This is a genomic window from Pseudomonas sp. 43A (genome assembly GCF_013363935.1).
Taxonomy (GTDB): domain Bacteria; phylum Pseudomonadota; class Gammaproteobacteria; order Pseudomonadales; family Pseudomonadaceae; genus Aquipseudomonas; species Aquipseudomonas crudilactis.
Window position 1 is genome coordinate 4,697,348 of record NZ_CP054880.1, and the last position, 57,671, is coordinate 4,755,018.

At 61.2% G+C, this 57,671-nt stretch carries 49 protein-coding genes (2 of these 49 running past the window's edge); 14 read left to right on the top strand and 35 right to left on the bottom strand.

Annotation, left to right across the window (positions count from 1 at the left end; genetic code table 11):
- The 4 genes from HUW52_RS20550 to HUW52_RS20565 form a co-directional block, all read right to left on the bottom strand.
- Window positions 1-496, bottom strand: the 5' portion of a protein-coding gene (locus HUW52_RS20550) for a HAMP domain-containing sensor histidine kinase (protein WP_175554738.1). 995 nt of this gene lie to the left of the window's left edge; 496 of the gene's 1,491 nt are visible here — the first part of the coding sequence; it begins with the start codon at window positions 494-496; the stop codon falls past the left edge of the window.
- A 94-nt stretch (window positions 497-590) separates the two neighbouring features.
- A complete protein-coding gene (locus HUW52_RS20555; protein ID WP_175554739.1) occupies window positions 591-1,691 on the bottom strand; it encodes an SCO family protein in 1,101 nt (366 codons plus the stop codon).
- Complete coding sequence (locus HUW52_RS20560; RefSeq protein ID WP_175554740.1) at window positions 1,688-4,495, bottom strand: multicopper oxidase domain-containing protein; 2,808 nt, start codon at window positions 4,493-4,495, stop codon at window positions 1,688-1,690. The genes HUW52_RS20555 and HUW52_RS20560 overlap by 4 nt, the downstream gene beginning before the upstream one ends.
- 166 nt (window positions 4,496-4,661) lie before the next feature.
- A complete protein-coding gene (locus HUW52_RS20565; RefSeq protein ID WP_175554741.1) occupies window positions 4,662-6,110 on the bottom strand; it encodes an ATP-binding protein in 1,449 nt (482 codons plus the stop codon).
- A gap of 421 nt (window positions 6,111-6,531) precedes the next feature.
- Here HUW52_RS20565 and HUW52_RS20570 point away from each other — a divergent pair, with 421 nt between their 5' ends.
- From HUW52_RS20570 to HUW52_RS20595, 6 genes are all read left to right on the top strand, one after another.
- Entirely contained in the window at window positions 6,532-7,878 is a 1,347-nt protein-coding gene (locus tag HUW52_RS20570; protein ID WP_175554742.1) for a hypothetical protein, read from the top strand.
- A gap of 35 nt (window positions 7,879-7,913) precedes the next feature.
- The gene (locus HUW52_RS20575) at window positions 7,914-10,148 is read left to right on the top strand and encodes an Ig-like domain-containing protein (RefSeq protein ID WP_175554743.1); all 2,235 of its coding nucleotides are present in this window, start codon (window positions 7,914-7,916) and stop codon (window positions 10,146-10,148) included.
- 72 nt (window positions 10,149-10,220) lie between these two features.
- Entirely contained in the window at window positions 10,221-10,685 is a 465-nt protein-coding gene (locus HUW52_RS20580) for a curlin (RefSeq protein ID WP_175554744.1), read from the top strand.
- 27 nt (window positions 10,686-10,712) lie between these two features.
- Window positions 10,713-12,164, top strand: coding sequence for a curlin (locus HUW52_RS20585; RefSeq protein ID WP_175554745.1), 1,452 nt, complete (start codon window positions 10,713-10,715; stop codon window positions 12,162-12,164).
- Window positions 12,165-12,475: 311 nt separating this feature from the next.
- Complete coding sequence (locus HUW52_RS20590; RefSeq protein ID WP_016983361.1) at window positions 12,476-12,682, top strand: hypothetical protein; 207 nt, start codon at window positions 12,476-12,478, stop codon at window positions 12,680-12,682.
- Window positions 12,672-12,956 carry a type II toxin-antitoxin system RelE/ParE family toxin gene (locus HUW52_RS20595; RefSeq protein WP_016983362.1) on the top strand — a complete coding sequence of 95 codons (285 nt, stop codon included), beginning with the start codon at window positions 12,672-12,674 and terminating at the stop codon, window positions 12,954-12,956. Before HUW52_RS20590 ends, HUW52_RS20595 begins: the two co-directional genes overlap by 11 nt.
- 829 nt (window positions 12,957-13,785) lie before the next feature.
- Here HUW52_RS20595 and HUW52_RS20600 read toward each other — a convergent pair.
- The 21 genes from HUW52_RS20600 to HUW52_RS20700 all read right to left on the bottom strand — a co-directional run bounded on the left by HUW52_RS20600 (window position 13,786) and on the right by HUW52_RS20700 (window position 37,431).
- Window positions 13,786-14,259, bottom strand: a complete 474-nt coding sequence (locus tag HUW52_RS20600) for a hypothetical protein (protein WP_175554746.1) — start codon at window positions 14,257-14,259, stop codon at window positions 13,786-13,788.
- Window positions 14,260-15,110: 851 nt separating this feature from the next.
- Window positions 15,111-15,971 carry a CsgG/HfaB family protein gene (locus HUW52_RS20605; protein WP_026000822.1) on the bottom strand — a complete coding sequence of 287 codons (861 nt, stop codon included), beginning with the start codon at window positions 15,969-15,971 and terminating at the stop codon, window positions 15,111-15,113.
- A gap of 29 nt (window positions 15,972-16,000) precedes the next feature.
- Entirely contained in the window at window positions 16,001-16,432 is a 432-nt protein-coding gene (locus tag HUW52_RS20610) for a curli assembly protein CsgF (protein ID WP_016987875.1), read from the bottom strand.
- The gene (gene csgE / locus HUW52_RS20615) at window positions 16,429-16,821 is read right to left on the bottom strand and encodes a curli production assembly/transport protein CsgE (RefSeq protein ID WP_175554747.1); all 393 of its coding nucleotides are present in this window, start codon (window positions 16,819-16,821) and stop codon (window positions 16,429-16,431) included. The genes HUW52_RS20610 and csgE overlap by 4 nt, the downstream gene beginning before the upstream one ends.
- Complete coding sequence (locus HUW52_RS20620; protein WP_175554748.1) at window positions 16,818-17,357, bottom strand: type II secretion system protein; 540 nt, start codon at window positions 17,355-17,357, stop codon at window positions 16,818-16,820. Before HUW52_RS20620 ends, csgE begins: the two co-directional genes overlap by 4 nt.
- Window positions 17,332-17,706, bottom strand: a complete 375-nt coding sequence (locus tag HUW52_RS20625) for a type II secretion system protein (protein ID WP_007919395.1) — start codon at window positions 17,704-17,706, stop codon at window positions 17,332-17,334. The genes HUW52_RS20620 and HUW52_RS20625 overlap by 26 nt, the downstream gene beginning before the upstream one ends.
- Window positions 17,707-17,711: 5 nt before the next feature.
- Window positions 17,712-18,185 (bottom strand): type II secretion system protein, encoded by a 474-nt coding sequence (locus HUW52_RS20630; RefSeq protein ID WP_175554749.1) that lies wholly within the window; start codon window positions 18,183-18,185, stop codon window positions 17,712-17,714.
- Between the two features lie 2 nt (window positions 18,186-18,187).
- Window positions 18,188-20,035 carry a secretin N-terminal domain-containing protein gene (locus tag HUW52_RS20635; RefSeq protein ID WP_016987879.1) on the bottom strand — a complete coding sequence of 616 codons (1,848 nt, stop codon included), beginning with the start codon at window positions 20,033-20,035 and terminating at the stop codon, window positions 18,188-18,190.
- The gene (locus tag HUW52_RS20640) at window positions 20,032-20,544 is read right to left on the bottom strand and encodes a hypothetical protein (RefSeq protein ID WP_175554750.1); all 513 of its coding nucleotides are present in this window, start codon (window positions 20,542-20,544) and stop codon (window positions 20,032-20,034) included. Before HUW52_RS20640 ends, HUW52_RS20635 begins: the two co-directional genes overlap by 4 nt.
- Entirely contained in the window at window positions 20,544-21,092 is a 549-nt protein-coding gene (locus HUW52_RS20645) for a GspMb/PilO family protein (RefSeq protein WP_175554751.1), read from the bottom strand. The genes HUW52_RS20640 and HUW52_RS20645 overlap by 1 nt, the downstream gene beginning before the upstream one ends.
- The gene (locus HUW52_RS20650; protein WP_016987882.1) at window positions 21,079-21,624 is read right to left on the bottom strand and encodes a PilN domain-containing protein; all 546 of its coding nucleotides are present in this window, start codon (window positions 21,622-21,624) and stop codon (window positions 21,079-21,081) included. The genes HUW52_RS20645 and HUW52_RS20650 overlap by 14 nt, the downstream gene beginning before the upstream one ends.
- Window position 21,625: 1 nt before the next feature.
- Window positions 21,626-22,429: a hypothetical protein gene (locus tag HUW52_RS20655; protein WP_175554752.1), complete on the bottom strand. Its 804-nt coding sequence runs from the start codon at window positions 22,427-22,429 to the stop codon at window positions 21,626-21,628.
- Window positions 22,410-24,116 (bottom strand): GspE/PulE family protein, encoded by a 1,707-nt coding sequence (locus HUW52_RS20660; RefSeq protein WP_175554753.1) that lies wholly within the window; start codon window positions 24,114-24,116, stop codon window positions 22,410-22,412. The genes HUW52_RS20655 and HUW52_RS20660 overlap by 20 nt, the downstream gene beginning before the upstream one ends.
- A gap of 81 nt (window positions 24,117-24,197) precedes the next feature.
- Window positions 24,198-24,728 (bottom strand): response regulator, encoded by a 531-nt coding sequence (locus HUW52_RS20665; RefSeq protein WP_175554754.1) that lies wholly within the window; start codon window positions 24,726-24,728, stop codon window positions 24,198-24,200.
- Window positions 24,729-24,947: 219 nt separating this feature from the next.
- Entirely contained in the window at window positions 24,948-25,709 is a 762-nt protein-coding gene (locus HUW52_RS20670) for a SurA N-terminal domain-containing protein (protein WP_175554755.1), read from the bottom strand.
- A 15-nt stretch (window positions 25,710-25,724) separates the two neighbouring features.
- On the bottom strand, window positions 25,725-27,275 hold the full coding sequence (locus HUW52_RS20675; RefSeq protein WP_175554756.1) for an ABC transporter substrate-binding protein: 1,551 nt from the start codon (window positions 27,273-27,275) through the stop codon (window positions 25,725-25,727).
- Window positions 27,276-27,284: 9 nt separating this feature from the next.
- Window positions 27,285-27,905: an SCO family protein gene (locus HUW52_RS20680; RefSeq protein WP_175554757.1), complete on the bottom strand. Its 621-nt coding sequence runs from the start codon at window positions 27,903-27,905 to the stop codon at window positions 27,285-27,287.
- Window positions 27,902-28,552, bottom strand: coding sequence for an SCO family protein (locus tag HUW52_RS20685; RefSeq protein ID WP_175554758.1), 651 nt, complete (start codon window positions 28,550-28,552; stop codon window positions 27,902-27,904). The genes HUW52_RS20680 and HUW52_RS20685 overlap by 4 nt, the downstream gene beginning before the upstream one ends.
- Window positions 28,553-28,566: 14 nt before the next feature.
- Window positions 28,567-30,489 (bottom strand): YncE family protein, encoded by a 1,923-nt coding sequence (locus tag HUW52_RS20690; RefSeq protein ID WP_175554759.1) that lies wholly within the window; start codon window positions 30,487-30,489, stop codon window positions 28,567-28,569.
- 299 nt (window positions 30,490-30,788) lie between these two features.
- Window positions 30,789-36,623: a manganese-oxidizing multicopper oxidase MnxG gene (gene mnxG, locus HUW52_RS20695; protein ID WP_175554760.1), complete on the bottom strand. Its 5,835-nt coding sequence runs from the start codon at window positions 36,621-36,623 to the stop codon at window positions 30,789-30,791.
- A 199-nt stretch (window positions 36,624-36,822) separates the two neighbouring features.
- Window positions 36,823-37,431, bottom strand: a complete 609-nt coding sequence (locus tag HUW52_RS20700; RefSeq protein WP_175554761.1) for a lytic transglycosylase domain-containing protein — start codon at window positions 37,429-37,431, stop codon at window positions 36,823-36,825.
- A gap of 206 nt (window positions 37,432-37,637) precedes the next feature.
- Between HUW52_RS20700 and gspG the strand changes: the two genes are divergently transcribed.
- From gspG to HUW52_RS20715, 3 genes are all read left to right on the top strand, one after another.
- Window positions 37,638-38,066 carry a type II secretion system major pseudopilin GspG gene (gene gspG, locus HUW52_RS20705; protein WP_105709037.1) on the top strand — a complete coding sequence of 143 codons (429 nt, stop codon included), beginning with the start codon at window positions 37,638-37,640 and terminating at the stop codon, window positions 38,064-38,066.
- A gap of 14 nt (window positions 38,067-38,080) precedes the next feature.
- Window positions 38,081-39,268, top strand: coding sequence for a type II secretion system F family protein (locus tag HUW52_RS20710; RefSeq protein WP_175554762.1), 1,188 nt, complete (start codon window positions 38,081-38,083; stop codon window positions 39,266-39,268).
- A 75-nt stretch (window positions 39,269-39,343) separates the two neighbouring features.
- Window positions 39,344-39,907: a hypothetical protein gene (locus HUW52_RS20715; RefSeq protein WP_175554763.1), complete on the top strand. Its 564-nt coding sequence runs from the start codon at window positions 39,344-39,346 to the stop codon at window positions 39,905-39,907.
- Between the two features lie 946 nt (window positions 39,908-40,853).
- Here HUW52_RS20715 and HUW52_RS20720 read toward each other — a convergent pair.
- The gene (locus HUW52_RS20720) at window positions 40,854-41,753 is read right to left on the bottom strand and encodes a LysR family transcriptional regulator (RefSeq protein WP_175554764.1); all 900 of its coding nucleotides are present in this window, start codon (window positions 41,751-41,753) and stop codon (window positions 40,854-40,856) included.
- 161 nt (window positions 41,754-41,914) lie between these two features.
- Between HUW52_RS20720 and HUW52_RS20725 the strand changes: the two genes are divergently transcribed.
- Together HUW52_RS20725 and HUW52_RS20730 are read left to right on the top strand one after the other, a co-directional pair.
- The gene (locus tag HUW52_RS20725; protein WP_175554765.1) at window positions 41,915-42,937 is read left to right on the top strand and encodes an alpha/beta hydrolase; all 1,023 of its coding nucleotides are present in this window, start codon (window positions 41,915-41,917) and stop codon (window positions 42,935-42,937) included.
- Between the two features lie 108 nt (window positions 42,938-43,045).
- Window positions 43,046-44,473 carry a mechanosensitive ion channel family protein gene (locus HUW52_RS20730; RefSeq protein ID WP_175554766.1) on the top strand — a complete coding sequence of 476 codons (1,428 nt, stop codon included), beginning with the start codon at window positions 43,046-43,048 and terminating at the stop codon, window positions 44,471-44,473.
- Window positions 44,474-44,792: 319 nt separating this feature from the next.
- Here HUW52_RS20730 and ycaC read toward each other — a convergent pair whose 3' ends face one another.
- The 6 genes from ycaC to HUW52_RS20760 form a co-directional block, all read right to left on the bottom strand.
- Window positions 44,793-45,416 carry an isochorismate family cysteine hydrolase YcaC gene (gene ycaC / locus HUW52_RS20735; RefSeq protein WP_007913541.1) on the bottom strand — a complete coding sequence of 208 codons (624 nt, stop codon included), beginning with the start codon at window positions 45,414-45,416 and terminating at the stop codon, window positions 44,793-44,795.
- A 70-nt stretch (window positions 45,417-45,486) separates the two neighbouring features.
- Window positions 45,487-47,325, bottom strand: coding sequence for an amidohydrolase (locus HUW52_RS20740; protein WP_016987824.1), 1,839 nt, complete (start codon window positions 47,323-47,325; stop codon window positions 45,487-45,489).
- Window positions 47,326-47,368: 43 nt separating this feature from the next.
- Entirely contained in the window at window positions 47,369-47,995 is a 627-nt protein-coding gene (locus HUW52_RS20745) for an antibiotic biosynthesis monooxygenase (protein ID WP_175554767.1), read from the bottom strand.
- Window positions 47,988-48,401, bottom strand: a complete 414-nt coding sequence (locus tag HUW52_RS20750; RefSeq protein ID WP_016987822.1) for a DoxX family protein — start codon at window positions 48,399-48,401, stop codon at window positions 47,988-47,990. Before HUW52_RS20750 ends, HUW52_RS20745 begins: the two co-directional genes overlap by 8 nt.
- Before the next feature lie 214 nt (window positions 48,402-48,615).
- Entirely contained in the window at window positions 48,616-48,975 is a 360-nt protein-coding gene (locus HUW52_RS20755; protein WP_175554768.1) for a DUF6124 family protein, read from the bottom strand.
- Between the two features lie 516 nt (window positions 48,976-49,491).
- Window positions 49,492-50,415, bottom strand: a complete 924-nt coding sequence (locus HUW52_RS20760) for a LysR family transcriptional regulator (protein ID WP_095111654.1) — start codon at window positions 50,413-50,415, stop codon at window positions 49,492-49,494.
- A 211-nt stretch (window positions 50,416-50,626) separates the two neighbouring features.
- Between HUW52_RS20760 and HUW52_RS20765 the strand changes: the two genes are divergently transcribed.
- Together HUW52_RS20765 and HUW52_RS20770 are read left to right on the top strand one after the other, a co-directional pair.
- Window positions 50,627-51,058, top strand: a complete 432-nt coding sequence (locus HUW52_RS20765) for a helix-turn-helix domain-containing protein (protein ID WP_175554769.1) — start codon at window positions 50,627-50,629, stop codon at window positions 51,056-51,058.
- A 125-nt stretch (window positions 51,059-51,183) separates the two neighbouring features.
- Entirely contained in the window at window positions 51,184-54,090 is a 2,907-nt protein-coding gene (locus HUW52_RS20770; RefSeq protein ID WP_175554770.1) for a winged helix-turn-helix domain-containing protein, read from the top strand.
- Here the strand turns inward: HUW52_RS20770 and HUW52_RS20775 are convergent.
- Both HUW52_RS20775 and HUW52_RS20780 read right to left on the bottom strand, forming a co-directional pair.
- Window positions 54,067-55,524, bottom strand: coding sequence for a winged helix-turn-helix domain-containing protein (locus tag HUW52_RS20775; protein WP_175554771.1), 1,458 nt, complete (start codon window positions 55,522-55,524; stop codon window positions 54,067-54,069). The two genes, HUW52_RS20770 and HUW52_RS20775, sit on opposite strands and share 24 nt — an antisense overlap.
- Before the next feature lie 90 nt (window positions 55,525-55,614).
- Window positions 55,615-56,568 carry a GlxA family transcriptional regulator gene (locus HUW52_RS20780; RefSeq protein WP_175554772.1) on the bottom strand — a complete coding sequence of 318 codons (954 nt, stop codon included), beginning with the start codon at window positions 56,566-56,568 and terminating at the stop codon, window positions 55,615-55,617.
- A gap of 214 nt (window positions 56,569-56,782) precedes the next feature.
- On the opposite strand from HUW52_RS20780, the gene HUW52_RS20785 reads away from it, so the two are divergent.
- A complete protein-coding gene (locus HUW52_RS20785; protein WP_175554773.1) occupies window positions 56,783-57,505 on the top strand; it encodes a pirin family protein in 723 nt (240 codons plus the stop codon).
- Between the two features lie 48 nt (window positions 57,506-57,553).
- Here the strand turns inward: HUW52_RS20785 and HUW52_RS20790 are convergent, their stop codons facing one another.
- A protein-coding gene (locus tag HUW52_RS20790) for a hypothetical protein (protein ID WP_175554774.1) crosses the window boundary here: on the bottom strand, window positions 57,554-57,671 show its 3' end. Its footprint extends 278 nt past the window's final position; the window shows 118 of its 396 coding nt (coding positions 279-396); its start codon lies beyond the right edge, outside the window; the stop codon is at window positions 57,554-57,556.

Genomic DNA, 57,671 nt, shown 5'->3' on the forward strand with positions numbered 1-57,671 from the left:
CGACTTTCATCTCGAATGACTCGTCGAGCTCGTCGTCATCCTCGAATTTAATCCCGATCAGTTCTGGATTGGTCGACCAGATCACCGTGCGATCCAGCGCATACACCGTGGCCAGGAGAACATCCGGCAGGTGCTCGACGTGGTCGAGGAACTCGGCGCGGGCCGCCGCATGGGCGCCCGGATCGACATCGGGAAAGTTGTTGTCCTGGCGCGGGTCGAGCATTTCGCCCATGGTCCGCGCCGGGGTGATACCGGCGTGGCGTATTTCCGCCGCGCCGATGGCCTGAACAAATTGCGCGGTCAGCAACGCATCGCGCTCAACGCTTTCGGTGACGACGAAACGCGTGGAGATATAGCCAAGGCCCACCGCCACGGCGGCAATGATGAAAAAGCTCGCGAGCGAGAACCAGCGCAGCAGATTGAACTGTTCGCGCCAGCTCTTGCCTGCGACCGATGGGTTCGGTGCAGAGGTTTTTTGTGCTTCCAGTCGCTGCATGGGAGTGGCCCTGGAGTTTTGTATCGCGCTGCTTACAGCCATCAGTGTAGGTGGCTCTGACCGCGACACACGGTTCTATGATGCTATTTCGCCGCTACCGCATCTGACTCACCGTCGCGGCTGGATCGCCCGGTTTTACTGGCGTCAAAGCGCCGTCGGCCAAGGCTTTGGTGGACGGATGTTGACGCTCGGTTTCATCGTTGAGGAAATCGATGATCGACTGCGCAGATGCCTCGTCGAGGCGCAGGTTAGGCATCGGAATTCGCTCGAACTGTTCGTACAGTTGCAGGGCAATCGGGTCTTTTTCCGCGAGCAGGCGATCCGGTTCGCGAATCCAGCGGTTCAGCCATTTCGGATCTCGATTACGCGTTACCCCAATCAGATCGGGGCCGATGCTGCGCATGCCGATGCCCTGACCGTCCTGCGGGCCGAGGCTGTGGCACGAGGCGCAGCGGGTACGAAACAGTTCTTCGCCATTGCTCGGCGGACGAATGTCCGGCGCGTTGGCGTAGCTTTCCTCGATGCTCGGCTGCTTCCAGTTCTGTAGGGTGTTGGCCAGTTGATCGGCGAGGATCCACGGGTTTTCGAACGGCGAGGCCTTCATCCAGCGCCCGGTGGTCTGGTTGCCGACGATCAGGCTGAGGTTGTGGTCCTTGCTGCGACCGTTGTCGACGCCTTCGATGAACAACCCGAGTTTCTTGCGCAGGTCAGTGACGTCGTCGAATTCGCCGGTGAGAAACTTCCAGCCGGGGCCGACCTTGAAACGTTGCGCGTAAGCCTTGAGCACTTCGGGGGTGTCGCTGATCGGGTCGATGCTGATCGAGTAGAAAAAGATGTCCTGCCCGACCCGCTCGCCGAGCAGTTTCTGCACCTGGCGCAAGCGTGCGGTTTCCAGTGGGCAAGAGTCGCTGCACGAAGTGAAGATAAAGTTGATCACCACCACTTTGTCTTTGATCAGGTCATCGAAAAAATGCACCTGCCGACCGTCCTGATCGGTCAGCAGGGTATTGGGGAAATAGTCGCCACCCCACGGGGTGGCGGATTCACTGGCCGCTGGCGGTTCGCCGACGCTGGCCTGGTGCGCCAGCAGCACACGGCTGCCGAGCACACAGGCCACCAGCAGCAGCACCAGGTGCATGCCCAGCGCCCGGGAGCGCGGGGTATGCACAGGGCGATCACCGTGCCGGCGGTTCATGGCTTGACCACCACTTGTGGGCCCATGCCGTCACCGTTGCGGAAGGTTGGCAGTGCAGCAGAGTTGACGTAGCGCACACCGTCCCAGCTCGGCAATGGGGTTGGCATCAATTGCAGCTGACCGGGTTTCTCCAGGTCCCAGCGCAGCAGCATCGAGTTGTCCTCATGCTGAGTGTTGTGGCAGTGCTCCATGTAGGTTCCAGCGAACTCGCGGAAGTTGATCGCCATCTCGACGCTGTCCAGGCCATCCGCTTCCGAGCCAATACGATAGACGTCTTTGCGCGCCCACTTTTCCCACTCTGGGGGTGCCTTGCCGCCGCGACTGAGGATGATCCCCTCCTCGAAGTGCACATGCACCGGATGGCTCCAGCCCTTGCCGCCAGCCTTGATGTTCCACACTTCGAGGGTGCCGAAGCCAGTAACACCGGCGTCGGTCGGGCCGCTCGACAGTTGCGTCGAAGCGTTCAGGCGACGCGGGTCCATGTGGAAGCCGAAGCCGCCATCGGTCTTGACTGTCCACGGCGCCTCATCGGTACCGTCGGAACGACCGAAGGTGAAGGTGCGGTGACGGGCCTTGGCCAGCACGGCTTTATCGGCGGCGTTGTCGCGGTGGAGCTTCAGCGGGATCATCACCAGCCCCTCAGCCTTGCCCGGTTTGGCCGGTTCGTAGGCTGCCGGGTTCATCGCCAGATCCTGGCCGGTGTAAGCCTTGACGTTGAGCTGCAAGACCTTGCCCACCGCTGGATCGCCTTTGTCCCACTGCGGGCCTTTGCTGGTCTGCTTGATCACCGCCAGGTATTTCTCCGACAGGATGTCGCCCAACGGAATGACCTCTTTGGGCCCCTTGCCGTCATCGTGAGCCTGCAGGTTGACGAAGAACAGCTTGTCCCCCGGTTTGATGCCGTTTTTCGAGAAGTTGACGATGATGTCGAAGCGCTCGGCGATACCCTGGGTCGGCAAGATCGCGTTGTGGTTCTGTTTATCGCCATCGGCGTCGAGGTCCATGCTGCCGTCGAACGGTACGCTGTGTTCCATGATGTTGCCGTCGTTGGCAATCATGTGGAACGGCACACGGCTGTAGGTCACGCCGGAGTTTTTCGGCCCCTGAAACTCGCCACCGCTGCCTTTTATTTCACGCACCAACGCCAGTTTGAAGTAGCGCGACACCGAGCCGTTGAGGATGCGGAAGCGATAACTGCGCGCACGCACGTCGAGGGTCGGTTTCCACTGCCAGTTGACCAGCACCTGGTCACCGAGGAAGCCGTCGGTGTTGAACGGGTTGAACCACAACTGACCTTCCTGATCCCAGGCCTTGTCGGCAAACACCAGGTTGACGTCGTAGTCGCGGTTGCCCCACGGCAAGGCGCTGCCGCTGGGCAGACGCAGGTTGACGCCGTCGTTCACCGACTCGTTGCCGCGATCCAGCGCGCTGTAATAGTTCATCATCGCCGCGTTGCCCTTGTAGACGTTCTGCGCGGTGAAATCGAGCATGTGGTCGTGGAACCAGTGGGTGCTCATGGTTTCGCGCCAGTCGCCGCGGATCTTGATGGTGCCGTTGTCGCAGGTCTTCTTCGCCGGTGCGAGGTCGTTGACCCACAGGGTTTCGCCCGGTGCGCACGGGAACGCCGCGCGCGGGTCTTCGGCCTTGGTGTTGATGCTGTCGTAACCGGCGAGCTGGATCGGCCAGCGATAGTCGTAGAACTGCCCCGGAAAGAAGAAGGCGTTGGCATAGCCGTCGCTTTCCGCTGGCGCGTGGCCGTTGTGCTCATGGGTGCTGATGGTGTGCAGGCCGAAACCACGGTTGGCCGATGGGTCGATCGGCAAGCCGTTGTAGTGACGCATCATCACCGGTTGGCCGTAGCGCACCATCAACAGTTTCGGCGGCAGTGTGCCGTCGAAGGTCCACACCGCGTTGTGGTTTTGCACCGGCATGTTCGGGTGGAAACGCGGATCGACACCTTTGGCAGTGCCATCGGTCGCCGGTACGCCAGCGACGTTGTGGTACAGACCGCCGGGACCGAATTCGCCCATCGTATAGCCATGCATTTGTCGACTGTCGCGCAGGCCTCCATTGATCCGCGCGCCGGTCTGCGCGGTTTTGTAGGCGGCTTGCGGGTAGAACTCGTTCCAGCGTTGGTGCGCCCAGCCTTTTCCGGGTGGCCGGCCTTCGGCGGACGAGCCGATGTGGCGGTTGAGGAATACCTCAATCTGCGCCTGCCACGGGTTGCGGTCGACCACATTGGAGAACTGGCTGGGGAATGGCGTCAGCCCCGGTTGCCGCAGGAAGGCATCGAGGGCCGTGCCGGGTGGCGCGCTACGAGCGACGTTATTCGGGTCCTGCGCGGGCGCCGGGCCAATCGCCGCCGGTGGAAATGGCAGCGGCGCGGCCGGAGTGGTCGGGTCGAGTTTTTCCGGGCCGAACTCTTCGAACAGGGTCAACTGCTGGGTGAACGGCTGCGCGCCATAGAGCGGGCTCGGCTTGCCGTTGGTGGGGTAGTTGAAACTGGTCTGCACGGACGGCGGCAGGACGTTTTCGATACGCGTTTCAGCGCGATCGCCTTTGACCCCGTCCGGCAAATCGAAGGAATCTTCGTTGGCCTCGGGCATGGTCAAAATGGCGTTGAGCGCACCGGCGCGGTCGGCCGGTTCGTCGTAGTACGCCGACGGGTCGGAGGTTTCTGGCTGTCGCTCGTCATCGATCGGACTGGCGCGAACGCCGGCCATGGTGCCGAGGGTCAACATCAGAAAGACGCTCAAGGGCGTCAGCAAAAAGGTGTTGCTTGGGTCACGCGTTGTTCTGTCCATCACCAGCCGCCTCATCAAGGAAGGGGTGATGGTGTTTTGCAACTACTGCGCCAATAAATTATTTCCAGTTGTAACAGTGACTTGGAAGGTCTGTGGGTTTCCCCACTCCCCGGTGACCGGGGCTTGACACCCACTGGTGGGGGAAGTTCAGAGAAATTTTGCGGATTTATGGGACAAGCTGAAAGGCCAGACGAACGGTGGTGCCCTCGCCTTCGCGGCTGTCCAGGGTCACGCCGCCGCCAAAGCGCTCCATGATGCGTTTGACCAGCACCAGGCCAACGCCAAGACCACCGGTTTTGGTGGTGAAAAACGGCCGGAAGGCCATGGTGCGTTGCTCTTCATTCATGCCTTTGCCAGTGTCGCTGAGCACCACGCACACGCCACGCTCTTCGCTCGGTTCCAGGCTGACGGTCAGTGTGCCGCCCTTGTCCATCGCCTCCAGCGCATTGGCCAGAAGGCTGTTGAGGATCTGCGTCAGTTGTACCGGCTGACTGAGCACCATCGGCGTGTGTTGCGGATGAAACACCACCTGCACGCCCGCCTTGGCGATCTGCTGTTCAAAAGCGACGAGGCTTTCGTGCAGCGTCGCCACCAGGTTCACCGGTTCCGGATCATCGTTGAGCGGACGCAGGGACTGCAGCAGCTCGCGCACCCATTTCGACATGCGATCGACCTGACCGATGATGTCTTTGATGTTCTTTTCTGCCGGACCGGCATCGAACTCCAGCGCCAGCTCGGCACTGGAACGGATGGTCGCCAGCGGATTGCGCAAACTGTGCGCCACCGCCGAAGACATCTCGCCCAGGGCAACAAAGGTTTCGTTGGCGATCAGTTGTTTTTGCTGGGCCGCGAGCAGGATTGCCGCGCGCCGGACGATCCAGTAAAGCCCCAGATAAATCAGTCCGCCACCCAGTGCAGTGGCCAGCCAGATCAGGGTCAAGCCGCGCTCCATACGCGCGATCAGGTCCTTGGGTTCCTTGTAGATCTCGACCATCGCCGTGACGTTCTTGCCCTCGGCGTCGAACAGCGGAATGTAGTTCTCGATGAAGATGTAATCCGGCGGGATGACGAATTTCTGCTCCTCACGCGCCTTGTCGACGTCGTGGTAACTGGCCGACACCGGAATCTTTTCGTTGAAGGAGCGATCGAGGTCTTCGTCGGCATGAATGCTGGTACCGATCAGAACCGGGTTGGTCGACCAGATCACTTGGCGGTCAGGCGCATAAATGTTGGCGAGGATCACGTCCGGCAAGTGTTCTATGTGATCGAGAAATTCACCCCGCGCACCCGCCCGGGCCTGCGGATCGACATCCGGAAAATCCTTGTCCTGGCGTGGATCGAGCAATTCACCCATCGTGCGGATGTTGGGAATGGATACGTGGCGCACCTCGGCCGATGCGATGGCCTGGATGAATTGCGCCGTGAGCAAGGCATCGCGCTGCACGCTTTCCTCAATCACGAACCGCGTCGACACCGCGCCAAGTGCGATGGCCACGGTGCCGATCACCGCCATGCTGATCAGCGAAAACCAGCGCAACAGGTTGAACGACTGCTTGCGCGAGCCCAAGCGCAGATTGCCCTCCTCGACCGGTAACGATTTCGACTGCATGTTCATGGCGGCGACTTCCCGATACGTCCCTATAGGGTTATAGCCCACGGGTGGGGGTTTGCCCGGTTGCGGGGATATCGACCCGATAACACCGCCCCCACGAACAACACAAATCCCTGTGGGAGCGAGCTTGCTCGCGAAGGCGGCAGTTCAGTCGACATTTTCATCACAGGAAGTCCGCATTCGCGAGCAAGCTCGCTCCCACAGGCTCTTTATCCGACAGATGTTCAGTGGTCATCCCCACCTTCCCCAATCCTGGGGGATGACGCCCTTTCTCCGCAGGCCAGAAATCTCACCATCCCGCCCACCAACCCCTCTACCCCGGCCCTCTCCCACCCATCCACCGCACCTTGGCATGGAAGGTGTACAGGCCCTCTGCAACTGACCCATCCCCAAGGGGCAGGTACTTTGATAGAGGGATTAACTCATGCACCCTTTACTGTCCAAAACCGCGACCGTCCTGGTCGTGAGCGCCTTGGCCCAGGGCATTGCTCAGGCCGCTTTGTTTGCTGTTGACCCCGGTCCGTACGCGCCGGCCAACGGTGGTTTCGCCAGTTGGTATCAGGACACCCACGGTCGCACCCTGGACCTGTGCCTGTCCAAAGCACTCAGTTCTCGCGTACCGAGCGCACCCGGCGCGCCGTCGTACATGTGCTCGCTGCTGCCGACTCCCGGGGTGTTCGACGACGCGCAACCGATCGTCTTCCCGACCAATTTCCCTGACGAAGCATTCTGGTTCACCGGTGAAACCACCCTCGTCGACGCGGCGCGCGGGATCGACCTGACCTACGTCAGCGCCATCGAAGCCGCCTTCGCCGCCGAAGAACCGGTCGAAGGCGATCAAGTCAGCTTCGCGCGGATCCGCATTCGCGTCGATGTGCCCACCGCCGGCACCTACGTGATCACCCACCCGTACGGCGTCGACGTGTTCAACATCGACACCCCCGGTCGCCGCGCGATCAACATGACCCGCGACATCGGCATCGGCACGCCGAAAACCTACGACGGCGCGCTCAAGGGTGACATCGGCCCGTTCCTGCGCAGCGTCAACGGCCCTTACACCGAGACCAACCCGGTGAGCGGCGCGGCCGAGCAATTTGTCGGCGACCCGAACCTCAGCGAGGCGGTCACCGGCAGCCCGTTCAACACCAACTACGTGCGCATCGAAGGCCCGAACGGTCTCGACCTGCGTTCCACCACGTTCGCGGTCTCCGGCAAGTTGTCCACCGTGGTGCGGCCAACGCCGATGATCACCCAGCGCAGCACCTACTCGCGCAAAGCGGGGACCAGCGCGCCGGTGGCCCAACAAGACGTGTTCGTCCTCGCACCACCCGCGCCGGGCACCGTCGCCGTGACCAGTTTCACTCCGGTGCTGAATATGACCGAAGCCAATTCCACCGGTGCCTGGTACGCGCAATCGTCGGCCAACCCGACCGTGCCGAGCGTCCTGCAAGTGACCGCCGACAACCACCTGGCCATCGCCAGCAGCACGCCGACCACCCTGCCCATGACCCTGACCGACCTGGTGGTGATCCAGAGCGCGCAATACAGCTTGAGCTCCGGACAACTGACCGTGGTGGCCTCGACCAGTGACGAAACCTCGCCACCGGTCCTCACCGCCACCTCCGGCAGCGGCGCCGCCATCGGTGCGCTGAGCGGCGACGGCGCGGTGAAAACCCTGGCCACCGGAATCTCGCCGATACCGCCAGCCAAGGTTCACGTGACGTCGTCCAACGGCGGCAGCGACACCGAAGAAGTGGTCATCGTGCAATGAACGCTCACATGCCCAGATCCGCATCAGGAGGCATCATGAACAAGTGGCCACGCTTTGCGCTCAACGCGCTCGGGCTCGCTCTCTCGCTGACCGGCAGTGCCTATGCGCAACTTGCCGCCGTCGACCCCGGCCCCTACACCTTCGCCACCGGGAAATTCCCGATGTGGTATCAGGACAGCAATAACCTGTCGATGGAACTGTGCCAGTCGCGCGCCGCCAGTTCGCGCGTCGGCGTCACCACGCCACCGGCCTACATGTGCACCCTGCTGCCGGAACCGGGCATCTTCGATGACAGCCTGCCGATGGTGTTCCCCGACAACTGGCCGCCGGAAGCCTTTTGGTTCCTCGCCGAAACCACGATCCCCAACAACGGTGCCGGTTATGGCATGGACGCGTATGTCGCCGGGATCGAAGCGGCGTTCGCCTCGGAAAACCCGGCTGACGGCGATCAACAAAGCTTCGCGCGGATCCGTATCCGGGTGAACGTCCCTGTGGCCGGCACCTACGTCATCACTCACCCGTATGGCGTCGAAACCGTCAATGTCACTACCCCCGGCCGCCGCGCGATCAACATCACCAAGGACGTTGGCATCGGCCCGCCAGGCGACTTCACTGGCGCAGTCAATGGAGCCATCGGACCGTTCCTGCGTAGCGTCAACGGCCCCTACACCGAAGTGAACCCGGACACCGGCGGCGTCGAAACCTTCGTCGGCGACCCGAACCTCACTGAAGCGGTAACCGGCAGCCCGTTCAACACCAACTTCGTACGCATCGTCGGGCCGTCCGGCGCCGGCACCATTCAGACCACCCTGTTCACTGTCGCTGGCAAGGTGCTCGACAGCCGTCAGCAAACCCATGTCGACATCGACCGCGCCACCTATCGCCGCACCTCGGCCGGTGTGCGTGCCGAAGTGTTCGCCAAGGCAGACAGCAGCTCGACCCTGTGCTTCCGTGAAACCGTCGCGTTGCTTCCTGGCCCTCCGCCGACCCCGTGCCAGACCAGCCTGACCGGTGACAATACCGGTTTGTTCTTCGGCCAGCGCCTGGGCAACGGCACTCTGCCTTCGGTCGTCGTAGTGACCGCAACCAACCCGGCCGGTACTACTCGCCCGACCTCGGTGTCGAGCAAACTCACCGACGTGGTGAAAGTGCAGACTGCACGCTACAACTGGGCCAACAAAACCTTGTTGATCGAAGCGACATCGACCGATGAAGTGGCGGTCCCGGACATGGTTGCCCAAGGCTACGGACGCCTGTCGAAAACCGGCACCCTGCAACGGATCACCGTCGCCGACCTGACTCAGCCACCGGCCAGCGTGACCGTGAAATCTGCCGCCGGCGGCAGTGACACCGAGGCGGTCGTCGTGGTCGGCACTGCGCCGGACACTGGCGAAAACCAGGCGCCGATCAGCAATGCTGACACCGGCAGCACCAGTTTCGGCGTGCCGATCACCCTCAGCTTGTTGACCAACGACAGCGATCCCGATGGCGATAATCCGCTGGGCATCACCGCGTTGACTCAACCGGCGGCCGGCCAAGGCACCGTAGCCCTCAGTGGCACCGCCGCTGTGGTCTATACGCCGCCCGCCGTGGTCAACGCGCCACTGACCACGACGTTTACTTACAAAGCGCAGGACGCCAAAGGCCTGGCTTCGGCCAACCCGGCGACCGTGACGATTACCGTCGCGCCAAACCGGTCACCGACCGCCGTCGCCGACAGCGTCGCCACGTTGGGTGTGGCAATCCCGATCAACGTACTGGCCAACGACACCGATCCGGAAGGCAACGTGCCGCTGGGCGTCGCCAGCCTGACCCAACCGGCCGCCGGCCGCGGCACGGTCAGCACTGACGGCACGGTGATCAACTACACGCCACCGGCCACCGTGACCACGGCATTTACCACGACCTTCACCTACATCGCCCGGGACAGCTTCGGCGCCCTGTCGACGCCGGCCACAGTCACGGTGCAAGTGTCGCCACGGCCAGCGGCGGAAACCTTCACCGTCACCGCTTCCACGGTGCAGGCGCGAGCAGGTGGACGTTTCAATTGGGACTTCACTGGCACCTCGTCAGTGACCACCGGCAACACCATCACCGTGCAGGTCACCACCCCGACCGGGCTGGTCACCCTCGGCACCACCACCGTACCGGTGACCGGACGCTGGCGGCTGACGCTGAACAACACGCTGGTAGTGCCATCGGCCAACCCGACCGCGACGATCCGCTCGTCCCAGGGCACCGTGCGCACGGTTTCGGTGACCACGCTGTAAGCCAGATCCCCAGCCACTCTCGGGTGGCTGGGGTCGACTTCGAACCGGTTAACGCCTGACAGGATGTGAGCCATGAACACGCCGACCGCCGCCCTGCTTTGCCTGCTTCTGCTGTGCAGCAGTGCCGGTGCGCGCGCCGACGACCTGATGGAAAACGATGACCTTGCCCCAACCAGCAGCGACCTCGGCGAACTGCCCCCACCCGTGGGTCAGCAAGCCCTGATCGACCAGCTCGGCCAGGCCAACGTCGCCCTGCTGCAACAGAACGGTCAGTCGCTGCTCGGGCAGATCGTGCAGTCGGGCAGCAATCAGGAGGCGTACATCCTGCAACAGGGCAGCGACCTGATGGCGCTGATCAACCAGAACGGTTCCGGCAACGCCGCTTCCATCACGCAGAACGGCAGCCATAACCGCGCGCAGATTTCGCAAAACGGCAACAACAACGACGCCAGCATCGAGCAGGCCGGCGCGGGGCTGCAAAGCGCCGTGACCCAGTCGGGCAACGGCATGAGCGTTTCGGTCAAGCAATATCGCTAAGCACTGCAAATCATCGGAGAGTTCATCATGTTCAAACTGACGCCCCTCACCGCCGCCATCCTGGTCATGATCAGTGCCCAGGCGATGGCCGACGACAGCCTGTCCAACCAAAGCCAGGTCGGTACCGCCAACATCGCCGACGTGAAACAGACCCAGGCGCCGTTCAGCACCGCCACCCAGACCCAACTGGGCCAGGGCAACGACGCCGCCGCCGTGCAAGACCACGCCACCAGCGTGATCACCCAGGACGCGGTCGGCGACTACAACGCCGGTTACGCCGAACAACTTTACGAAGACAACGCCACCATCACCCAACAACAGATCGGCGCCTTCAACACCGCCCACGCCAGCCAGTCGTTGGGCTTCGGTTCACCGAACAGCGCGCTGCAACAGCAGCAAGGCACCGGCAACTTCTCGTTCATCTATCAGGACTCGCAGAACGGCAGCGAAGGCAAAACCTTCCAGTTCGGCGACAGCAACGAAGCCAACATCGAACAACTCTATGAAGGCAGCGGCAACAGTTCGGTGATCACCCAATACGGCACCGCCAACTACGGCACCGCCGAACAGGTCACCCATAACGGCGGGCAGATCGGCATCAACCAGGCCGGCGAAAGCAACTACGCCTACGGCGATCAGCGCAACGGCACCGGCGGCAACATCACCATCAACCAGTTCGGTAACCTCAACGGCAGCGAAATCTGGCAAGACTCGCAACTCGCCAGTCAGGCCACCGTCAACCAATACGGCGACAGCAACGAAACCGTGGTCGACCAAAGCTTCGGCGGAAACAACACCGCCGCCGTCACCCAGGTCGGCAACACCAACGCGATCTACGCCGACCAGTTCGAATCGGTCAACTCGACACTGGCGCTTTACCAGGTTGGCAACGGTAACGTGCACTACACCTACCAAAGCGGCGACGGCCACACGCTCAGCGCCACCTCCGTGGGCAACGACAACAAGGTCTACGCCAGCAACTGGAAAGGCCCGCAATCGGGTGGACAGTTCGGCAGCAACCAGCGTGCGACCGTCACACAAGCGGGCAATGGCAACATCGCCAGCTTCACTCAGGATGGCGTCGGGCACGTGATGACCACGCACCAGACCGGGACCGGCAACAAAACCACGGTCAGTCAGGCGGAGTCGTATAACGAGCTGTATTTTGATCAGAACGGTAGCGACAACATTCTGATCTCGGATCAGCGCGGGACGACCAACCTGATTCAGGGTTCTTCGAATGGCACCGGCAACAGTGCTGAGTTCGATCAATCCGGGACTGGCAACCAGGCGTATACCGCGCAGTTGTATGGCAGTGACAACATGATCACTGTTAAACAGGCGGATACGATGAACGTGGCGTATGTGACCCAGGGCGGGACGGGGAACATTGCCAATGTCGATCAGAGTGGGGTGACGCAGACCGCGAATATTCAGCAGTTCGGGTCGGCTAACCAGGCGACGGTGTTGCAGCAGTAGGGGTTGGGTGTTGATGGGCCGCGATTCTCTGGTGAGGGGGGTCGCGGTTTTTTTGTGTCCGTAGGACCGATCAACGACCCGCGTTCTTTAAAGCTTCAGACCCGCCACGTCCTACAGAAAAAGGAATGGCTTCTGGAAAAGCTGCACGTTTTCCTACTACCTCTGGCGGTTGGCCGTCGGAAGCGCAAGGACTAGGATTTTTCGGGACAACCTGAACCCTACGGAGCTCGACCGACGTGCAACTCATCCGGACAACCACGACAACATTCCCCTTACCGAATAGACTTCCAGGCATTGATCCCGGAGGTGCCATGAGCGACCCAAAGATGATTGACCCGCTGTGCCCAGTCGTCTCGGATCTTGATCCTGAAGAACAGGCTGCGAGCTATGACCGCTGGTTCAGGGCGGAAGTACAAGCGTCTCTCGATGATCCGCGTCCGAGTATTCCCCATGAGCAAGTGATGGAGGAAATCAATGCCTTGATGGAATCAATGCGCAAAAGCGCTGATGCAGATTAAGTGGCGACCCAAGGCTCGGGTCGAACTCTCGAAAATCCTGAAGTACATTGGCGAGCGAAATTTTGTAGCGGCGACTGCACTTCACAAGTCCGTCGTAAAAACTACATCTGCGCTTTGTTGGCATCCACACCTGTATCGCAAAGGCCGCTCTCCCGGCACTCGAGAGATTGTGGTAAGCCCGAACTATCTCGTCGTTTATCAAGTGGCGGACCAAATTGAGATTGTGAGCATCTTGCATGCGCGTCAGGAGTACCCTCGACGCGACCCCGGTTAAGATCGCTTCCTCGTCTCAACACAAGAAACCGCGCTTCCCGTGGAGGTACGGTTTTTTTGATCGTTCCCACGCTCTGCGTGGGAACGATCAATCAGCCATCCTTCAACTCGACGTGATCCAGCGCTTGATTCACCGCCAGTTGCCCCCATTCGGTTTCCAAGCGAATAGGTGGCAGCTGTACGCAGGTTGGAAACCCGGGACAGAGGCAACCCGGCAGACACAAGGTCTCCCACGCACAGCCGCCATAACAAAGTGCACACAGTGAAGGTGCGCAAGGATACGTTATGAATGGCGCTTGTGCGCTCTGTAGTTACTCGGGTTTCCACGCCCGGTCACTGAATTGACAGCGACGAACATAGGCTAGAGAGCGGACGTCCGACGGACAACCTGAAAACATTGTGGGAAGGTTCCGCCGATTCAGACACTTCTTTAAACACACTTCAGATCGCAGCCCTCACCCTAGCCCTCTCCCGGAGGGAGAGGGAACTGACCGAGTGGTTTGGGAAATGTACGCCGACGTGAAGTACCGAGCTGAACTCTGATTTTGAAGCTTCGAAGCAAGAGCCCCTCACCCTGCCCCTCCCGAAAAGCTGGATCGCCCGTAGGGAGAGGGAACTGACCGAGGAGGTTGAGAGAGATACGTCGACGTGCAATACCGAGTTGAATTCAAGTCTCGGAAAGCGCCAAAACCGGCCGCCTCTCCGTTCTCAAACTACCTGGTTATCTATCAGGTGACGAACGAGACCCCAAAAGTTTTGCGAACACGTTGGACGCTCACGCGAAATAGATACTGATTATGCCGACGCGTGCTGGGAAATCTGCTTTCCAGCTAGATGGTAAAGCTGTCTCGGCCCGTGATATCGAACTCACCGTCGCTGATCAGAACACCGGGATGTACAGCATCTTTTGACTGGAAGTGAAACTTGCCTTTGTAGAGATTCTTCTCGCGATCAAAGGTTATATCGAACGAGCCTTCATCGGCGTTGAAGATCCGAGTTGAGGATTTCCCGCCTACCTTCTCCATTGTGGAATAGGCTGCGGCCACGAGCCCGTTAACGATATCACTGCGACCGTTTTCTATCTCGGCACTGAATACAACCTCAATGACGTTGACCACTGTTTTTCCTTGGGAATCCTGCGTTTCCTGAGCAGCGGCCAACGTCAGATACATCCGCCGCATAGGAACGTGATAGTCATAAGCGAAATTCAAACCGTCCGACACGAATGCCACACCATTGATATTCGCGCGCAGGGAACCCGAGGAAGGGCTTTCTTCGCTCGGAAAAACAAATTCAGTCACCATGTTTATCTCCTTGATCGTCATGTCCTGTGACCAGATACCGAATCTGGCTGGATCAAGGTAGGCACGGCTTTTTACGCTGTCTACTGTCAACCTTGACAGTAGACAGCGCGGAAAATCTGTTGATGAGTCTGAGGATGCTGTCCTGTGATGCGGAAAGTTGCCTACAGACAACCCGAAAACCTTGTGGGAAGGTTCCGCCGATTCAGACACTTTTTTAAACACACTTCAGATCGCAGCCCTCACCCTAGCCCTCTCCCGGAGGGAGAGGGAACTGAACGTGGTGTTTGGGAGATGTATGCCGACATGAAATACCGAGTCGAACTCAGGTTTTTCAGCTTTGTACGCCGACGTGCGATACCGCGTTGAACTCAGATTTTGAAAGGCCCAAAAATCGGCTCCCTCTCCCTCGGGAGAGGGCTGGGGTGAGGGGCGAATCCACCACAAATCCAAAGCCGACCACGCTGCGCTACTCACCACTCAATAGGCCGAGTGTCAGCTCGCCTGCTTTTGATCTTGATCCACGGGCGACGTCGGAAGGCTTCGTTCCGGGATTGATCCGGGCGTGGGAGCGCAGCGACCGTTTGGCGAAGCCAAACACAGCGGGAGTAGGTGCAGCGAAGCAAACCGGAGACGCTGCGCCCGGATCAATCCCGCAGCGAAGGAACCCCGAGCCCCAGCGAGCGGGCCGCACGTAGGAGCAAGCCTTTTGGGTTACCTTTTCGGCGTTTGGAAAAGGTGACCCGCCGTCAGGGCGGAACCCTAAGCAGCCATTACCGCAGCAATGGATATGCACCCAGTCAACCGGAACTCACCGCCCAACCAGAACCTGGTCGGCCCGAAGGCCGCCACGTTCACTCCGCCTCCGGATCAACCTTGTTCTGAGTCAAATACCGATTCAACACATCATCCTGCCCAGGCACAGAACTGTCCCCCGCCACCTGCCACAAATGCCGCTCAATCCCCTGCGCCACCATATGCCCCACCGCCGCCTCAATCGCCGACAGAACACACAATTGCGCCGGCTCATTCGTCGTATAACCCACTTCAGCCTCAAGCAACTTCTTGAACTCGATAAACTTGAAAATCCCCGCACTGCGCGCCACCGAATAAATCGTCTTGCTGGTCATCACATTCGCCAGCACCTGCCCACTGCGCACATCCACCGCACGCAAGTTCACAGTCACCTGATCCACCCGATACTCACGCTGCAAATCAATCCCCAGATACCGCGCCCCTTCCCCACCGCTACGCACATTCGTGTCATAAGCGATGATCCCGCCCTCAAGCATCATGTTCGCCGCCTGCAAGGGCGGCAGCTCACCCTGAATATTCACCGGCGTATTCGGCTTCTTCTGCGACGCGCGAATGATCTTGCGTTCGGTCAACAGGTTCTGCAGCCCTTCCCGCTCCAACACCACAAACCAGCCACTGGCCTGCATCGCGTCCATCAACATCGACGCCGCGCCCTGGGTCACGCTGGTGGAAAACGAACTCGCCGGCGTCGGCTTGTACTGCCCGGTCTGATCACGGAAGCCGTACACCACCGCCATCAGCCGCCCCTTGGGTCGCGGCATCTTCAGCAAGTCGTAATAAGTCGAGGCCCTGGGGGTCAGGGTCGGGGTTTCGGTGTCCTGCTCGGCCGACATCGGCTCACGCAGACTGCACCCTTGTAATGTCGCCAACATCAGCCCTAACGCGATTATTCTTTTCATGTCCATCACTCCCCGGAACCGTCAGCCCGTCATGGGTTGAGGCCGTTCACCTGAATTTCCGAAACCTCACCGGTCGCTCGATCCGTCACTTCAATGCTCAGTGCCCCGGAGTCGTCGATGACGTTGACGATAAAAGAGTCGGTGGACAGGCTCCCCGTGTTGCCGGTGGAGATGTTGTCCAGCAACTGCCCTAGCAGCCGCGATTGCAATTGACTGGTGAAGCGCTCCAGCGCCGAGGTGCCGGCCACGCTCGAACGGCTTTTCAGGTCCGGATCGTCGTGATCGTTTTGCGCCTGCGCGTTGTTGAGCAACCAGGTGCCGTTGAGCGGATTGCCGCCGAACGACGGGTTGACCGGCGTGTAGACCAGTTCAGTGGCCTGGACAGCGGCAGCGCTGGCGAGCCCGATCAACAACCCCGAGATCCAGAATCCGCTGCGCCGTGAGAACGTTGTGCTGTTCATAGTTCGTCCTTCTCAAGGTCGGTGGTGTCCTGCAACAGAGCCTCCAGCTTGCGCTGGACAACCTGGCGTCGAACCCAGTCGGCGGCCGCGTAGGCCTCGTCCTTCAGTTCCACGGTGTTCGGCGGCAGGAAGCGCCGATAAACCAGGCGTTGCTGATATTCCACGGTCACCAGGCTGCCCCAGCGCGCGTCGGGCCGCTCGCGCACCACCAGGTTGAAATCCATCGGGCTGGTGTCGCGCAGGCGTTCACTGAACGAGTAGTAAAAGTCGTGGCCGATGTGCGAGATCGTGTCGTCGACGATGAAGCCCATCATTTCGTCTTCTTCACCGGCACTGGCGCAGCACGCCACAGCGGTGAGGACCAGCGCGCACCACCACTGACGAGTCATGGCTGCAATGCCTGCGGCAAATTCGACTGGCCTTTGGCCGGGCCATTAGTGCCCTCAAGAAAGGCTTTTTCCGCGACGAACTGCCAGTCCGAATAACGCTGCATGCCGTCGAAATCCGACCACTGCGTCGGGAAGTCGGCCTGCTTCAACGGCAGCTCGGTCGAAGAACTGTTGAGGCCGGTGATGCGTCCATCGAAACCGCGTTGCAGCGCCCATTCACCCTGACCGATCGGGTCCGGATAGAGCTGACGCAAATGATGTTTCGCTTCTGGAAAACGCTGATCGTCGAGCAGGTCGACCAACTCTTTCGGGTACTGCGCCAGTCCCGGCGAACTGCGGTAGTAGCTGCGCAGCGCCTGGGCATATTGGGTGCCGACCCAGAGCAACTGGCGTTCACGGTCGCGGCGCGAAGCGGTCGACCACAATTCACCGGCACTGGCCAGGCCCATGCCCATCACCACGATCAGGAACAGCACGCCCAGGTAAGTGAAGCCACCCTGCTGCGCGCGGTTACCACTCGGAATACTGGCTGCCATCACGCGCCCTCCCGGTAGCACCGCTTTTGATGTCGGCCACGCCGCCCGCCACACCGTCCGGTGGCGCGATCAGCACCCACTGGTCTTTGCGTTCGGTGATCGGATCGAGTGGCGCGTTGCGCAGATAACGTTGTTCGATCAGTTGCTCGATGGAATCGGGATAACGGCCGGTGTCGCCGTAGAAGTGATCCAGCGCCTCGCGCATCGCCGACAGGCTCTGACGCAGCGTGGTTTCCTTCGACGCTTCGAGGCTGTTGAAATAGCGCGGCAGCGCGATGGTCATCAGCGTGGCGATGATCGCCATCACCACCATCAACTCCAGCAAGGTAAAACCTTTTTCCCGGCGCATGAGGTTCACCACTCGCGGTAGGCGATGCCGTTGAGGCCCTTGCCCCGGGCGTGGGAGTAGACGTCGAACACGTCCTCGCCATCGCGCGGGTTCTGAGCCGAACTGTCGTAGGCGCGCACGCCCCAACCCCCTTCATCATCACGTTTGGTCGGCACCAGCGGATCGCGCGGGATGCGGCGCAAAAAGTAGAACTTGGCACCCTTCGCGCTGCGCACATCGCGCACGCCTTCGACCAGCACTTTCAGGTTCGGCGGGTAGCCGCTGCTGTTCAGCGACTTCTCGATGTACCCGGCATCGAACGCGCGTTTGTAGGCGTCGATGGCATCGCGAATCTGGTACAGCGCGTTGCGCAATTCCTGCTCCTTGCCACGCCGCACCAGGGTCTCGGTCAGCGGCGCGGCCATGCTCGCCAACAGTCCGATCAGGGCCAGCGTCACCACGACTTCGATCAGGGTGAAACCGCGTTGGGAGGCGTTCATGATCAAGGCTTCTCGACAGTAACGCGGGTGGTGGCCACGGCCGATTCACCGACGGCCCGCGGCTGCGCGGCCGGCGACGGCATCACGTAGCTCTGCGAACGATCCGGCGCCTGGATGTGCATGCTGGTTTCGGTGCCGGTGGAGAACTCCATGTCTGACGGGCTCTGATACGGCAGGTTGCGCACGATCCGTGGGGTGATCGACAGCACCAGTTCGGATTTGCCGATGGTGTCCTTGTTGCTGCCAAACAAGCGGCCGAGTCCGGGAATGTCACCGAGGCCGGGAATCTTGTTGCCGGTGGCGCCGTGGTCGTTGCGCACCAGTCCGGCGAGGATCTGCGTTTCGCCGTCGTGCAGACGCAGCGAGGTCTGCGCGTTGCGGGTATCGACCTGCACCGGGATCGTGCCCTGACGGGTCGGTTCCAGCGGCGTGGCGTTACTCACTTCCAGCGCGATCTTGATCGCCACTTCGTTGTTCAAATGCACGGTGGGCGTCACTTCGAGCTTCAGACCGACATCCAGATAGGTCACGCTTTCGGTGATCACCGGCCCCTGTGTCGATGGCACCGAGGTCGCGCTGATGATCGGCACGCGCTGCCCGATGTGGATGCGCGCCTGCTCGCGGTTGCTGACGCGAATCACCGGACTTGCGAGGGTGTTGATGTCGTTGTCCTGCGCGTTGATCTTGGCTTGCGGCGAAGGGCCGATGGAGATGCGGTCAGAGTTGATGCCCTTGAGCTGGCCCAACAGGGTGACCGGTGAACCATCTGAGTTGACCACGCCGAAGGTGCTCGGCCATTGCAGGCCGAGGTCGAGAATGCGCTGGGTGGCGACTTCCATCACCTCCACTTCAAGCACCACTTCCGGGTTGGACTGGTCTTGCGATTGCAGGAGTTTCTCGGCCATGCGCACGGCGTCTTCGGTGTCGCGCATGGTCAGGGTATTGAGGCGTTCGTCGACGAACACGTCGCGGGTCTTGAGCATGGTTTTCACCATGTTCAGCGCGGTGTTGGCGTCGATGCTGGTCAGGTAGAAGGTGCGCATCACCAGTTCCTGGTAATCCTTCACTTTCTGCGGCGAATCCGGGTAGATCAGCAAGGTGTTTTCGTTCACCACTTTCTGGTGCAACTGGTTCTGTTGCAGCAGCAGGGTCACGGCGTCTTCGATGCGCACGTCACGCACGAAGATCGTCGCTTTCATGTCCGGGCGCAGGTCTTTGTCGAAGATGAAATTCAGCCCGGCAACCTGCGACAGCACTTCAAAAATGGTCTTGAGGTTGGCGTCGCGAAATTCCAGGGTCACCGGACGATCGAGCTTGGTGCGCAGTTGCGGATAAGCGATCACGTTACGGCTCTGCACCAGGCGAATGTTGCCTTGCAGCTCCAGCGCGCCTTGGTTGGCCGGGTCGAGTTCGAGGATCTGTTTGACCTGACGATCAGCGCCATAGATGTCGCCACGGCGCAGGTCGCCCCGGGCCAGCTCGAGTTTCTCGTCCATGCTGCGCAGGTATTCCATCTGCTTCAAGGCATCCTGGGCGCGGCGGTTGTTCGGCTCGATGGTCAGCACGCGCATGTATGCAGTGCGCGCCGAGGTAAAATCGCGACGCGAACGGTCGGTGTCGCCGGCGGTCAGCAACGCCGTGATCGCCTTGGCCCGACCGGTGTTGAGCAGCAGGTGCAATTCGGTGTCGCGAGGGTTCTCGCGCAGGCCTTCTTCGATTCGGGCCAGTCCCGCCTCGTACTGACCCTGTTCAATCAGGTCGGCGGCTTCCTTGTTGGCCACTTGCGCAGAGCTGCACGCGGCCAGCCCGGCACACAGACCGAGGCTCATCAGCAAACGGGAACGGTTCATTGCGTACTCCCCACAGACAAGGTCTGCGACAAATGCAAAGGCAGGTAAACCAGGCTCAATTCCACATCGGAAATGCCGGTGATCTTCCAGGTGTCGTCGATCACATCCCCGTTGCGCACGACGTAGATCTTTTCGCCGTTCTGCAAAAACACTTGCAGGTCGCTGCGGTCGTGCAGCCGGCCGACAAACTGAAACGGCACCGGTGGCAGGCTCGGGGCTTGCACCACTGTTGCGGGATTGACGGCAATTTCGGTGACCGTGGCCAGGGTCGGCGCGGCCTTCCAGCTCTTGGCGGCGAACAGATCACCGGCCGGGCTCAAGTCCTTGATCGGCGCATCTTTGGCCTTGGCGGTGCTGGCCGGCAGCGCACCACGGGTTTTCCCCGGTGTGGCGACGGCCACTTCATTGGAATCGGCGTCTTCGCTTGGCGAGAAATACGCCGGCAACCACGCCAGCGCGGCCGCTACGCCGAAGAACGCTACCCACCCTGTCACGCGCTTGGTATTCATCACGACCTCGACAGGTAAAGGGTCATACGGATCCGGCCATTGAGGTCGGTGTCGCCAATCTTCTTGCGTTGCAATTCGAGGTCTTCCACCACCACTGCCGGCAACTGGCCGAGCAAGGCGTGTACGAAGCGGCGCAGCTGCGGGTAGCTGCCGCGCACTGGCAGAAGGATCTGATAGCGCGCCAGATGGGTTTTCGGGTCGACGCCGAGGGCGTATTCGCCGCGTGCCAGGGTGATGTGCTCCTGGGCTGCGAGTGCGTAGATGCGGTCGATGGCGATCGTGGCTTGCGGCTGCGCCGGGAGTTTGTTGCGGAAGTCGTCCAGTTGACGCTGCGGCACCACCGGCGGTGCGATGCTGCCGTCTTCAACCTTGGCCAGGTACTCGGTGGCTTCCTGAGTCTGTTGGCTCAAGTGCTGCAACGATTGCCAGCCCGGCAGCAAACCACCGAGCGCCCAAGCCACGGCCACCAGCAGCAGCGCCAACCCGGCGAGGCCCGGAATGCCGAGGCCTTGCAGGTACTCGTGGACGATCAGTCTAGGGATTCGCATCGCCCATCTCCCAAGTCGCCGACAGGTTGAATTGCACCGGTTGTTCCGGCGATTTGACGACGATCTCGTGGCTGAGCAGCGAGACGTCGGACAGCTCGTCGCTGGCTTCCAGACGTTTGTGAAAATCGAGCATCGCTTGCAGATCCCGCGCCTCGGCGCTGATCCGCACCTGGCCTTTGCGCGCATCCGGAGTCAGGCTCAGCAGTGCGACGTCATCGCGCGGCATCGCTTCGAGCATGGCGAACAGGCGTTCCCACGGCCGGCGCAGTTGCTGCGAGACCTTGCGCATTTCGGCGAGGTTCGCCGCTTGCTCGCGGGTTTCCGCCGGGCTCAGGGTGGACTTGGCGCCGCTGTCACCGGTGAGCTGGCGCTGCGTGGTTTGCAGATGACCTTGTTGCTGTTCGGTGTGGGCGTCGAGGTGCTGTTGCACGCCGAAGCACAGCAGCGCCAACAACACACCGCCGCCGAGCAGGCTCCAACCCAATGGTCCGGAACGTGGCCGTGGTTGAAAATCGAGGTTAAGGGCGCGCATGTCAGGCCACCGCCCGGGACATGACGTACAAGCCGTCACGCACGGTCATCGCGTCGTCTTCAAGGGTGCGCAGTTGCACACCCGCCACGTCCGGATGCACATCGAGGCGCGCCGGGGCATGCAGATACACGTTGAACCCGCGTTCGCTGGTCGAGGCTTGCAACTGCCGTTCGCGACCGATCAGCGCATTCAACGCGGCATCGCTGTCGCTGCCGCCGACCGAACGCACCCCGGCCCAGCGCCCTTCCCTCGCCAGCAACAACACGCTGCGTTGCGGCTCGGCGACAACAAAGAGGAAGTCGCCGGCATCGAGGCTTTTGTCGAAGCGGTTGAACGCCGCCATCAGGTACGGCTGCACCGAGCGCAGGCGCAGACCGCGACCGCTGACCAGCGTGCGCAGGCGTTCGAGCAAGTCTTGCGGCAAGGCGCTGGCGATGCGGTCGTAACCGGCCGGCTCGGCGGACAGCACCAGACTCCACGGCTGGGTCGGCGCGCCAAACAGGTCTTCGAAACACAGTTGGGCGAAACCACGCAGTTCTTCAGGGCTGCTGATCTGCGCGCTCCATGGCACCAGGCAGAAGCGGCTGAAATGCCCGGAGATGACCACGCTCAATTCGGCACCGGCGCCGGCGTGTTCACCGAGCAGGCAGTCGAGGGTGTCCAGCGCCACCGCGTAGCTCTGGAAGCCTTCGTCGATGTAGCCGACGCTGCCCAGCCACAAGGTGTCGCTGCCGCGCCGCTGACCGAGGCCAACACCGCTGGCGCCGAGCACGGCGACAAAACGCTCACGAGATAAATGTGACACGGTTGATCTCCTCCAGCGTGGTGCGACCTTGTTCCACCAGCTCCAGCGCCGATTCGCGCAACAGGCGCAAACCACGCGCACAGGCCAGGGCTTTGATTTGTTTGATCGGTTGGCGCTCGACGATCATCTGGCGCAGCTCGTCGTCGAGGTGCAGCAGTTCGGCAATCGCCGTGCGCCCGCGATAACCACTGCCCCGGCAATGCCCGCAGCCCTTGCCGTGGACGAAGTGGTAGTGGTCGACTTTCTGCGGATCGAGGCCCGAGGCGCGCAGCTCTTCATCGCTAGGATTGACCGGTGCGCTGCAACTGGCGCAGACCAAGCGAATCAGGCGCTGGGCGAGAATCGCGTTGAGTGCCGAGACCAGGCTGTAGGGGTCGATTTCCATTTGGGTGAAGCGGCCAATCACGTCGAAGACGTTGTTGGCGTGGATGGTGGTGAACACCAGATGGCCGGTGAGCGCCGACTGCACGGCGATCTGTGCGGTGTCCGGGTCACGGATTTCGCCGACCATGATCTTGTCCGGGTCGTGGCGCAGGATCGAGCGCAAACCCCGGGCGAAGGTCAGGCCTTTTTTCTCATTGACCGGGATTTGCAGCACCCCCGGCAATTGATATTCGACCGGGTCTTCGATGGTGATGATCTTGTCCACGCCGTGGTTGATCTCGGTGATCATCGCGTACAGCGTGGTGGTCTTGCCGCTGCCGGTCGGGCCGGTGACCAGCACCATGCCGTAGGGTTCGGCAGCGAGGCGGCGCAACTGGCGCAGGGTTTCGTCTTCAAAGCCCAGCGCCTGCAATTGCACACCGCAGACCTTGTCGGCCAGATCCTGTTTGTCGAGTACCCGCAGCACTGCGTCTTCGCCAAAAATGCTCGGCATGATCGACACACGGAAGTCGATCTGGCGGCCGCTGATACCGATCTTGAAGCGACCGTCCTGCGGTACGCGCTTCTCGCCGATGTCCAGTTCAGCCATGACCTTGACCCGCGAAATCACCTGCTCGGCGAACTCGCTGCCCTGGACTTTGCTGATGTTGTTGAGCACACCGTCGATGCGGTACTTGATCACCAGACCGTGGCCGGTGGTGCCGAGGTGGATGTCGCTGGCGTGCATTTTCAGCGCGTCGTAGAGGGTCGAGTTGACCAGTTTCACCACGCTGCTGGCGTCTTCGCTGATGCTGGTCAGCGACAGGCTTTGCAGGGTATCGATTTCGTGGTGAGTGTCGCCCTGGGCATTCAGCGATTCGACGGCGTGGAAGCTTTCTTCGTGGCGGGCCAGATAGGCCTTGAGGTCATCGGCGTGCACCAGATGCAGCGGCGCGCCGTGCAGGCAATCGTCGATCCAGGCCAGCCGCGCCGGGTCGAAGGGGTCGGCAAACACGCCGATCACTTCGTCGTTGTGGCGCAGCAGGATGAATTCACGTTTCAGGCATTGTGCGAGGGTGACCCGGTCGAACACCGGCGTCGCGGCAAACAGGCTGTCGGTGTCGAGCACCGGGTAATGCAGGGTGGCGCCGAGGGTGTGAATGAACGGCATCGGCGCCAGTTCACAGAGTACGCCGAGGGCATCGAGGACGCGTTCGCCGGAGGTGGCGGCCCGCGCCCGGGCCTGGGCAAGCTGTTCACTGGAAAAGCGTTCTGGCGCGCTTTCGGCCAACAGCGGTTCGACGACAACGGACAGACGTTCCATGGCTTGCTCTCCAACCGGGGCTTAGAGCCCTGTCGGCGCGGCAAACCTTGGCGGCAAGTGCCGGAACGTCTGTTCGCGCCATTACTCCCCGGTGAGCATTTGATCGTCGTCCGGTGCCATGGCGTGCAACTGTCGTCGCCGATCCGCCAACACCCAACTGCCATCGTACAACTGCAACGGGAAGCTCTCGGTCCTGCTCTGGCGTCGTTCGACAAACCCCTCGGAAGGGCTCGCACCGGGTTTCGCTTCACGCTTGATGCCCAGAAGGTCGCAGACCGCCCGCGCCAGTTCCGCCAATGGAAACGGTTTGAACAGGATGTGGCTGACCCCCAGTTGCCGCGCCCGCTCACAGACTTCAGCGGTCGGGTGACCCGTTATCAGCACAAAATGGCACGTCCTGTTCTGGCGGACCGCGTCGAGCACCTCAAAGCCTTCCATATCGGGCAAGCGGTAATCGAACACCAGCACGTCGGGGGCTAAGGTTTCGGCCAAACCGATAGCCGTCGCTCCGTCATGTGCAATCGCGACGTCCAGCCCCTGCGCCGACAGATAATCCTGAAGGTTCTGTGCAAGCAGCTGTTCGTCTTCGACAACCAGTACTTTGTTAACCAAGGTCGACTCCTTGAAACAGCAGGTCCGATGACCCCGCCCTGAGAGTGCGCCTTACCATCGGTAACGCACACTTCATGCCAGGCTGAGTGCCGGTAATTTTATGTCTTCATGTCCTTGAAATTAATGACAATGCCCGCTCGTCCCGGTACCCCGTTCCCCAGAAACGGGGAAGCACCTGAATGGGCATCGAAGCCATTCCCCACTATTGGGGGGGAACCTTCAGTCGTCGTCAATTCGTTCGATCCTGTTCTGCACCCGTAATTGCGCGAGCACTTGGCGACGAGCCTGGGTCTGTTGCTGTCGGGCGAGCTCTGCCCTGACTGTATCCAGCCCCTGCAAATCTGGGACATCGGCGGCCTCCAAGTGGTTCGGCAAATAAATCACATGCCAGCCGAACGGTGAACGTACCGGATCGCTGGCAAAACTCGCCCCTCCGGCAATCGAGGCGCGCATTTGCATCAAGCGTAGACGCGCTTGAGCCACTGTGGCTGCATCGGCTTGCGCGGGCACACGAATCAACAGGTGGCGGGGTTGCAAGGTATTAGCGCGGATCAGCTCGGCGAACATCTGCTGCGCCGCCAACTCGCGGCGGGTGTACTCGGTGAAGGACGCCTCATCGAAACCGGCGTCCTGCAAGCGCCGGACGAATTTATCCGCGCCGCCGATGGCCATGCGGGTTTGCTCGATTTGCTGACGCAGCGCTTGCTCGTCGATCTGCCGGCCACGCTTCTGCGATTCCTGCCACAGCAATTCTTTGTCGATCAGCATTTGCAACGCCGCCTGACGCAGTTCCTTGTAGGCCTTGGGACTGCGAATGCTGGTTACCGCACGGCCCTGATCTTCCAGGTATTCGGCAAAGAAACGCTCGAAGCGAAACCCGGAAATTTCCTCGCCGTTGACCCGCGCCACGGCCGGCTCGTTATTGGCCCAGGCCAGGGGGAACCAGCAGCTCAGCAGCAAGATCAGCGTTGTGCGTTTCATGATCGGGCCCTCCGTTCAGGGGCTGGCAACAATCGGTTTATAGGGCGCGACCAGATAGAAGCGCTGATCGGGCAAATCCACGGTGACCACATGGGCGCCGCTCAAGCCCAGGCGTCGGCCGGGGCCGAAGCTCAAGCGCGGGGTCAGGCCGGTGTCGAAATCGTGCAGGCCTTCCAGCGCCGCCACCAGTTTTTCCCGGCTGGCGTCGCGGCCGGCCTGTTTCATGCCTTCGCTGAGCAGCAACATCGAGGCGTAGGCGCCAACTTGCAGCACCGCGTGTTGCGCACCGAGACCCTGGCCTTCGCGCAACAACGTCAGGGCCATGCGCCCGGCCTGGGTCCAGTCGCTCGGCACGAACGGATAGGCGAGAAACACCCGCCGGGAAAACCCCTCCGGCACTTGCAGCAACTCACCGGCTACTTGGCTCGAGGCGGCGAACAGATAGGGCACCTGCCCGGCGCCTTGCAAACGCGTCGCCAAACGCCCGAAACCACCGCCGTTGCCCAAATAAAACACTGAGCGCGAACCCAGTGGCAAAGCTTCTGCCGCCGGGTCATAGGCTTGCAGATGGACTTTCTGCCAGCCGTGATCCTGCAAGTACTGGCCGAGGTTTTGCGCGGCCAGCGTTTGAGCAGGGTCATCGGGATAAGCGATCAGTGTCGGCCCTTGCAGCACACGCAGGCTGGCCGTGGCGTAGTCGGCCAAGGCGATCAATTGCTCGCGCAAGCCCGGCAACGGCTCGAAAATCTGCGGACTGGCCTGCATCGATCCGAGCAATGACAAGGCGCCAATCAGCGGTACTCCAGACTGCTCCAGTCGACTCGCCAGTTCGCTGTCGAGAGCCGGTGCCAGCGGTGCGATCAGGGCGAAAACCTGCTCCTGCTCGATCAAACGCTGCAACGCCTGTTCGGCACTGGCGCGATCCGGGCCGGGGTCGATCACCGTAAGGCGCAATTGCCGGCCATGGATGCCGCCAGCCTGATTGATGCGCGCGACGCTGCCATTGAGCACCGCTGCCACTGTCGCGCCCTCCTCGGCCAACGGTCCTTGACTGGGCAGCAAGGTTCCCAGGTGCAAAGTCTCGGCATCGAGGCCGGGGTCGCGTTCATCGGCGAGGCGTTTGAGATAGGCGGTGAGGTTGCGCTGATCCTTCATCGACAGCACAAAGCGCGGCATGCTCGGGTCGAGACGATTGTGGCCGGGGTCACGGCCTTGCTCGATGACGGTCGCCAGACTGCTCTCGGTGTACGCCGGATAGCTACGCCCGTTGACCTGTTGCTGGCCGTAAGTGCTGGTCAGTCGCGCCCAGTTTAGCGGCGGCGGGCGTACCCCGCCTTCCGGTCGCCCGAGGCCATCGGAGCCATGGCAATTGGCGCACGGCAGGCTGGTCGCCGGCAGCAACACATCTGCCGCACCAACCCGCGCCATGATCGCCTCGCCACTGGCCGACAGACCTTGGCGGTACAGGCGCTTGCCTGCCGCTTCCTCCGAAGTCAGCGGCGCAGCGCCCGCGCCAAGGCTCACGCCAGCGAGCAGGATCAGGGTGAGGACGCGGCAGCGTTTCATGGCGCGGGCTCAGCGACCGGCCACAGGCATTGTCAGCAACTGCAAGCGCTGGGCAATGGCGGCGGCCGGGGCGTCGGGGCGGATCTTGCTCCAGCGTTTATTGGCGACATCGCCGACGATCAACTGCGTGGAATGCTGCTCGGGCGTCGGCACGATCTGGCCGATGCGACTCAATACCAGGTCCATCTGCGCTTTGTCGCCGGTAAGAAAAAGCCAATGAGGGTCATCGGAACCCTGCTTCAAGGTGTAAGCCTTGAGCACCGCCGGCGTGTCGCGCAGCGGGTCACTGGTAAGGGAAATAAAGGTGATGTCCGGCGCCTTGTCGCCCAACAACTCGCGGACTTCCTTGAGCTTTTGCGTGATCAGCGGACAGGCATCGGTGCAACTGGTGAAGATCACGTTGAGCAGCACTATGCGGTTTTGCAGTGCGTCGCTGTAGAAGCGCAACGTCTCGCCGTTCTGATCCTGCAACGGCGTGTCGGTGAACCAGGTTTTCGCGTCGTGAGTGCCTTTGGCCGGCGCGGCAACAACAGCCGCTGACGGTTCTGAAACGTGACCTTCGTGGGCGAACGCGACGTTGCTGAAGATCCAGAAACACACGCTCAGGGAAATCCAGTCGAGCAGTCTCATGGCTGTTGCTCCATGGCGATGGCGGTGTGTTTGGCGTGGGTGCGTAGGCCGCTGAGTTTTTCCACTTCCTTGGCCAGCAGCGCCGGGTCGGTGAAGCCGTAATAGCGCATCCAGTGACGATTGTTGCCGTCGCCGACGAGGATCAACGGCTGGTGATTCTTGAAGTCGCCGCTGAAACTGCCGAGGCCTTTGAGGGTTTCACTGATCGACTGCGGCGAACCGGTCAGCCAGCTCCAGCCCGGTCCGCGCTGAAAGGTTCGGGCGTAATCCTGCAGGCGTTTCGGGTCATCGCGCTGCGGATCGATGCTGATCGACACCAGTTGCACTTCGTTGCCGACGCGCGCGCCGAGTTGTTTCTGCACCTTGCCCATGATCGACGAAACCACCGGACAGACCGTAGTGCAACTGGTGTAGATGAAGCTCATAACGACGATTTTGCCCTGCACCAGGTCTTGTTCCAGGCGTACGGTTTTGCCGGTTTCGTCGATCAGCGGCACATTGGCGAACTTCACCTGAGTGTGTTCTTGCGTGTTGCTGGCCGGGGCTTTGTGCCCAGCGTGTTCGTCTGCCGAGTGAGCGTTGGCGTATTGGATGCCGAGACTCAACAGGCACAGGGTCAGCAGGCCAGTGGATGCAAATCGGTTCATGTCGAAACTCCTCTTCAACGGGCCTGGCCGGGGGCTACCCGAACACTGGCAAAGGTCTTGTCATCGAAACCGGCGCCCAGCGACGCCGCGCGCACATGCAGGTACCAGGCGCCGCTGCGGTCGAGGGTGATCGGCGCTTCGTACACGCCGTCGGCGACTTCCAGCGCCGCCACTTCGCGGGGGTGCGAGGTGGGCGCGAGGTAGTAGCGCAGCTGCACGTCTTTGACGCCGCTGCGCTGCGTTTTGTCTTTGCCTTGAACGATGCGGAAGCGCACGACGTAGGGGTCGTTGAGTGCCACGGCAGTCTTGTCGAGGAGGAACTCGACTTTCGGTGCGCCGACATGTTTTAGCAGGGCGCTATTGGTTTCTATCTGCGCGGTGAAGCAGTGAATGATGTTCGGTTGATTGAGCAGGAACGCGACGTCGAAACGCCCCGCTGCCGGCAGTTTTACTCTGGCACTGTAGAGGCCCGGCGAGACTTCGCGCAGGCTGCGGTCGATGACCATGGCGGCGCGGGCGATCTGGCCACGGTTGGGGTAACCGGACATCGGCGCGTTCATGCCTTCGGCGTAGAAATAGGTGGTGTTGTCGACCGGATTGACCACGAACACCGCGTTGTCATCGCGCGAGACCGCGAGGCTTGAGGCGAGTGGTAAATCCCCGGCCATACGCGGCGCTTGCGGGCCGGCTTCGAAACCCTGACTGATCGGCTGGCGACCTTCACCGAGCGAGGACAAGTTGATCATGGTGACTTTTGGCGAAGCCAGTCCGCGGATGTAGGCGTAGGCCTGGGTGAATACCACTTGGTAGGGTTCAGCGCTGACCTCCAGGTCGTGAATGGCGCTGCTGGTCGCGGCATCGATCACGCTGGCGAGGTTTTCCACGGTGTTGAGCACCACGCCGAAGCGGCCGTCGGCGCTGAATCCCATGGGGCCGAGGCCTTGCTGCAGTTTGATCACCCGGCGGATGGCGTGGGTGCTGGCGTCGATCACAGTGACGGTGCCGTCCTTGCCGTCGGCGACGTAGACCGCGCCGGACAGGGCTGAATAGGCGACTGACAACGGATGGGCGCCGGTTTTGATCTGCTCGACGATGGTCAGACTGGCGATATCGATCACGCTTAAAGTGCCGTCGTCGCGGTTGCTGACGAAGGCGAAGCGGCTGTCCTTGCTGAAGCTGATTTCGTGGTGGCCGCGCCCGGTCTGCAGATGCTTGAGGGGTTTGAGGCTTTGGCTGTCGATCACCGTGACGCCGGACTCTTCAGCTTTGCTCGCATTGTTGCCGACCCAGAGCAGGCGTTCGTCCGGTTGCAGCGCAACGCGAAACGGTTGGTTGCCGGCGCTGATCGAATCGATGACTTTGAATTGCTCACTGTCGATGACGGCAACTTCGCCCGCTGTCGGCATGGAAACGAATACGCGTTTGTTGTCTTTGGGCGTGACCCAGTCCATCGGCGGTTGTTTGAGTTCGATCCGTGCGAGGGTGCTGGTGATGCCGCCGACCGAGACCGAAGGATCAACCACGGCGATGCTGGCGTCGCGGTTCATCACCAGCAGGAAATAGCTGTTGAGGTCGAGCAACGGCCGCGCGCCGATGTTGGATTTGAGGAACACCCCGACCCGGGCTTTGCAGCTCTGGTCACGGCCCTGGGCCTGATCGGCGGCGAGGGTTTGCGGATCGACCCAGGCGCCCGGCGCCACCCCGGACAGCGGCTGGCCGGAGGCGCTGTCAGTGACGCGGAATTGCACATCGGCGAATTCGCCTTCGCGCAGCTTGCCGTCAGCGGACAGTGGCTTGAGGTTGAAATCCACCGCCACACCGTCACGGTTCAGCGTCTGACCCGCCCCGGTCTGCGCCAGCGCAATCTCACTCAGCGTCAGCAACGCCCCGGCCATGACCAGCGAGCAAATACCGATGATGTTGATGATCCTGTTCATCTAACTCTCCCCTACCTCTTCACCTGGCAAAACACCGCTCCCCATGTGGGAGCGAGCCTGCTCGCGAAAGCGTCTTCAGCCTCACCCTCACAAACCGAGTTGCCCCCATTCGCGAGCAAGCTCGCTCCCACAAGGGATTTGCGTACATCCACTTCCTCACTGCCACCACTGCCCCTGTGGGAGCGAGCTTGCTCGCGAAAGCGGTCTGTCAGCCAACACACCTGTTGCATGTGCCGCCCTCTTCGCGAGCAGGCTCGCTCCCACAGGGATTTGCATCCGCCGGGGCATTACCGTTTTACCTACTGGCTTGGCGGCGCCGGTTCCGGTTCGTTGGTCACGCGCAGCAAGCCCCATAACCCTGAGGTGTTGCCGTAAGCGGCGTAGTCGCGGAACAGGTAATCCCCCGGGATTGCATTACTGCCGCCGGCGCTCGGGATCATGAAGCTGAAGTGCGCGGCCGGAAGGATGCTTTCGTGGGCGCCGATGTACATCGACATCGGGTTGTAGCCGAAGCGCACCGAGCCCACGCCCGGCGAGCCCATCGGATAACCACCGGTGTCGCTCTTCTCGGCCTGGAATGGGTTCACCGACCAGACGTGCCCGTCGAGCTGGAACGTGGTGCCGCGACTGCCACCGCTCGGCATCAAAATGTGCGTGCGGAACGGTTGCCCCGGTTTGGCATACAGCACCGGTGTCTGCGGATCACCGCCGACCAGCGCATTGCTGTAGGCCATGTGCGCGTTGGTCATGTCGCCATAACCCGCGCCATCGGCATGACCAAACGGCGCGTCGGGGGCGAGGCCGAAGCGATACCACAGCGGCTCGGTCTTGTAGTTGATCGCCATGCTCGAGTTGTCCTGCGGATCGGTCGGCACACCGAAGCCCTCAGCAGCAATCCCTTCCACCGGCCGACCATTGGCCCAACGGGTGTTCAACGCCTTGTGCCAAACCATCGCAAAATCGCGGTAGCTGGTTTGCCCTGGCGCCGTCACCGTGGCGTTGACCTTGCGCGCATCATCAACCCAGGTCGCGCCGATCGGCAGGATGCTCATCGCCCCACCGAGGCCTTTTTGCGGTTGCTTGATCACGTCCGCCGGAGTGAAGTTGAGCCCGCCGAACTCCACCGCCGTGGCGTTGATGTTGTCGACGCTGCGGCCCAGTTGCGTCACCGGTTTGCCTTCACGCTCCAGGTGCCCGGCGTAGTACTGATAGGTACGGGTCGGGTACGCGCCGCTGTTGCCGACACGCGGTGGCACGGTCTGGATCGGGTTGGCGCCGACGTTGGCGCCGTCGGACTTGGTGATGTCGTACGCCAGCAACTGCGCGTGCAGACCGACGTGGCTGGACGGCCGCATCAGGTTGTTGCTGAACGTAGTCGAACCCAGGCCGCTGTTGCGATCACGTTTGACCATGCCCTGCATCACCGCAGTCTGGGTCAGGTCAGGCATGACGCTCGGCAAACGGTTTTCCAGAGTGATGTTGATGCAGTCCCCTGCCGCTGCACGCAACACCAGCGGTTCGACCGGAATGCCGGGTTTGAGCTTGCCACTCACCGGATCGAGATCGGATTTACGCACATAGAGGATCGCGGTCGGGTCATGCAACGGCCCGCTCTGGCCGCCGATGGTGATGGTTTCGCCATCCTCCGGATCGGTCACGGTGACTTGTGGAATGCTCACCGTGCGCGAGTTCAGCACCAGGGTGCCGCCCGCCGGATTCAGCGGTCCGCCGACATGCTGGCCGAGTCCTTCGGGGTCGCCGATGGTCAGGCCCAGCGTATTGCCGAGAATGTCGTTGGCCAACGCCGCGACCACCTCATAGTTGCGCTGCACCGTCGGCCGCGTGCCGATGCCATTGGGGTTGGCGCTGATCCGTGGGCAACTGCCTTCGAACGCCACGGTGTTGCGCATGCCCGCCGGATTCGGGTTGTTGGGGATGGCGAACAGGTCGGCGCGTTTGGCGGTGTAGTTGCGCATCACCCCCCAGATTCCGCTCCAGTAGCCTTCGATCGAAGCGTCCATCGAGTACAGATAATCGCCCGTGGTCGCCGCGGAACTGGAGAGCATCGACACCGGCGCAATAAAGCCCATCTGCTCGGAAATGCCGATCATCTGCGAGGCGCGCCAGCCAGAGTTGGAGCTATTGCCGAAACCGGAACCGCTCTGCAGCCATTTCACACCGTGCAGGGTGACGTTGTGCTCTTCTTCATGGCCGCCGGCATGCACGCGCAGCCGCACGTTGTCGCCGGTATAGGTGCGCAGCATCGGCGTGAACGGATCACCGGGTTCGGCACCGCCCTTGTTGATGTGCGGCGGGAACAGCGTGGTGCCGCCGGTGGGTCCGGTCGCCGAAGTGAGCAGATTCGGCGCCAGATTCATTGCCGGAATTGCGCGGTCGGTACGGCTTTGCATGGCGAACGACAGATCGCCACCGAGGCCGTCGGCCTGCATGCCGCGCTTGCCGTCCGGGCCGACCTTGTTCGGGTCGTACACGCGCAGGGCCAGCGGCTCGTTGCGATAGTTGACGACGAACATGCCCGGATCATCCACCGAGATCGCCTGCGGACATGGCCGGCTCGGGCAGCCCGGGACCTGACCGCCCTGCACTTCCAGCACGCCCTCAAGCAGGTTGCTGGCGTTGTTGCGTACTGGCGGGTTGATCGCGTAGCGGAAGCTGTCGGCGGTGGCCGGGAACGCCTGGGCATTCGGCACTCCGTTAGGCCCGGCACCGACATAGACGCCGGCTTCATAGGCGTGTTGGAAGTCGCTGTATTCGAGGAAGAACTCGCGGAAGCTGTCGTTCTTGCCGTCGCCATCGAGGTCGCCGGTGTTGATCACCGCTTGCCACGACGTCGGCCCACCGTCCTGACGCGCGCCGCTGTACAACGGCTCGCCGGTTTCGGCGTGGAACCAGGTCGAACCGGCCGGTTCCGCCAACACGGTCGCGTACAGACCAATCTGCTGGTGCGTCGATGGGCCTAGGTGGTCGTGGGTGAAGATGGTGCCGAGGCCGCGATCGACGCCTTTGGCGTTGACCACCGGATCGACGAACCAGCGCTGCATCGCCGTGCGCGCTCCGACCCAATCGGCGCGGCCGTACTGACCGAAGAACGGATGTTGCTTGGCTTTCGGGCAAGCCTGGGTGCCGTCACGCGGGTCAGTGCTGGCGCATTGGTTGAACTCACGGATCGCGTGAATACGCTCCTGCACGGCGCCGGGCGAGAGCACGCCGTCCTCGTAGTTCCAGCCGTTGGACGAGCCGTCCGCCGAGGTCAGATCCCACTTCGGCAAGTGGATGTGCTGACCGATCACATCGGTCGGCGTGCGCACCTGATAGTCGTCCATCTCATAGGTGGCCGGCACCAGGTTGGTTTGCTGGTATTGCACGCAATCGAAGGTGTTCATGCGCATCACCAGCGGCTCTGGCGGACGCTGCTTGGTGATCACCGGCCAGGCGTCTTCCCACAGCGCCAGAATGCGCGCCTGCGGGAAGTGATAACCGACCTTGTTGTACACCGCGTCGAACTGGATGTTCGCGGCTTTGTAGATGCGTGGCCGGTCGGCGGTGAAGCTCGATGCGCCGACAAAGGACATGCCGTCGACGCGCTCACCGCTGGCGAACTCGCCGCTGCCAGCGCTGCTGGTCAGGCGCTTTTGCCGATCGTCCATGCACGGTTCGTAGTACGGCGCGCCGGCCATTGGCAAGGCGCCGTTGGTGCGGAACGCCTTGGCCACCACTTGATTACCGGGCAACAAGGCGTAGCTTGGGTGATCTTTTTTTGCGTGGAAGGCCATCGCGGCCTGTTCGACTTCGGTGCCTTCTTCCGGCAGGTAAATCGGTTTGGCGCGGGTGACTTCCTTGGAGAAATCCAGCGAAGTGGTCACCGTGTGCGCTTCACCACCGGCCGCGACGCCATCCAGTGCGTGCCGCTGCAAGCCGCCATTCCAACCACCGGATTGCGCCGGATCAAGATTGGCCCACAGCGCTTTGCCGCTGGCCTTGAGCGACTGTGCGGTGGCAGCATCGAGCATGTCCAGTGGCGGCGTTGGCGGACGTTGACCGACCGAACTTTCCATGCCGCCGATCCAGAACGGATAGCCAGGATTTTTCAGGCTGCCGTCGGCATTGCGGTTGGCTTCACTGCGATCGACCAGCGCCAGTGAGCCGATGGCTTGACCACCGGCGTTGCCGCCATGGTGTTCACCATCGTCATCGCCCTCTTCTTCGTCATCGTCGTCATCATTGCCGGCGACCAGGGTTTCGCCGATTTTCGGCACCACTACGACTTTGCCCGGCATTGGCGCCATGGCTTTGCCCGGCAGCGGCACAATCGCCGGAATCGGTGTGCCGGCGACGATCTCGCCGTCCGGCAAGGCGCGTGCGCCCGCTGCCGGTTTGCCACTGCGCAAGGCGAACGGTTCGCTGTGATAACCGTCGGCGCCCTGCTGCGAAACGTCAAGCCGAGTGCCCTCTTCGAAGACATCGTGCACCCGCCACATCGCCCACATGCCTTGGGCAAAGTGCGGATAGAAATGGCAGTGATAGATCGCATCGCCGGCCACGCGGTTGCGGTTGCCCGAACCACCGTTGGCGATTTCATAGGTATAACCGGCGCCCGGGCCAATGCCCTGGGCGTCGACGTAATCGGAGTTGTCGTCGTTGGGGTTGAACAGCCACTGATGGCCGTGCAGGTGGAAGATGTGCTGCTCGTGGCCATTGTGGGTGTTGCGGAATTTGACGAAGTCACCGATGTAACTGTGATTGACGTTCGACGGCTCCGACGGATACAGCGCCATGGTGGCTTTCACACCGATCTGATCGGCGCGCGGTGTCTGGCCCGGGGCGATGTTCTCAAGCCCGGTGTTGGCCGGCACATCCACCAGCATCGCCACATCGCCGACGGTGTGCGAGCTGAGGAAGAATTCTTCATAGGCGCACGACAGGCAATCGTGCATCGGCCCCACGCCCAAGCGGTTGGCGACCACTTCGGCGCCCATGCCGCCGGAGCCGTAGTTGATCATGAACGAGTCGCGGGTCGGTTCCAGCACATGGGCCATCACCGGATCGGCCCAATACGCCGGGAAGGCTTGAGTGGCGGCAGTTTCGTCCTGGAATTGCGAGGCGAAATCGCGGAACGCTTCGAGGCGGTTGGGGATCGCCGGGTTGCGTTTACCCATCGATTCCAGCGGATAAGTGCTCGGTGGGAAACTGCCATCGGCGTTGCTGCCCATGACAATCGCATCGCTTTCGCTGGAAATGATTTCATTGCCGTCAACCATGCCGATGATCGGCGTCCCGGCCTTGCCTTCGCGCAGCCACGGTTCGCGCTGCGGGTAGCGCGCCTGGTAATCAACGATCGGTTGGCCGGTGGGTGCGCGGCCGGTGGTGGCCAAGCGCATTTCTTCTTCGGTGAGGGTATTGCGATAAGTGCGACCGCCCTTGGGCAGCACGACGACCTGGCCGAACAGACCATTGGCAACGTTGCCGGCCGCGCCCTCGCCACCAAACGTCGCGCCTCGGCTGCTGACGGCAAACGCGCCCTCGCGCTCGGCGTACAGCGTGTAAGAACGGCTCGCCCCCGGTGGCACCAGGCTGTTGGCGTTACGTCCGGTGAATGAAGAGATGTCATCAATGCTGTTCACCGCTTGCAGGCCGTTGACCTGGAAACCGACGTGACGATCAGCCACTTGTTCATCGACTTTGAAGTCTTCGGCGCCGTTGGCGTTTTCCGCGCCCTCTTCTTCGCCCTCGTTTTCAAAATGCTTGTTGGGGTTGGCCTGATAGTCGAGCAGATTCTGCAAATTGATCGTCAGGCAATCACCCGCCGCCACCCGCAACACCAATGGCCGTGGACGCTTGTCCGGACGCAACGAGACTTTGCCCGGAACTGCGGCGCCGCCGTAAGCCAGCGACTGCTCATGCTCATCAACGACATCGCGGCGCAGGGCGAACATCATGCCGTTGATGTTCTGCGCGCCGAGGCGGTTGAACATCAGCGGTTGATCAAAGGCGACGACGTTGGCCACCAGGTTGCGCTCGCAACGTACGGCCGCGCCGGCCAGCTCGACGCTGAGCATCGAGGCCAGAATCAGCAGCCAATTCAACAGAGACGGAGCGTGATGAATGCCAACCATGATCAGTAACCTCGTAGTGGGTGCTCTTGGGAACACTTCTCGACAAATGCCCCGGAGCAATCCGCGTGCCACAAAAAATTGCATTACCGTTCAATCAGTTACCGCGACCACTTGAGAATCCGGGGAATATTCCCCACCCCTTTTCCCCACTTTTCGGGTGTATCCGGTTTGCCCCGAAAGTGGGGAAACCGGGTTGGGGTCACAACGGCGCATCCATGGCCAGGCCTTGCAGACGCCGGTACTGCCGCAACACGTTCGGCACGTAACGCTGGGTTTCGGCGAACGGCGGAATCACCCGGCCACGGCTGAGCACCGCGTCGGGCCCGGCGTTGTAGGCCGCCACGGCAAGGGCGATGTCGTTGTCGAACAGGGTCATCAGGCGCTTGAGGTATTTCGCCCCGCCCTGGATGTTGGCCTTGGGGTCATAGACGTCGGTCACACCCAGTTCGCGCGCGGTGTCGGGCATCAACTGCATCAGCCCGCCCGCACCTTTGGCTGAGGTTGCGCCGGGGTTGTAATGGGATTCTGCGTTAATCACCGCGTGCAGCAGCGCCTCGGGCAGTTGATTGACCTTGGCCGCTGCCGAGACCAGTTCCGCATAGGGCTGGTTGGCGATCATTTGCGGCTGTTGATCGAGGCTGGCCACAGGCAATTCAGCCTCGTGGATCACCCGTTCGTAGGTGCGTCCGGGCCGGTGAACGTTGGACAGCACGTAGCTGCCCTTGGCGTCCACCGAGATGAACACATCGGCCTGCGCGGCGCCGCTGAACAGCACACAACCGAGCAATCCGCTGGCGAGAAATTTCATGTCGGGCCTCCCCGGATCGACCCCGATAAATTGGGGGAAATGCCCCAATGGCCGATCACGTTTGAGCCATACGCAAGCACTGTGCCGACTCTGGAGACCGCCGGTTTACAAGGGCTTCAGCCAATCAGGTGGTTTTCAGTGGGGGCTGAGCATGGCAATTGCATAAGCCCTCTTCGCGACACGGCTGCCACTCACGGGAGGTCATCATGAAGCTGCAATTTCGTCCGCGTAGCCAACGCGGTTTTACCCTGCTCGAATTGCTCGTGGTGCTGGTGGTGCTCGGCCTGTTGGCCGGGATCGTCGCGCCGAAATACTTCGCCCAACTCGGTCGCTCGGAAGTCAAAGTGGCCAAGGCGCAGATCGAAGGGCTGAGCAAAGCGCTGGATATCTATCGACTGGAAGTCGGCCACTACCCGTCCACCGAACAGGGCTTGCAGGCCTTGGTCACCGCACCCAGCGACGAGGCGAAGTGGACCGGCCCGTACCTGCAGAAAAAACTGCCGCAGGATCCGTGGGGACGTAATTACGCCTACCGCTATCCCGGCGAAAACAGCGAGTACGACCTGCTGTCGATGGGCAAGGACGGCCAGCCCGGCGGCGAAGGTGAAAACGCCGAAGTGACCAACTGGCAGTGAGCGGAGCGCGGCCCATGCGATTTCATTTGAAAGCGGTCGGCAAGGCTGGCGTGGTGTCCTTGAGCGTCGAAGCGGCGGGCGACAGCGAGGCGCGGCGGATCGCCGAGGATCAGGGTTTGCGCGTGCTCAGCTCGCACGCCGACAAGCATTGGCGTTCGCTGAAACTGCGTCAGCGCGAGACCTTCAATCTGGTGTTGTTCAGCCAGGAACTGACCACGTTGCTCAACGCTGGCCTACCGTTGATCGATGCGCTGGAAAGCCTCGCCGAAAAAGAATCCGCCCCCGCTGCCCGCAAAACCTTGAGTGAGCTGGTGCGCCTGCTTTATGAGGGCAAATCCTTCTCGCAGGCGTTAGGCCAGTTGTCGGCGGTGTTCCCGCCGCTGTACGTGGCGCTGGTACAGTCCAGCGAGAAGACCGGCGCGGTCGGCGATGCGCTCGGTCGCTACGTCAGTTATCGCCAGCGCATGGACGAGGTGCGGCAGAAGATCATCAGCGCCTCGATCTACCCGATGCTGTTGCTGATCGTCGGCGGTGGCGTGGTGCTGTTCTTGATGGGTTATGTCGTGCCGCGCTTCAGTCTGGTGTTCGAAGGGCTGGGCAATAACCTGCCGTGGCTGTCGCAGGTGTTGATGAGCAGCGGCATGTTCTTGCATGCGCATCAGGCTGAATTCTTTGGTGCGCTGGCGTCAATTGTCATCGCCCTCGCCGTGCTGCAAAAACAACCGGCGTTTCGCCGAGGGCTGGATCGGCTGGTGGAGAAACTGCCGGCGGTGCATCAACGGATTTTCATGTATGAACTGGCGCGCTTTTATCGCTCGCTGGGGATTCTGCTGCAGGGCGGGATTCCGCTGGTGACCGCGATGTCCATGGTCCGTGGCCTGCTCACCGTGGCTTCGCGGACGCGACTGGATCAGGCCTGCGAGCGGGTGCGCGAGGGGCAATCGTTGTCCACCGCGCTGGAGCTCAATCACCTGGTGACGCCGGTGTCGCTACGACTGCTGCGCGCCGGCGAACAGTCTGGCAACCTCGGGCAGATGATGGAGCGCAGCGCCGACTTCTACGACGAGGAAATCAGCCGCTGGCTGGAGTGGTTCGTGAAGTTGTTCGAGCCGCTGCTGATGACGTTTATCGGCCTGCTGATCGGGGTCATCGTGATCCTGATGTACATCCCGATTTTCGAACTGGCTTCGAGTATTCACTGACCCCCGGGAACGGGTCCGGTCCCTGCTACAACGCACTTTTACGTTCCCAACAAAACCACAAAGACGGAGAACGATATGCACATTAAAAAGCTCGTGCTCGCAATGGCCATCGGCACAGTTCTGTCGGCGTCCATCGTGCTGATTCCGGATAGCCTTTCCGGCATTTCCAGTGTTCAGGCCAAGGAAGGTGGCAGTGGTGGTGGAGGGAGTGGCGGCGGTGGACATGGCGGAGGGGGTGGCGGTAACGGTGGAGGAAATGGCGGCGGGCATGGTGGTAGTGGAGGCGGCGGAAGTGGCGGTGGCGGTGGCGGTGGCGGTGGCGGTGGCGGCAATGGTGGTGGACACGGCGGCAGTGGCAATGGCGGAAGTGGCCACGGTGACGGCGGCAGTGGTCACAGCGGCGGCGGCCAGGGCTCCGGACACGCCGGCAACTCTGCCTCCTCAGGACGCAGCGGCACCCACGCCGAACCAGGCGATGATCACGGTGTGCACCGGGCAGGCGAAGTCGGCGACGACCATGGCGTCCATCGCGCGGGTGAAGTCGGTGACGACCGGGGCCTGCATGCAGCAGGCGAACCGGGGGATGATCGTGGCGTACATGTCGGCGGCGAGCCGGGCGATGACAAGCGCGCCAACTGATTTTTAGAAACACCACAAAACCTGTGGGAGCGAGCTTGCTCGCGAATGCTGTGGATCAGCCAATGATGTTTTGACTGACACACCGCTTTCGCGAGCAAGCTCGCTCCCACAGGGGTTTTGTGGCGTGCGCAGATTACGCAGACAACCACCATCAATTGTAGGAGTGAGCCTGCTCGCGATAGCGGTCATTCAGACACTAAAGCTGTGACAGACAGAACGCTATCGCGAGCAGGCTCACTCCTACAGGGTTTTGTGGCGTGCGCAGATTACGCAAACGACCCTTATCAAATGTGGGAGTGAGCTTGCTCGCGAATGCTGTGGGCCAGCCAATGATGTTTTGACTGACAGTACGCTTTCGCGAGCAAGCTCGCTCCCACAGGGTTTTGTGGCGTACGCCGATTACGCAAACAACCACCATCAATTGTAGGAGTGAGCCTGCTCGCGATAGCGGTCATTCAGACACTGAAGCTGTGACAGACAGAACGCTATCGCGAGCAGGCTCACTCCTACAGGGTTTTGTGGCGTGCGCAGATTACGCAGACAACCCTTATCAAATGTGGGAGCGAGCCTGCTCGCGAATGCTGTGGGCCAGCCAATGATGTTTTGACTGACAGTACGCTTTCGCGAGCAAGCTCGCTCCCACAAGGGTTTTGTGGCGTGCGCAGATTACGCAGACAACCACCATCAATTGTAGGAGCGAGCCTGCTCGCGATAGCGGTCATTCAGACACTGAAGCTGTGACAGACAGAACGCTATCGCGAGCAGGCTCACTCCTACAGGGTTTTGCGGCGTTTACAGATTACGCAAACGACCCTTATCAAATGTGGGAGCGAGCTTGCTCGCGAATGCTGTGGGCCAGCCAATGATGTTTTGACTGACAGTACGCTTTCGCGAGCAAGCTCGCTCCCACAAGGGTTTTGCAGTGGTTGAAAAATCCAGTACTGGCTCAGAGAGCGACGTGGCTCTCGTTCAGGCGTTCACGCAAAAATTCAACCAGCGCCTGCACCGGTCTGGAGGCCTGACGATGTTGCGGGTAAACGGCTGAAAGTGTCAGCGGCTCCGGGCGCAAATCATCCAGCACCGGCACCAGTCGGCCATCCTTCAACGCCGCGCCGACAATGAACGTCGGCAAATAGGTAATCCCCATCCCCTGCACCGCCGCATCCCTGAGCAGCTCGCCGTTGTTCACCCGCATGCGCCCGGTGACATTGACCAACAGCGGCTTGCCCTGCCCCGCGTTGAAGCGCCACTGCACCGAACGACTATGCCCGTACGGCAGGCAGTCATGGCTGTGCAGATCTTCCGGCTCGAGGGGCGTACCGCGTTCAGCGAGGTACGCCGGGCTGGCGCAGTACACCCGTTCGATCGACGCGATACGCCGAGCAATCAGTGTCGAGTCTTCCAGCACGCCAATGCGCAGCGCCAGATCGTAGCCCTCACCGAGCAAATCCACCGGCCGATCACTCAGATCAACCTCAACCGTAACTTCCCGATAGCGCTGCAAGAACAGTGGCAACAGACAGCCCAGATGCGCAACGGCAAACGACAGCGGCGCACTCAGGCGAATCGTTCCGCGCGGCTCGGCAGTCTGTCCGGCGATGCCCTGCTCCACTTGCTCGACTTCGCCCAACAGACGCAAGGCAGATTCGTAATAACTCTGGCCCAGTGGCGTGACATCCAAGCGACGGGTCGAGCGGTTGAGTAACCGCACGCCGAGTCGCTCTTCCAGTTGCATCAAGCGCCGGCTGACGAACTGCTTGGACAGGCCCAATTGATCGGCCGCTGAGGTGAAGCTGCCGGAGTCCATGACCTGGCAAAAAATACGCATGTCTTCGAACGGGTTCATTGTCACTCTCTGGTGGACAGTTAAACGCTTTATAGCCGCTTTTTCACTTTCGAGCAGCTCATTAATCTGTGCTCACGGTGTTGCTGAGGCCTGAACCCCAGCGCCACAGCAGCCCGCAACCCAGGCATAAAAATTCAAAAACATTCAAAAGGATTTCCACCATGAACATCGTCAAGAAAACCCTCACCGCTTCCCTCCTCGCCCTGTCCATCGGCAACGCTTTCGCCGCTGAAAGCAGCGGCGTTGAACACAACACCCAAGCCTTCCTCGACGCCCTCGCCGCCGGCGGTGGCAAACCGCTGGAGCAACTGAGCCCAAAAGACGCTCGTGCGGTACTGACCGGCGCGCAAGCTTCGGTGAAGGTGGACTTGTCCGGTGTTGAAGTCAGCGACAAGAAGATCAAGGTCGATGGCCAGACGATCAACCTGAAAGTGGTGCGTCCGGCCAAGGTCAAAGGCGAGTTGCCGGTGTTCATGTTCTTCCACGGTGGCGGCTGGGTGCTGGGGGATTACCCGACGCACCAGCGCTTGATTCGCGACTTGGTAGTGGGTTCGGGCGCCGTCGCGGTGTACATCGATTACACGCCGTCGCCGGAAGCGCAGTACCCGACCGCAATCAACCAGGCCTACGCCGCGACGAAATGGGTGGCAGAGCACGGCAAGGATATCGGTGTTGACGGCAAGCGTCTGGCGGTCGCGGGCAACAGCGTCGGCGGCAACATGGCGGCGGTTGTGGCGTTGATGGCCAAGGAACAGAAAGCCCCGGCCCTGCGCTTCCAGTTGCTGATGTGGCCGGTGACCAACGCGCAATTCGACGACGGTTCGTACCAGCAATTCGCCGAGGGCCATTTCCTCACCAAAGGCATGATGCAGTGGTTCTGGGATAACTACACCACCAACCCGGCCGAACGTGCGCAGATCCATGCCTCGCCGCTGAATGCCAGCGCCGAACAGCTCAAGGGCTTGCCTGCCGCATTGGTGCAGACCGCCGAGTTCGACGTGCTGCGTGACGAAGGCGAAGGTTATGCGCGGCACCTTGATGCGGCGGGTGTAGCGGTGACCTCGGTGCGCTACAACGGGATGATTCATGACTTCGGCCTGCTCAATCCGCTGAGTCAGATTCCTGAGGTGAAGGCGGCGGTGCGTCAGGCGGCGGCTGAGCTGAAGACTCATCTGAATCCATAACGGCAAAAGATCGCAGCCTGCGGCAGCTCCTACATTGGAATACGTTCTTCTGTAAGAGCTGCCGCAGGCTGCGATCTTTTCACTTGCAGACACCACGGAGCCAAGGTCATGACATTTTTCTACACCCACCTGCTGTCCTGGAGCGCCGCCCTGCTGCTGCTCGACGCTGTGCTCTGGCACTTCTCGCCCTTCAGCCATCGCGCCCCAAGAGTCGGTGTCCGCTTGGCGCTGTTTCTGGCGTTCACCGCGCTGGTGATCAACGCCGGCGTCAGTCCGTTGCAAGCAGCACAATTTGCCGATGACCGCGTGGCGCAGTTGGGTGCGACGGCGTTGGGGATTCTCTGGTGGCTGTACGCGGCGCGAGTGCTGACTGAAGTCATCGGTTTGGCACTGATGCGCCGCATCGGCCACAGCGGTCGTTTGCTGCAGGACGTGATCGGTGCACTGGTGTTTCTGGTCGCCACCGTCGCTGCGGCCGGTTACGTGTTGGAGCTGCCGGTGAAAGGTTTGCTGGCAACCTCCGGCGTGGTCGCCATCGTTGTCGGTCTGGCGCTGCAAAGCACCTTGGCAGATGTGTTTTCCGGGATCGTGCTCAACACCACCAAGCCGTACCAGGTGGATGATTTCGTGGTGATCGACGGCGTCGAAGGCAAGGTCTTCGACATCGACTGGCGCGCCACGCACCTGCTGACCAGCGCCGGGACCATGGCGGTAGTGCCGAACTCGGTCGCGGCCAAGGCGAAAATCGTCAACCTCAGCCGCCCGAACAACATGCACGGCGTGTCGATCAGCATTCAAGTGCCGAATCACATTCGCCCGCGCCGGGTGCTGGATGCGCTTGATCGAACCTTGCAGGGCAGCAGCTCTCTTCTTCTCAGCCCGGCGCCAAAAGCCGTGCTGAAAGAGGCCGGCGAAACCATGTCGGAATACGTCGCCAGCGGGTTCATCGCCGAGCTGGGCAAGAAAAGCGAAGTACGCAATCAGCTGTTCGACCTCGCTCACCGGCATCTCGAAGCGGCGGGAATCTCGCGGCATCCGGACGGCGTGATCGAACCGTCGACCCGCGCCCGCGCATTGCTCGATGAAGTGAAAATCTTCCGCTCGCTGAGCAGTGAGGAGCGTGATCGCCTCGCCGAATCGATGGTTGCGCAGCAATACACCGCAGGCCAGGTGGTGCTGGAGCTGGACGAGGTGCCGGACAGTCTGTTTGTGATTGCCACTGGGGTGGTCAGTGCGACCGTGGTGGATGGCGACAGCAAGGTCGAGGCCGGGCGGATGGGGCCGAGTGAGGTCATGGGTGAACAGAGCATTCTCGCGGATACACCGTCGCAGGCGACGTTCACGGCGTTGACGTCGAGCATCATTTATCGCCTCGACAAGAGCCTGACTCGTGAGTGCATGGAACAGCGCACGGAGGTGGGTCGGGCGTTGAACAAGTTGCAGGCGGTGCGTCAGCAGAACAGTCGCCTCGCGTTGATGGGCAAACCGGTGGTGGTGAGGAAAGGCGGGTTTTTGGGGTGGTTGCAGAAGCGTTGAAGCGGCAAGATCAAGATCAAAAGCCTCCCCCTCACCCCAGCCCTCTCCCCCAAGGGGGCGAGGGGGAAAGGGAGCCGATCTCCGTGTGCTTCAAGTCCAGAGTTCGGCTCGATTTCCCCAGGTCGGTGTATCCTGAAAGACCCCCTCGGTCAGTCCCCTCTCCCCAAGACCTCGAAAGGAAAGGGAGCAGATCTTCGGGCTTTTCAAGGCCGGAGTTCGACTCGGTATTGCAGGTCGGCGTACCTCGAAAGAACCCCTCGGTCAGTCCCCTCTCCCTCCGGGAGAGGGCTAGGGTGAGGGGCTTTTCAAGATCAGACGATTACTTGGCAGTGAACTTGGTATAGCTGTTGATCAAATTGCGATAGTTCGGCAGACGCTCCGACAGCAGATGCGCCAACCCTTCCATGTCATTGCGCCAGTCGCCCTGCAGCTCACACGCCACCGAGAACCAGTTCAGCAGGTGGGCACCGGCCGCCGACATCCGCGCCCACGCCGCTTGTTGCACGGTGGTGTTGAAAGTGCCCGACGAGTCAGTCACCACAAACACTTCGTAACCTTCAGCAATCGCCGACAGGGTTGGGAACGCCACGCAAACATCCGTCACCACACCGGCGATGATCAGTTGCTTGCGACCGGTGGCCTTGATCGCTTTAACGAAGTCTTCGTTATCCCAGGCATTGATCTGCCCCGGGCGCTGAATGAACGGCGCATCCGGGAACTGCTCGCGCAGTTCAGGCACGATCGGGCCGTTGGGACCTGCGTCAAAACTGGTGGTGAGGATGGTCGGCAGCTTGAAGAACTTGGCGATGTCGCCCAGCGCCAGCACGTTGTTCTTGAATTCGTTCGGGGTGAAATCCTGGACCAGCGAGATCAGACCGGTCTGGTGATCGACCAACAATACAACCGCATCATCTTTGTTCAGACGTGTGTAAGGAACGCTCATGGGAAAACTCCTGATGGACGGATGGATGAAGCGTAGAGCGCCGACCGGATGGCCGGCGCTTCAGGGGAAATCAGAAAGCGAAGCAGGAGCAGCCAAACGCGCCCCAGAAACCGGCGAAGTCGCTGACCGGCGCGTTCGACATCCGCGCCTTTTCATGACTGTGGGTGTGCACCGCGCATGGCCCGCTGCACTGGTGAACCTGCGCCTGCAACGGCGAATTCGGCCGCCAGTGGCCCGGGACTTTGACCACCGGCGACCAGTCCGGCAGCACTGGAATCGAGCGTGGGCCGAGGTCTTCGAAGTCGCCAGCGGCGTAAACAATCTTGCCGCCGACCACGGTCATGACCGACTCGATCCACTTGATCGCTTCTTCCTCGACATGGAAGAAGTCCGCGCTCAGCGCTGCCAGATCCGCCAGTTGCCCGACCTTGATCTGGCCCTTCTTGCCCTGCTCCGAGGAGAACCAGGCGCTGCCGTGGGTGAACAGTTCCAGCGCGGTGGTGCGCGGCAGACCTTCTTCGTACAAGGCCAGACCACCAACGGTGCGACCGCTGACCATCCAGTACAGCGAAGTCCACGGGTTGTAGCTGGACACCCGCGTGGCGTCGGTGCCGGCGCCGACCGGTACGCCTTCGGCGAGCATGCGTTTGATCGGTGGCGTCGCTTCGGCGGCTTGCTTGCCGTAGCGGTCGACGAAGTACTCGCCCTGGAACGCCATGCGATCCTGAATCGCGATGCCGCCGCCCAGCGCTTTCACACGCTCGATGTTTTGCGGGGTGATGGTTTCGGCGTGGTCGAAGAACCACGGCAGACCGTTGAACGGAATGTCGCGATTGACCTTCTCGAACACGTCGAGCATGCGGCTGATCGATTCGTTGTAAGTCGCGTGCAAGCGGAACGGCCAGCGTTGCTCGACCAAGTGGCGCACCACCGGTTCCAGCTCTTCTTCCATGGTCTGCGGCAGGTCCGGGCGTGGTTCGAGGAAGTCTTCAAAGTCCGCCGCCGAGAACACCAGCATCTCGCCGGCGCCGTTGTGGCGCAGGAAGTCATCGCCCTGATGCAACTTGACGCTGCCGGTCCAGTTCTGGAAATCGCTCAGCTCTTCTTTCGGCTTCTGGGTGAACAGGTTGTAGGCGATGCGCACGGTCAACTGGTCGTCTTTGGCCAGTTGCTCGATCACCTGATAATCGTCCGGGTAGTTCTGGAAACCGCCGCCGGCATCGATCGCACTGGTCAGGCCGAGGCGATTGAGTTCGCGCATGAACTGGCGGGTCGAGTTGACCTGATATTCCAGCGGCAGCTTCGGCCCCTTGGCCAGCGTCGAGTAGAGAATCATCGCGTTCGGCCGCGCAACCAGCATGCCGGTCGGGTTGCCGTTGCTATCGCGGACGATCTCGCCACCCGGCGGGTTCGGCGTGTCGCGGGTGTAACCGGCCACACGCAGCGCAGCGCGGTTGAGCAAGGCGCGGTCATACAGGTGCAGGATGAACACCGGGGTGTCCGGTGCGGCCTGGTTGATTTCTTCGAGGGTCGGCATACGTTTTTCGGCGAACTGGAATTCGTTCCAGCCACCGACCACGCGCACCCATTGCGGGGTCGGCGTACGGTCAGCCTGATCCTTGAGCATGCGCAGCGCGTCGGCCAGCGACGGCACGCCTTCCCAGCGCAATTCGAGGTTGTAGTTCAATCCGCCACGAATCAAGTGCAAGTGCGAGTCGTTGAGACCTGGGATCACGCAGCGGCCGTGCATATCGACCACTTGCGTGTTCGGCCCGCGCAGGGCCATCGCTTGATTATCGTTGCCAACGACCACGAAGCGGCCATCGGTGATTGCCACGGCACTGGCCAGCGGTTTGGTGCGGTCAACGGTGTGAAATTGACCATTGAACAGAATCAGATCGGCGCTCATCGCAGTTCCTCAAGCAAAGTGAAAAGGAGCAAACCCCGCGCGCTCAGCGTGGCGAGGTTTCTTGGGAATCGAGGTGTTCATGGGCCTGGCTGGCTTCGAGCCACGGCGTAAACAAACGGGTAACCGGCGGCATCACCACGTACACCACCGACAGAACGATGGTCAGGGTGATCAGGAACGTGGCGACCACGTAGTTGGAAAGCAGCGGATGCAGCGCCAGCAGCGGCCCCCAGATCAACGGCACGAGCAAGGTGTGCGGCAGAATCACCAGCAGCGTGACCACTGCTTGCTTCCAGCGCGGCGGCGGCGAAGCGGCATCGGCCAGTGGGGTAAACCAGAATTCCTTGATCGGCGCGACTTCCGTCTGATCGCCATCAGCCAGCATTGGCGCGGCTTCGGCGACCAGTGCCTGACGCTGCGGCGATTCCAGCCAGCCTTGCATCGCCTCGGTGGTGCTGAAGCGCAGCACGCAGGTGTAGAAGTCGAGACGGCCGCGCTTGCCGCGCACCACGTCCACGCCCAGATGGCCTTCACGCTGCCCCGCCACGCGGACGATATTGCGCAGCCAGGCCTCGTACGCCGACTCGAAACCGGCCTTGACCCGGTGTTTGATGATCAATGTGACCGTCTCATCGGCCCCCGGTGACTGTGGATTGAGGACTTCAGGCATAACGCAACACTCCGGGCAAACGAACAGAAATCGCCAGCCGTCCCGGCCCGGCGATCAACACGGTGGTAAACAGGATCAGCAGCAACCAGCCGAACTGCCCTTCGGCCACACTCCATTGCGGATGCACGACCAGCAGCGCCACCAGCAGCACAAAGAGAATAGGCACGCAGGCCAATCGCGCCAGTAACCCGGCGACGATCAGTAGCGGACAGAGGACTTCGGCGAAGATCGCCAGGATCAAGGTGAGGTGAGAACCGAGGTGGAACGGGTCTTCGATCAGTTGCAGTTGCGCGGTGAAATCCAGCAGCTTGGGCAAGCCGTGCACCCACAGCAGGAACAATCCGCCGCTGACCCGCAGGAACAGCAAACCGATGTCGCGTGCCCGTTCATCTGTTGAGGCATTCATGACCCGACCCTTGAAATGTCATTGGCTGGAATCATGCCAATGATGGTCGGGAGAAAATTGGATAGATGTGCTCAGTTCTGCGGCATTCCAAAATTCTTGGAACATCGCAGCCCCCTGTGGGAGCGAGCTTGCTCGCGAAGGCGTCGGGTCAGTTATAAATACTTTGAATGACACACCGCTTTCGCGAGCAAGCTCGCTCCCACAGGGGGTGTGTTCAGGCCGGTGGTTCGAGGTTATCCAGCACCCGATTCACCGCCAACTCACCGAGCATGATCAACTGCGCAATTCCCAACAACGCCCGGCGCTGCGGCGCGGGCAACAGGTTGGCGACGTCCTGGGCGATGGTCTTGGCCGAGGCGAGTGTTTCGCTGGCGTCGGTCAGCAGTTCTTCGGCTTTGGTGTCGGCGGTTACGGCATACATGCCGCGAGTTCTGCGTGGAGGTGGTGTGGAGCCGGGTGGAAGGAGGTAGTGGTCGAGGGCGCGGTCGGCGGCCTCGTGGAGTTTTCTCGAATCGATGGATTCGTAGGGGGATGTGGGGTCGATATCGGGTGGGTTGGGTGTGACTTTGAACATGGTGAATCTCCTTTTTAGAGCCGGGATCACCACGTTCTGTCGCTAAACAGGATGGGTGGCGACCGTATGCAGGTTAGCGAACCGGTAAAAAGGCAACCCGGTAGACCCGAAGGTCTCCCGCATACAGCCGCCATAGCGAAGTGCAGACGATAGCCTGCAACGAAGCATGGAGCGCTGATGCACTTTTTTTGGTCCGAGTCGCTAAACCCGATCGCTGAGTTTTCAGCGACCACCAAACGATAGAGACCCGACCACAAGCGCACAAGCCGGCGGATTCTGGCGTAGCTGTAGGCAACGGCGCAAGGTTGCGTAGCCTGAAAGAGTGTCTGAGGGTGTTGCTTAAACGGCGGTGTTTAAACCACCAACAACTCAGGGATCACGCCGTCCCAATGTGGGAGCGAGCTTGCTCGCGAAAGCGGTGTGTCATTCGAAGTATTTATCGACTGATACGACGCCTTCGCGAGCAAGCTCGCTCCCACAGGGGATCAGTGCTGTATTTGAGATTTGCGCAGGGATTCAGCTAGCCGGGATATCCAGCGGCGCCGCCATGAACTGGCTGATCCGCGCGCGCAGCCATTTCTCCGCCGGGTCATTGTCGTGCACCCCGCTCCAGGCCATCGACAATTGCGCCGCATCAATCGGGAACGGTGGATCTTCGGCACGCAAGGCACAGCCCTCAACCAGCGCACACGCGGCGTAATCCGGAACCGTGGCGATCATTTCGGTGCCGGCGAGCAAGGCGCGCAAGCCGCTGAATTGCGGCACGCCCAACACCACGCGACGCGAACGGCCGACCTTGGCCAGGTCCATGTCGATGTTGCCGCTCAAGTCGCCGGAGAACGACACCATCGCATGCGGGCGCTCGCAGTATTCATCGAGCGTCAGCGGCCCCGGGCGGTCATCGCCGCGCAGGACTTTGCAGGGAATGTCGCGCAGTTTTTTGCGCTTGGCGTTGGCCGGCAATTCAGTGGTGTAACTGACGCCGACGGAGATTTCCCCAGAGGCCAACAGTGCCGGCATCAACAAGTAATTGGCGCGGCGCACGACCACGACAATCCCCGGCGCCTCTTGCTGAAGCTGGCGCAGCAGCGGTGGAAACAGGCCGAACTCGGCGTCGTCCGACAAGCCGATACGAAACACGTCGCAACTGCTCGCCGGTTCGAACTCCTTGGCCCGGCTGACCGCGCCGGAGATGACGTCCATCGCCGGTTGCAGCTCCTTGAGAATTGCCAGCGCCCGCGCGGTCGGTTCCATGCCGCGACCGTTGCGCAGCAGTAATGGATCGTCGAACAGATCGCGCAACCGCCCCAAAGCAGCGCTGACGGCCGGTTGCCCCATGAACAGCTTTTCGGCGACGCGGGTCAGGTTTTTTTCGAACATCAGCGCTTCGAAAATCACCAACAGGTTCATGTCAACGCGACGCAGATCGTTACGGTTCATGGGCACGGATTCCTTAAGGCCAGCCAGACGCAAGTGCTACGCACTTTACGCGATCTACCGGCCTGTGGGCGCGACTCCAGCATGGAATTAACAACGATTAACTCGTCAGCCTCCCGCCCCCGGCCAACAATGAAACCCTCTGCGCAGCGTTGTTTTTTTGACCTGAGGGGATGCGCCGACCGTGCATTCCCCATCGACACGGACTTTGGCCATGGCTCACTTACAGCACAGCGTCGCCCTCGCCCCTGCCAGCGAACCGCGCAAGACCGGAATCGGCGGGCTCAGCCCACAGCGCGAACGACAGGTCAAACAACTGATCCTCGAACGCCTGGGCGAAAGCCTTGAGGTCACCGAACTGGCCCGCGCCTGTTCACTGTCACGCAGCCACTTTTCCCGCGCCTTCAAATGCAGCACCGGATTATCGCCGCAGGACTGGATTCGCACCCAGCGCCTGGCGCGGGCCAAGCTGTTGATCCAGCACACTGACTTGAGCCTGACGCAAATCAGCCTGGAATGCGGGTTCTGCGATCAGGCGCATTTCTGCCATATGTTCACCCGCAGTGAAGGCATCAATCCGTTTGCCTGGCGCTGCCAGATCATGCGTGAACCGAAAGCTCACCGTTTACAACCTGCCGTGTTTTGAGCCCGGCAACCGTTGCACTGACGCTCAAACCTGAGGATTATGCCGGGACACCCCGGAATAGAAGGCCTGCGCACGCGCTCGGCCCTACTCCGCTCTGTCCGTCGCTGCACCGCAGGAGTGAGCTGTTGAGTCTTTCCCCGAATCAGGCCCTCGGTTTCGGCCCCTATCGGATTCATCCCGGACAAAGACGGGTGCTCGAAGGCGAGCAGCCGTTGCGCCTCGGTCGACGGGCGATGGACATCCTCCTGATTCTGCTGGCCCATGCCGGCGAAGTGGTGAGCAAGCAGCAATTGATGGCCGGGGTCTGGCCGGACAGCGTGGTCGAAGACATCAACCTGCGCGTGCACATGGCGGCGCTGCGCAAGGCGCTCGGTGACGGTCAGGCCGGCCAGCGCTACATCATCACCGTGGCGCAACGCGGTTACAGTTTTGTCGCACCGGTTTTACTGGAATCCATGGAGGAGCGTCCTGTGGGCGATGCTGGCGGTCGGCACAATCTGCCCTTGCGGCGCACGCGGATGATCGGCCGCCAGCCGCTGGTCGACAGCTTGATGACGCAGTTGCCGCGCCAACGCTGCATCACCCTGGTCGGGCCTGGCGGGATCGGCAAGACCACCGTGGCCTTGCGCGTGGCCGAGCAGTTGATCGGGCACTATCGCGACGGCATTCGGCTGGTGGACCTGGCACCGCTCAACGATCCGCGGTTGATTTACTCGCACCTGGCCGCACTGCTCGATCTGGCGTTACTCGAAGGTGATCCACTGGCGGCGCTGGTCAATGGCCTGCAACAGCGGCAAATGCTGTTGCTGCTCGACAACTGCGAACACCTGATCGATGCCGTCGCGGCGCTCAGCGAGAGCATTCTGCGCGGCGCGCCGAAGGTGCATATTCTCGCCACCAGCCGCGAGAGCCTGCGGGCTGAAGGCGAATACGTGCAGCGTCTGGATTCCCTCGAATACCCGTCGATGCCGGCGATATTGAATCGCGAGCAAGCGCTGAGCTTCTCGGCGCTGCAACTGTTCATCGAACGGGCCACGGCCGCGCAGGAAAGCTTCGAACTGAGCGATACCCAGTTGCCCCAAGCGATCGAGATTTGCCATCGGCTCGATGGCATTCCACTGGCGCTTGAACTGGCGGCAGCGCAGGTCGCCGAACTCGGTCTGGACGGCCTGCTGAGCCAATTGCAGGGCCGTTTGCCGCCGCTGGCAGCGGGCAATCAAAGCAGTCTGGAGCGCCACCTCACCCTGCGCGCCACGCTGGACTGGAGTTTCAATCTGCTCGACCACTGCGAGCAAACCTGCCTGCGTCGTCTGGGCGTGTTTCGCGGTGGTTTTACCCTGGAGTCGGCGGCGGCCGTAATCGTCGGCCAACAGATCGACCCCGGTGTGGTGTTTGTGTCGATCACGCAATTGGTGGCCAAGTCCCTGCTCGCCGTCGAAGTCGGTGACGAGGACGTGTTCTACCGTTTGCTCGATACCACCCGACGTTACGCGCTGGAAAAACTCGATCACGCTGCCGAATGCGAAGAAACCCGCGAACGGCATGCCGAACGCTGTCTGGCGTTGATGCAGCAGGCGCAGAACGATTGGCAGAATACCCCGACGCTGTTGTGGATTGATCGCTACGCCCGAGGACTGGAAGATTTGCGCGCAGCGCTGGACTGGAGCCTGAACGGTGTCGGCCCCGGGGGTCTGGGGATTCGACTGGCGGCAGCGTCGGCGCCCTTGTGGCAAGAGTTGTCGCTGCTCAAGGAGTACGGCGGCTACGTACGCCGGGCGCTGAGTCTGCTTGATGAACTCGGCGAACCTTGCCCGCGCCTGAAAGTTGCGCTGAAACTGGCCCTCGGCAGTGCCTGCTATCACACGTGGGGTGGCACGGCGGAAACCATCGAAGCTTTCGCCGAAGCTCGCCAGTTGGCGCATGAACACGACGACGTTGCCGGGCAATTGCGCGCAGTTTCCGGGCACATGGCGGTCAACCTCAGTTGCGGGCACTACCGCATGGCGCTGGCACAGAGCGAGCACTTCGACCGCCTCGGCCTGCACGGCGACCCGCTGTTGTCACTGAGTACCCATCGCTTGCGCGTATTGGCCCTGCATTATGCCGGCGACCAGTTGCAGGCGCGCATTCACGCCGAACAGGTCCTCCAGCGCATGGCGCAAAGCGGCCATGTCAACCGCTTCACTCATGGCTTTGGCGTGCAATACGACCAGAGCGTCGCGTCGCTGACGGTGCTGGCACGGGTCCTATGGATGCAAGGCCTGCCGGAACAAGCCTGGCACACGGCGCGGCAGGCCCTGGACATTGCCGTACAGATCGACCATGGCACCTCGATTTGCTACACCCTCGCGCTGGCGAGTTGCCTGATCGCTCATTACAACGGTGATCAACAAAACGCCCGGGCGCTGTTGCAGTTGTTGCTGGAGCAGTCGCAGAAACATTCAGTGCTGCTGTTCAACACGTGGGCGCGGCACTACGCGCAGGTGCTCGATGCGCCCACCATCACGCCAGTGCCGAAGGACAGTAGCGGGCTGATTCGGGAAATCATGGTCACGCTGGATGGCCGTTTTGTGGATGACGCGCTGCTTGAGCGGGCGCTGAGTGGTGATGCCGGGTGGAGCACGGCGGAGATCCTGCGGGCTCGAGCGGATGCGTTATTGAATGAAGAGATGGTTTGTCTGGGCGGGCCTCTTCGCGAGCAGGCTCGCTCCCACATGGGTTCTGAGCACACCAAAAATCTCTGTGAGAGCGAGCTTGCTCGCGAAGAGGTTCTCCTAAACGCCACCAATATTCAGCAAGCCGAAGCACTCCTGCAACAATCCCTGACCATCGCCCGCACCCAAGGCGCGCTCGCCTGGGAACTGCGCAGCGCTACGTCATTGGCGCAACTCTGGCAGCGCCAATCGCGCTGTCGCGAGGCGCTGGATTTGCTCACTCCGATCTATCAACGCTTCACCGAGGGCTACGCGACCCCGGACTTGCGCAAGGTGCGCTTGCTGATCGACGAACTACGCCAGCAAGTGCACGTCTGAGGTTCGGCGAATCCGCTTGATGTAACGCGCATGCCGGCGTTCAAGCTCAATCCCTTCACCGCTGCGCTCAAGTTGCCCGCGGGCATAGCAGCGAGTGGTGTTGAGCATCCGGTACCGGCCTGTACTGCCGCCCCGCTCCACCGTCAACAACGACTTCAGTGCCAGACCTTCGATGATCACGGCGAGCCGCTGCGGCGCCAGTTGCGGGCAACTGATCACCGCCAGCGCCGCCTCCAGCGTAAACGCCATTTTGAATACCGATAGACGCTGCAGTACGCGTTGCTCCTGTTCACTCAAGCGCTGATAGCTCCAGTCGAATGCCGCCTGCATCGATTGATGCCGTGGCACAGCGGTGCGCCGGCCATGACTGAGCACTTGCAGGCCGTGGGCCATTTGCGCCTGCAAGCCGACCAATGCCAGTGCATCGATCTGCGCCGCGGCCAGCTCGATCGCCAAGGGCAAACCGTCGAGTTGCCGACAGATCTCGACCACAACTTTGACGTCCTGCTCGCGCAGGCGGAAATCATGCTGTCGCGCCCGCGCACGGCTGACGAACAACTGTACCGACGAATGGCCCATGGCTTCCGTGATGCAATCGGCCGTCGAGCGTTTCGGAATGGCCAGCGGTGGCACGTACTGAAGCGTTTCCAGACTGACGTGTAAAGCTTCGCGGCAGGTGGCGAGAATCGACAGTCGAGGCGCGACTTCGAGCAACGTTTCAACCGCTGCTCTGCAAGCGTCGCGGTGGTGGTCACAGTTATCCAGCAGCAACAAGGCATGGCGAGTCGAGAGCCCGGTCATATCGCACTCCAGGATGCGCAGCACCTGATCGAGGAGCGACGTGTCGCCGTCGATCAAGCTCAGATCGACCTGCCACACGCCATCTCTGTAGTACTGCAACAGCAGCTCCGCGACCCGCAATGCGACAGTGGATTTACCCACCCCGGCCGCCCCTGTGACGGTCATCAGCCGACACAGCGGCATTTTCCGCACCAACCCGCCGACCAATGAGTCGCGTCCGGCAACCGGGGTCAGTCGTGCGGGCAAATTATGCCGGGGCGTTTGCAGCCCCTCGAAGACCACCTGCGCGGCGCTGTCGCAACGCACCGGGGCAATAAAGCTGTATCCGCATTGCGGCACGTTGACGATGTAGCGCTGACCGTTTTCGCCGTCACCCAAGGCCCGCCGGAGCGCAGCGATGTGCACGCGCAGGTTGATCTCTTCGACCACCGACGTCGGCCATACCAGAGCGATCAATTGCTCCTTTCTGACCACTCGACCGGCACGCTCGACCAGCACCTGCAAAATGTCCAGCGCACGACCGCCCATGCGCAAAGGCCGATCTCCGTCGAGTATCAGCCGTTGCCGCAGGTGGAAGGCGTAGGGGCCGAAATGCAGCACCGACGCCGTGTTCAAATCGATGAGGCTATCCATGCCAACTATCTTGGCAGCCTCAGATGACGCGACAACTGCTACACGGGGCGCAGCACGGACATCCGGGTGCACCAGACGGACATAACCGCTCTAGCTGAACTGTTCGCGGTATTGCGCGGGCGTCAGGCCGAGCTTTTCAGCGAACAGAGAACGCATGTGCCGGACACTGCCGAAGCCGCTTTTGTAAGCCACGGTTTTAAGCGGCAGATCGCTGGTTTCCAGCAGATTTCGCGCGCAGTCGATGCGCGCACTTTGTAAAAACTCCATCGGCGTCATATTGATGTCGCGGGTGAACACCCGCGCGAAGTGCCGCGCACTCATATTGGCAATGGCTGCCATGCGTTCGACCGTGAACGCTTCGTCGATATGTTCCAGCACGTAGCTTTGCGCACGGGTGATCGGCGTTTCCTGCGGTGCCACAGCGGCCATCAGCGGACTGAACTGGGCCTGCCCGCCCTGCCGTTTCATCACCACCAGCAGGACTTTGGCCACGTCCTGAGCGAGTTTCTTGCCGTGATCGCGAGCGATGACAGCGAGCGCCATATCGATCCCGGCGGTGACACCGCCCGAGGTGATCAGATTGCGATCTTCGACATAGATCTGATCCGTGGTGACATGGGCTTTCGGAAAGCCCTTGATCAGGCGTTCGGTGTAATTCCAGTGGGTGGTTACGCGGTAACCGTCCAGCAATCCGGCATGGCCCAGCACAAAGGCGCCGGTGCAGATCGAACCGTAATACTCGACGCGCTGGACCGCGCCCTTGAGCCAGGCGAACAGCGCCGGAAACTGTTGGTTGTAGGCACCGGGGCCGCCCGGCACCAGCAACAAGTCATAGCGCTCGCCGTCGGCATCATCAATGGCCCGATCGGCATGCACCAACACGCCGTTGGATGCCCGAAGTGGGCCACGCTCGGTGCCAAGCGTGATCAATTGATAATGCGCTTCGGCTTTCAGGTAGCGGTTGGCAACCGAAAAAACCTCCAATGGCCCGGCCATGTCGAGCAGAAGAAAGTCGGGAAACAGCACCATTGCCACGGTTTTCATGGGCAGACATCACTTAAATCAAGGAGACATGAGACAGGCCAGACATTATGGCCAAGTACGACATTGAGGGCGCAAGAGTTTGTGCGAAGCGCATCGCATAACTGTCAACCTGATCGGGACAGTCTTTCAATTTTCATCTACTTATTGCGCCGATCAGTAAACAGTAACCTTCTCCTCACTCGGACGAATTCACGTCCTGCAAGGAGATTTCATCATGCTGACCCTTCGCAAAGCCTCCGATCGTGGCCTCGCCAATCATGGCTGGTTGAAGTCCTTTCACACCTTTTCCTTCGCCAGCTATCGCGACCCTCGCGAACAGGGTTTTTCCGACCTGCTGGTGATCAACGATGACCGCGTTGCTGCCGGTAAAGGTTTCGGCCAGCACCCGCATCGCGACATGGAGATCTTTTCCTACGTGCTGGAAGGTGCGCTGGAACACAAGGACACGCTGGGCACCGGCTCGGTTATCCGCCCGGGTGACGTGCAATTGATGAGCTCCGGCAGTGGCGTGGCACACAGTGAGTTCAACCATTCGGCGACCAAACCGGTGCACTTCCTGCAGATCTGGATCGTGCCGGAAGTCAGCGGCGCCAAACCGCGCTATCAACAAGAGCATTTCAGCGCCGGGAAAAAACGCGGTCGTTTGCAGTTGATCATTTCGCCGGACGGCAACGACGGCTCACTGAAAGTACGCCAGGACGCACGGGTGTACGCCGGGCTGTTCGATGGCAAGGAAAGCGCCACGCTGGAACTGGCGGCCAACCGCTACGCCTATGTGCACGTTGCAAGCGGCAGTGTTGAACTCAATGGCCAGCCATTGCGCGAAGGTGACGGCGTGCGGGTTCGCGAGGAACAGTTGCTGACCTTGAGCAACGGTGTCGATGCCGAAGTGCTGGTATTCGACCTGCGGCCGCAGGAATTGCCAGAGATGCCATAACGCTGCGTTTCAACGCCCACAAAAACGGCCTTCTTTGAAGGCCGTTTTCTATTGTGCTGATTCGGGTGCTTGTTGCGAAGCAGGTCTTGGTGCGCCTATATCCTTACCTACCTGAATCGCAGCGAGTGTCGTCTGCAAGGTGGTTAACACCGCTGCCTGATTGGCA

Excerpts from the sequence above, each read along its gene's own strand:
- HUW52_RS20555 (WP_175554739.1), bottom strand. The coding sequence starts at position 1,691 with ATGAACCGCCGGCACGGTGATCGCCCTGTGCATACCCCGCGCTCCCGG.
- HUW52_RS20560 (WP_175554740.1), bottom strand. The coding sequence starts at position 4,495 with ATGGACAGAACAACGCGTGACCCAAGCAACACCTTTTTGCTGACGCCC.
- HUW52_RS20565 (WP_175554741.1), bottom strand. The coding sequence starts at position 6,110 with ATGAACATGCAGTCGAAATCGTTACCGGTCGAGGAGGGCAATCTGCGC.
- HUW52_RS20570 (WP_175554742.1), top strand. The coding sequence starts at position 6,532 with ATGCACCCTTTACTGTCCAAAACCGCGACCGTCCTGGTCGTGAGCGCC.
- HUW52_RS20575 (WP_175554743.1), top strand. The coding sequence starts at position 7,914 with ATGAACAAGTGGCCACGCTTTGCGCTCAACGCGCTCGGGCTCGCTCTC.
- HUW52_RS20580 (WP_175554744.1), top strand. The coding sequence starts at position 10,221 with ATGAACACGCCGACCGCCGCCCTGCTTTGCCTGCTTCTGCTGTGCAGC.
- HUW52_RS20585 (WP_175554745.1), top strand. The coding sequence starts at position 10,713 with ATGTTCAAACTGACGCCCCTCACCGCCGCCATCCTGGTCATGATCAGT.
- HUW52_RS20590 (WP_016983361.1), top strand. The coding sequence starts at position 12,476 with ATGAGCGACCCAAAGATGATTGACCCGCTGTGCCCAGTCGTCTCGGAT.
- HUW52_RS20595 (WP_016983362.1), top strand. The coding sequence starts at position 12,672 with ATGCAGATTAAGTGGCGACCCAAGGCTCGGGTCGAACTCTCGAAAATC.
- HUW52_RS20600 (WP_175554746.1), bottom strand. The coding sequence starts at position 14,259 with ATGGTGACTGAATTTGTTTTTCCGAGCGAAGAAAGCCCTTCCTCGGGT.
- HUW52_RS20605 (WP_026000822.1), bottom strand. The coding sequence starts at position 15,971 with ATGAAAAGAATAATCGCGTTAGGGCTGATGTTGGCGACATTACAAGGG.
- HUW52_RS20610 (WP_016987875.1), bottom strand. The coding sequence starts at position 16,432 with ATGAACAGCACAACGTTCTCACGGCGCAGCGGATTCTGGATCTCGGGG.
- csgE (WP_175554747.1), bottom strand. The coding sequence starts at position 16,821 with ATGACTCGTCAGTGGTGGTGCGCGCTGGTCCTCACCGCTGTGGCGTGC.
- HUW52_RS20620 (WP_175554748.1), bottom strand. The coding sequence starts at position 17,357 with ATGGCAGCCAGTATTCCGAGTGGTAACCGCGCGCAGCAGGGTGGCTTC.
- HUW52_RS20625 (WP_007919395.1), bottom strand. The coding sequence starts at position 17,706 with ATGCGCCGGGAAAAAGGTTTTACCTTGCTGGAGTTGATGGTGGTGATG.
- HUW52_RS20630 (WP_175554749.1), bottom strand. The coding sequence starts at position 18,185 with ATGAACGCCTCCCAACGCGGTTTCACCCTGATCGAAGTCGTGGTGACG.
- HUW52_RS20635 (WP_016987879.1), bottom strand. The coding sequence starts at position 20,035 with ATGAACCGTTCCCGTTTGCTGATGAGCCTCGGTCTGTGTGCCGGGCTG.
- HUW52_RS20640 (WP_175554750.1), bottom strand. The coding sequence starts at position 20,544 with ATGAATACCAAGCGCGTGACAGGGTGGGTAGCGTTCTTCGGCGTAGCG.
- HUW52_RS20645 (WP_175554751.1), bottom strand. The coding sequence starts at position 21,092 with ATGCGAATCCCTAGACTGATCGTCCACGAGTACCTGCAAGGCCTCGGC.
- HUW52_RS20650 (WP_016987882.1), bottom strand. The coding sequence starts at position 21,624 with ATGCGCGCCCTTAACCTCGATTTTCAACCACGGCCACGTTCCGGACCA.
- HUW52_RS20660 (WP_175554753.1), bottom strand. The coding sequence starts at position 24,116 with ATGGAACGTCTGTCCGTTGTCGTCGAACCGCTGTTGGCCGAAAGCGCG.
- HUW52_RS20670 (WP_175554755.1), bottom strand. The coding sequence starts at position 25,709 with ATGAAACGCACAACGCTGATCTTGCTGCTGAGCTGCTGGTTCCCCCTG.
- HUW52_RS20675 (WP_175554756.1), bottom strand. The coding sequence starts at position 27,275 with ATGAAACGCTGCCGCGTCCTCACCCTGATCCTGCTCGCTGGCGTGAGC.
- HUW52_RS20680 (WP_175554757.1), bottom strand. The coding sequence starts at position 27,905 with ATGAGACTGCTCGACTGGATTTCCCTGAGCGTGTGTTTCTGGATCTTC.
- HUW52_RS20685 (WP_175554758.1), bottom strand. The coding sequence starts at position 28,552 with ATGAACCGATTTGCATCCACTGGCCTGCTGACCCTGTGCCTGTTGAGT.
- HUW52_RS20690 (WP_175554759.1), bottom strand. The coding sequence starts at position 30,489 with ATGAACAGGATCATCAACATCATCGGTATTTGCTCGCTGGTCATGGCC.
- mnxG (WP_175554760.1), bottom strand. The coding sequence starts at position 36,623 with ATGGTTGGCATTCATCACGCTCCGTCTCTGTTGAATTGGCTGCTGATT.
- HUW52_RS20700 (WP_175554761.1), bottom strand. The coding sequence starts at position 37,431 with ATGAAATTTCTCGCCAGCGGATTGCTCGGTTGTGTGCTGTTCAGCGGC.
- gspG (WP_105709037.1), top strand. The coding sequence starts at position 37,638 with ATGAAGCTGCAATTTCGTCCGCGTAGCCAACGCGGTTTTACCCTGCTC.
- HUW52_RS20710 (WP_175554762.1), top strand. The coding sequence starts at position 38,081 with ATGCGATTTCATTTGAAAGCGGTCGGCAAGGCTGGCGTGGTGTCCTTG.
- HUW52_RS20715 (WP_175554763.1), top strand. The coding sequence starts at position 39,344 with ATGCACATTAAAAAGCTCGTGCTCGCAATGGCCATCGGCACAGTTCTG.
- HUW52_RS20720 (WP_175554764.1), bottom strand. The coding sequence starts at position 41,753 with ATGAACCCGTTCGAAGACATGCGTATTTTTTGCCAGGTCATGGACTCC.
- HUW52_RS20725 (WP_175554765.1), top strand. The coding sequence starts at position 41,915 with ATGAACATCGTCAAGAAAACCCTCACCGCTTCCCTCCTCGCCCTGTCC.
- HUW52_RS20730 (WP_175554766.1), top strand. The coding sequence starts at position 43,046 with ATGACATTTTTCTACACCCACCTGCTGTCCTGGAGCGCCGCCCTGCTG.
- ycaC (WP_007913541.1), bottom strand. The coding sequence starts at position 45,416 with ATGAGCGTTCCTTACACACGTCTGAACAAAGATGATGCGGTTGTATTG.
- HUW52_RS20740 (WP_016987824.1), bottom strand. The coding sequence starts at position 47,325 with ATGAGCGCCGATCTGATTCTGTTCAATGGTCAATTTCACACCGTTGAC.
- HUW52_RS20745 (WP_175554767.1), bottom strand. The coding sequence starts at position 47,995 with ATGCCTGAAGTCCTCAATCCACAGTCACCGGGGGCCGATGAGACGGTC.
- HUW52_RS20750 (WP_016987822.1), bottom strand. The coding sequence starts at position 48,401 with ATGAATGCCTCAACAGATGAACGGGCACGCGACATCGGTTTGCTGTTC.
- HUW52_RS20755 (WP_175554768.1), bottom strand. The coding sequence starts at position 48,975 with ATGTTCAAAGTCACACCCAACCCACCCGATATCGACCCCACATCCCCC.
- HUW52_RS20760 (WP_095111654.1), bottom strand. The coding sequence starts at position 50,415 with ATGAACCGTAACGATCTGCGTCGCGTTGACATGAACCTGTTGGTGATT.
- HUW52_RS20765 (WP_175554769.1), top strand. The coding sequence starts at position 50,627 with ATGGCTCACTTACAGCACAGCGTCGCCCTCGCCCCTGCCAGCGAACCG.
- HUW52_RS20775 (WP_175554771.1), bottom strand. The coding sequence starts at position 55,524 with ATGGATAGCCTCATCGATTTGAACACGGCGTCGGTGCTGCATTTCGGC.
- HUW52_RS20780 (WP_175554772.1), bottom strand. The coding sequence starts at position 56,568 with ATGAAAACCGTGGCAATGGTGCTGTTTCCCGACTTTCTTCTGCTCGAC.
- HUW52_RS20785 (WP_175554773.1), top strand. The coding sequence starts at position 56,783 with ATGCTGACCCTTCGCAAAGCCTCCGATCGTGGCCTCGCCAATCATGGC.